This is a genomic window from Pelomicrobium sp. G1, assembly GCF_051905455.1.
Classification (GTDB): Bacteria; Pseudomonadota; Gammaproteobacteria; order Burkholderiales; family UBA6910; genus Pelomicrobium.
This window is the reverse complement of record NZ_JBQACR010000007.1, coordinates 57,004-114,314: the sequence shown is the minus strand read 5'-3', so window position 1 is coordinate 114,314 and position 57,311 is coordinate 57,004. Positions and strand designations below refer to the sequence as shown.

48 protein-coding genes, 3 tRNA genes and 1 pseudogene (2 of these 52 only partly in view) are annotated in these 57,311 nt (G+C 66.4%); 39 read left to right on the top strand and 13 right to left on the bottom strand.

All coding sequences use genetic code 11. The features are described from left to right. The 9 genes from ACTFO6_RS08710 to ACTFO6_RS08670 all read left to right on the top strand — a co-directional run. On the top strand, positions 1-1,109 hold the 3' portion of the coding sequence (locus tag ACTFO6_RS08710) for an acyl-CoA dehydrogenase (RefSeq protein WP_439934062.1). It extends 1,363 nt beyond the left edge of the window; only the last 1,109 of its 2,472 coding nucleotides appear in the window; its start codon lies beyond the left edge, outside the window; its stop codon occupies positions 1,107-1,109. Beyond that, complete coding sequence (locus ACTFO6_RS08705; protein ID WP_439934061.1) at positions 1,106-1,891, top strand: enoyl-CoA hydratase/isomerase family protein; 786 nt, start codon at positions 1,106-1,108, stop codon at positions 1,889-1,891. The genes ACTFO6_RS08710 and ACTFO6_RS08705 overlap by 4 nt, the downstream gene beginning before the upstream one ends. Positions 1,892-1,982: 91 nt before the next feature. Beyond that, the gene (locus tag ACTFO6_RS08700) at positions 1,983-2,804 is read left to right on the top strand and encodes an SDR family oxidoreductase (protein WP_439934060.1); all 822 of its coding nucleotides are present in this window, start codon (positions 1,983-1,985) and stop codon (positions 2,802-2,804) included. Between the two features lie 10 nt (positions 2,805-2,814). Further along, the gene (locus tag ACTFO6_RS08695; protein ID WP_439934059.1) at positions 2,815-4,632 is read left to right on the top strand and encodes an AMP-dependent synthetase/ligase; all 1,818 of its coding nucleotides are present in this window, start codon (positions 2,815-2,817) and stop codon (positions 4,630-4,632) included. A 2-nt stretch (positions 4,633-4,634) separates the two neighbouring features. After that, positions 4,635-5,048 (top strand): acyl-CoA thioesterase, encoded by a 414-nt coding sequence (locus ACTFO6_RS08690; RefSeq protein ID WP_439934058.1) that lies wholly within the window; start codon positions 4,635-4,637, stop codon positions 5,046-5,048. Positions 5,049-5,159: 111 nt separating this feature from the next. After that, on the top strand, positions 5,160-6,431 hold the full coding sequence (locus tag ACTFO6_RS08685; protein ID WP_439934057.1) for an OmpP1/FadL family transporter: 1,272 nt from the start codon (positions 5,160-5,162) through the stop codon (positions 6,429-6,431). Positions 6,432-6,433: 2 nt separating this feature from the next. Then, positions 6,434-8,926, top strand: coding sequence for a 3-hydroxyacyl-CoA dehydrogenase/enoyl-CoA hydratase family protein (locus ACTFO6_RS08680; RefSeq protein WP_439934056.1), 2,493 nt, complete (start codon positions 6,434-6,436; stop codon positions 8,924-8,926). A 14-nt stretch (positions 8,927-8,940) separates the two neighbouring features. Beyond that, positions 8,941-10,140: an acetyl-CoA C-acyltransferase gene (locus ACTFO6_RS08675; protein WP_439934055.1), complete on the top strand. Its 1,200-nt coding sequence runs from the start codon at positions 8,941-8,943 to the stop codon at positions 10,138-10,140. Between the two features lie 58 nt (positions 10,141-10,198). Beyond that, positions 10,199-10,768, top strand: a complete 570-nt coding sequence (locus tag ACTFO6_RS08670; protein WP_439934054.1) for a chalcone isomerase family protein — start codon at positions 10,199-10,201, stop codon at positions 10,766-10,768. A 62-nt stretch (positions 10,769-10,830) separates the two neighbouring features. On the opposite strand, the gene chrA is transcribed toward ACTFO6_RS08670, so the two are convergent. Beyond that, complete coding sequence (gene chrA, locus ACTFO6_RS08665; RefSeq protein WP_439934053.1) at positions 10,831-12,051, bottom strand: chromate efflux transporter; 1,221 nt, start codon at positions 12,049-12,051, stop codon at positions 10,831-10,833. A 67-nt stretch (positions 12,052-12,118) separates the two neighbouring features. Continuing rightward, positions 12,119-13,951, bottom strand: coding sequence for a translational GTPase TypA (gene typA, locus ACTFO6_RS08660; protein WP_439934052.1), 1,833 nt, complete (start codon positions 13,949-13,951; stop codon positions 12,119-12,121). A gap of 239 nt (positions 13,952-14,190) precedes the next feature. Between typA and ACTFO6_RS08655 the strand changes: the two genes are divergently transcribed. Further along, positions 14,191-14,823 (top strand): response regulator, encoded by a 633-nt coding sequence (locus tag ACTFO6_RS08655; protein ID WP_439934051.1) that lies wholly within the window; start codon positions 14,191-14,193, stop codon positions 14,821-14,823. A gap of 118 nt (positions 14,824-14,941) precedes the next feature. Here the strand turns inward: ACTFO6_RS08655 and ACTFO6_RS08650 are convergent, their stop codons facing one another. Then, positions 14,942-15,532, bottom strand: a complete 591-nt coding sequence (locus ACTFO6_RS08650) for a CBS domain-containing protein (protein ID WP_439934050.1) — start codon at positions 15,530-15,532, stop codon at positions 14,942-14,944. Positions 15,533-15,842: 310 nt separating this feature from the next. On the opposite strand from ACTFO6_RS08650, the gene ACTFO6_RS08645 reads away from it, so the two are divergent. Further along, a complete protein-coding gene (locus ACTFO6_RS08645) occupies positions 15,843-16,031 on the top strand; it encodes a hypothetical protein (RefSeq protein WP_439934049.1) in 189 nt (62 codons plus the stop codon). Between the two features lie 107 nt (positions 16,032-16,138). Beyond that, the gene (locus ACTFO6_RS08640; protein WP_439934048.1) at positions 16,139-17,209 is read left to right on the top strand and encodes a ketopantoate reductase family protein; all 1,071 of its coding nucleotides are present in this window, start codon (positions 16,139-16,141) and stop codon (positions 17,207-17,209) included. 1 nt (position 17,210) lies between these two features. Here the strand turns inward: ACTFO6_RS08640 and ACTFO6_RS08635 are convergent, their stop codons facing one another. Continuing rightward, positions 17,211-18,854 (bottom strand): electron transfer flavoprotein-ubiquinone oxidoreductase, encoded by a 1,644-nt coding sequence (locus ACTFO6_RS08635; RefSeq protein WP_439934047.1) that lies wholly within the window; start codon positions 18,852-18,854, stop codon positions 17,211-17,213. A gap of 80 nt (positions 18,855-18,934) precedes the next feature. On the opposite strand from ACTFO6_RS08635, the gene ACTFO6_RS08630 reads away from it, so the two are divergent. Then, the gene (locus ACTFO6_RS08630) at positions 18,935-19,342 is read left to right on the top strand and encodes an acyl-CoA thioesterase (protein WP_439934046.1); all 408 of its coding nucleotides are present in this window, start codon (positions 18,935-18,937) and stop codon (positions 19,340-19,342) included. A gap of 36 nt (positions 19,343-19,378) precedes the next feature. Here the strand turns inward: ACTFO6_RS08630 and ACTFO6_RS08625 are convergent, their stop codons facing one another. Continuing rightward, positions 19,379-20,140, bottom strand: coding sequence for an SDR family NAD(P)-dependent oxidoreductase (locus ACTFO6_RS08625; protein ID WP_439934045.1), 762 nt, complete (start codon positions 20,138-20,140; stop codon positions 19,379-19,381). 33 nt (positions 20,141-20,173) lie between these two features. After that, positions 20,174-21,007, bottom strand: a complete 834-nt coding sequence (gene hpnD, locus ACTFO6_RS08620; protein WP_439934044.1) for a presqualene diphosphate synthase HpnD — start codon at positions 21,005-21,007, stop codon at positions 20,174-20,176. A 153-nt stretch (positions 21,008-21,160) separates the two neighbouring features. Between hpnD and ACTFO6_RS08615 the strand changes: the two genes are divergently transcribed. The 9 genes from ACTFO6_RS08615 to ACTFO6_RS08575 all read left to right on the top strand — a co-directional run bounded on the left by ACTFO6_RS08615 (position 21,161) and on the right by ACTFO6_RS08575 (position 29,930). Beyond that, positions 21,161-21,245: transfer RNA gene (locus tag ACTFO6_RS08615), tRNA-Leu, on the top strand. A gap of 142 nt (positions 21,246-21,387) precedes the next feature. Then, positions 21,388-22,689 carry a trigger factor gene (gene tig, locus ACTFO6_RS08610; protein WP_439934043.1) on the top strand — a complete coding sequence of 434 codons (1,302 nt, stop codon included), beginning with the start codon at positions 21,388-21,390 and terminating at the stop codon, positions 22,687-22,689. A gap of 4 nt (positions 22,690-22,693) precedes the next feature. After that, the gene (gene clpP / locus ACTFO6_RS08605; protein WP_439934042.1) at positions 22,694-23,335 is read left to right on the top strand and encodes an ATP-dependent Clp endopeptidase proteolytic subunit ClpP; all 642 of its coding nucleotides are present in this window, start codon (positions 22,694-22,696) and stop codon (positions 23,333-23,335) included. Positions 23,336-23,371: 36 nt separating this feature from the next. Continuing rightward, positions 23,372-24,640, top strand: a complete 1,269-nt coding sequence (clpX, locus tag ACTFO6_RS08600) for an ATP-dependent Clp protease ATP-binding subunit ClpX (RefSeq protein ID WP_439934041.1) — start codon at positions 23,372-23,374, stop codon at positions 24,638-24,640. A gap of 151 nt (positions 24,641-24,791) precedes the next feature. After that, positions 24,792-27,200 carry an endopeptidase La gene (lon, locus tag ACTFO6_RS08595; protein ID WP_439934040.1) on the top strand — a complete coding sequence of 803 codons (2,409 nt, stop codon included), beginning with the start codon at positions 24,792-24,794 and terminating at the stop codon, positions 27,198-27,200. Positions 27,201-27,385: 185 nt separating this feature from the next. Next, a complete protein-coding gene (locus ACTFO6_RS08590) occupies positions 27,386-27,658 on the top strand; it encodes an HU family DNA-binding protein (protein ID WP_439934039.1) in 273 nt (90 codons plus the stop codon). Between the two features lie 44 nt (positions 27,659-27,702). Then, positions 27,703-27,778 (top strand) — tRNA-Val (locus ACTFO6_RS08585). A 25-nt stretch (positions 27,779-27,803) separates the two neighbouring features. Beyond that, positions 27,804-27,880: transfer RNA gene (locus tag ACTFO6_RS08580), tRNA-Asp, on the top strand. A 145-nt stretch (positions 27,881-28,025) separates the two neighbouring features. Further along, the gene (locus ACTFO6_RS08575; protein ID WP_439934038.1) at positions 28,026-29,930 is read left to right on the top strand and encodes a SurA N-terminal domain-containing protein; all 1,905 of its coding nucleotides are present in this window, start codon (positions 28,026-28,028) and stop codon (positions 29,928-29,930) included. 13 nt (positions 29,931-29,943) lie between these two features. Here ACTFO6_RS08575 and ACTFO6_RS08570 read toward each other — a convergent pair whose 3' ends face one another. After that, the gene (locus tag ACTFO6_RS08570) at positions 29,944-30,726 is read right to left on the bottom strand and encodes an enoyl-ACP reductase FabI (protein WP_439934037.1); all 783 of its coding nucleotides are present in this window, start codon (positions 30,724-30,726) and stop codon (positions 29,944-29,946) included. A 145-nt stretch (positions 30,727-30,871) separates the two neighbouring features. Between ACTFO6_RS08570 and ACTFO6_RS08565 the strand changes: the two genes are divergently transcribed. Genes ACTFO6_RS08565 through ACTFO6_RS08550 form a run of 4 tightly spaced genes read left to right on the top strand, consistent with a single transcriptional unit; the run spans position 30,872 to position 37,575 of the window. After that, a complete protein-coding gene (locus ACTFO6_RS08565; RefSeq protein WP_439934036.1) occupies positions 30,872-33,082 on the top strand; it encodes an ABC transporter substrate-binding protein in 2,211 nt (736 codons plus the stop codon). Continuing rightward, positions 33,079-34,056, top strand: coding sequence for an ABC transporter permease (locus tag ACTFO6_RS08560; protein WP_439934035.1), 978 nt, complete (start codon positions 33,079-33,081; stop codon positions 34,054-34,056). The genes ACTFO6_RS08565 and ACTFO6_RS08560 overlap by 4 nt, the downstream gene beginning before the upstream one ends. A 10-nt stretch (positions 34,057-34,066) precedes the next feature. Next, on the top strand, positions 34,067-35,515 hold the full coding sequence (locus ACTFO6_RS08555; protein WP_439934034.1) for an ABC transporter permease: 1,449 nt from the start codon (positions 34,067-34,069) through the stop codon (positions 35,513-35,515). After that, on the top strand, positions 35,512-37,575 hold the full coding sequence (locus ACTFO6_RS08550) for an ABC transporter ATP-binding protein (RefSeq protein WP_439934033.1): 2,064 nt from the start codon (positions 35,512-35,514) through the stop codon (positions 37,573-37,575). The genes ACTFO6_RS08555 and ACTFO6_RS08550 overlap by 4 nt, the downstream gene beginning before the upstream one ends. A gap of 39 nt (positions 37,576-37,614) precedes the next feature. Here the strand turns inward: ACTFO6_RS08550 and gloB are convergent, their stop codons facing one another. After that, the gene (gloB, locus tag ACTFO6_RS08545; protein ID WP_439934032.1) at positions 37,615-38,379 is read right to left on the bottom strand and encodes a hydroxyacylglutathione hydrolase; all 765 of its coding nucleotides are present in this window, start codon (positions 38,377-38,379) and stop codon (positions 37,615-37,617) included. 208 nt (positions 38,380-38,587) lie between these two features. Between gloB and ACTFO6_RS08540 the strand changes: the two genes are divergently transcribed. The 3 genes from ACTFO6_RS08540 to dnaQ all read left to right on the top strand — a co-directional run bounded on the left by ACTFO6_RS08540 (position 38,588) and on the right by dnaQ (position 40,601). Next, positions 38,588-39,352, top strand: a complete 765-nt coding sequence (locus ACTFO6_RS08540) for a class I SAM-dependent methyltransferase (protein WP_439934031.1) — start codon at positions 38,588-38,590, stop codon at positions 39,350-39,352. Then, positions 39,349-39,807: a ribonuclease HI gene (rnhA, locus tag ACTFO6_RS08535; protein ID WP_439934030.1), complete on the top strand. Its 459-nt coding sequence runs from the start codon at positions 39,349-39,351 to the stop codon at positions 39,805-39,807. The genes ACTFO6_RS08540 and rnhA overlap by 4 nt, the downstream gene beginning before the upstream one ends. 83 nt (positions 39,808-39,890) lie before the next feature. After that, positions 39,891-40,601, top strand: coding sequence for a DNA polymerase III subunit epsilon (gene dnaQ, locus ACTFO6_RS08530; protein WP_439934029.1), 711 nt, complete (start codon positions 39,891-39,893; stop codon positions 40,599-40,601). Positions 40,602-40,635: 34 nt separating this feature from the next. Here dnaQ and ACTFO6_RS08525 read toward each other — a convergent pair whose 3' ends face one another. After that, a complete protein-coding gene (locus tag ACTFO6_RS08525; RefSeq protein ID WP_439934028.1) occupies positions 40,636-41,607 on the bottom strand; it encodes a dihydrodipicolinate synthase family protein in 972 nt (323 codons plus the stop codon). Between the two features lie 154 nt (positions 41,608-41,761). Here ACTFO6_RS08525 and ACTFO6_RS08520 point away from each other — a divergent pair, with 154 nt between their 5' ends. Together ACTFO6_RS08520 and ACTFO6_RS08515 are read left to right on the top strand one after the other, a co-directional pair. Beyond that, complete coding sequence (locus tag ACTFO6_RS08520) at positions 41,762-42,535, top strand: DUF3047 domain-containing protein (protein WP_439934027.1); 774 nt, start codon at positions 41,762-41,764, stop codon at positions 42,533-42,535. A gap of 187 nt (positions 42,536-42,722) precedes the next feature. Then, positions 42,723-43,619: an ATP adenylyltransferase family protein gene (locus ACTFO6_RS08515; RefSeq protein WP_439934026.1), complete on the top strand. Its 897-nt coding sequence runs from the start codon at positions 42,723-42,725 to the stop codon at positions 43,617-43,619. 101 nt (positions 43,620-43,720) lie between these two features. Here the strand turns inward: ACTFO6_RS08515 and ACTFO6_RS08510 are convergent, their stop codons facing one another. Continuing rightward, a complete protein-coding gene (locus ACTFO6_RS08510; protein WP_439934025.1) occupies positions 43,721-43,855 on the bottom strand; it encodes a nucleoside-triphosphatase in 135 nt (44 codons plus the stop codon). A gap of 381 nt (positions 43,856-44,236) precedes the next feature. Here ACTFO6_RS08510 and ACTFO6_RS08505 point away from each other — a divergent pair, with 381 nt between their 5' ends. Next, a complete protein-coding gene (locus tag ACTFO6_RS08505) occupies positions 44,237-45,502 on the top strand; it encodes an MFS transporter (protein WP_439934024.1) in 1,266 nt (421 codons plus the stop codon). Between the two features lie 84 nt (positions 45,503-45,586). Here the strand turns inward: ACTFO6_RS08505 and ACTFO6_RS08500 are convergent, their stop codons facing one another. The 3 genes and pseudogenes from ACTFO6_RS08500 to ACTFO6_RS08490 form a co-directional block, all read right to left on the bottom strand. Further along, entirely contained in the window at positions 45,587-48,319 is a 2,733-nt protein-coding gene (locus ACTFO6_RS08500; protein WP_439934023.1) for a putative bifunctional diguanylate cyclase/phosphodiesterase, read from the bottom strand. 89 nt (positions 48,320-48,408) lie between these two features. Then, positions 48,409-49,587 carry an ABC transporter substrate-binding protein gene (locus ACTFO6_RS08495; protein WP_439934022.1) on the bottom strand — a complete coding sequence of 393 codons (1,179 nt, stop codon included), beginning with the start codon at positions 49,585-49,587 and terminating at the stop codon, positions 48,409-48,411. A gap of 301 nt (positions 49,588-49,888) precedes the next feature. Beyond that, positions 49,889-50,849 (bottom strand): annotated as a pseudogene (locus ACTFO6_RS08490) (transposase). Between the two features lie 609 nt (positions 50,850-51,458). Here ACTFO6_RS08490 and flhD point away from each other — a divergent pair. From flhD to ACTFO6_RS08455, 7 genes are all read left to right on the top strand, one after another. Beyond that, positions 51,459-51,779 carry a flagellar transcriptional regulator FlhD gene (flhD, locus tag ACTFO6_RS08485; RefSeq protein WP_439934021.1) on the top strand — a complete coding sequence of 107 codons (321 nt, stop codon included), beginning with the start codon at positions 51,459-51,461 and terminating at the stop codon, positions 51,777-51,779. A gap of 17 nt (positions 51,780-51,796) precedes the next feature. Further along, positions 51,797-52,333, top strand: coding sequence for a flagellar transcriptional regulator FlhC (gene flhC / locus ACTFO6_RS08480; protein WP_439934020.1), 537 nt, complete (start codon positions 51,797-51,799; stop codon positions 52,331-52,333). Between the two features lie 191 nt (positions 52,334-52,524). Continuing rightward, positions 52,525-53,385 (top strand): flagellar motor stator protein MotA, encoded by an 861-nt coding sequence (gene motA, locus ACTFO6_RS08475; RefSeq protein ID WP_439934019.1) that lies wholly within the window; start codon positions 52,525-52,527, stop codon positions 53,383-53,385. A gap of 13 nt (positions 53,386-53,398) precedes the next feature. Continuing rightward, positions 53,399-54,379, top strand: coding sequence for a flagellar motor protein MotB (gene motB / locus ACTFO6_RS08470; protein WP_439934018.1), 981 nt, complete (start codon positions 53,399-53,401; stop codon positions 54,377-54,379). Positions 54,380-54,420: 41 nt separating this feature from the next. After that, entirely contained in the window at positions 54,421-56,076 is a 1,656-nt protein-coding gene (locus ACTFO6_RS08465; RefSeq protein ID WP_439934017.1) for a methyl-accepting chemotaxis protein, read from the top strand. Between the two features lie 18 nt (positions 56,077-56,094). Next, positions 56,095-57,060 (top strand): chemotaxis protein, encoded by a 966-nt coding sequence (locus ACTFO6_RS08460; protein WP_439934016.1) that lies wholly within the window; start codon positions 56,095-56,097, stop codon positions 57,058-57,060. A 19-nt stretch (positions 57,061-57,079) separates the two neighbouring features. Continuing rightward, positions 57,080-57,311, top strand: partial view of a chemotaxis protein gene (locus ACTFO6_RS08455; RefSeq protein ID WP_439934122.1) — the start only. Its footprint extends 704 nt past the window's final position; 232 of the gene's 936 nt are visible here — the first part of the coding sequence; it begins with the start codon at positions 57,080-57,082; its stop codon lies off the right edge, out of view.

Here is a 57,311-nt window from a genome sequence, read left to right as displayed (position 1 = left end):
AGTACCACCTGACCGAGCGGGGGCGTCAGGTGATCAACGACGCCATGGATGTGCACGGGGGCAAGGGCATCTGCCTTGGCCCCCGCAACCTCCTGGGCCGGCCCTACCAGCACACCCCCATCGGCATCACAGTGGAGGGGGCCAATATCCTCACCCGCAGCATGATCATCTTCGGCCAGGGCGCCATTCGCTGCCATCCTTACGTACTCAAGGAAATCGCCGCCATCCGGGAAACCGACCCGGAGAAGGCCTGCGCCGCCTTCGACCAAGCCCTGTGGAGCCACATCGGTTTCTTTCTTTCCAACGCCGTGGGCAGCTTTATCTTCGGGCTCACCGACGGCCGCGGCGCCGGTGCGCCGGGAGCCCCGGCGCTGGCCCGGTATTACGAGAAGCTCGCCCGCTACTCGGCCGCCCTGGCCTTCGCCGCCGACCTGGCCATGCTCACCCTGGGCGGGTCCCTGAAGCGCCGGGAGTGCATCTCCGCCCGCCTGGGGGATGTGTTGAGCCAGCTTTACCTGGGCTCGGCGGTGCTCAAGCGCTTTGAGGACGACGGCCGGCCGGCGGAAGACCTGCCCCTCGCCCGCTGGGGGTTGGAGGACATCCTCCATCGCATCGAGGACGCCTTCGCCGGGCTGATCCAGAACTTCCCCAACCGCCCCGCGGCCTGGCTGCTGCGGGCGGTGACTCTGCCCCTCGGCCGGCGGCAGGCGCCCCCCGGCGACCGGCTGGGCCACGAGGTGGCGGAGCGGCTGCTCGCACCTAGTGCCGTCCGGGACCGGCTTACCGCCGGCATGTACCTGCCCAAGGCGGCGGCAGAGCCCCTCGCCCAGCTCGAGCGGGCGCTGGAAGCGGCCATCCGGGCCGAGCCCGTGGAGGCGAAGCTGCGCGCCGCCGCGAAGGAAGGGGCGCTTGCCTCCCGGGGCCGGGAGGACGAGGCGAAGCTCGCTCTGGAGCAGGGCGTCATCACCCCCGAAGAGTTCGACGCGCTGGTAGAGGCCCGGGCGCTGCGGCGAGAGGTGATCATGGTGGACGACTTCCCGCCGGACTTCGGGATCGCCAGGAAGTCCGAGGCGGCGGCCCAGACCGTTGGAGCGAGGAAGACGGCGTGAGGGAAAGCGTGCGTCTCGAGCGGGACGGGGCGGTGGCCGCCATCGTGCTCCATCGCCCGCAGGCGCTGAATGCCCTGGACGGAGAAATGATGGCTCAGTTGCGTTTCGCGGCAGAGCAGGTGGAAGCGGACGCGTCGGTGCGGGCTGTGGTGATCCGGGGAGAGGGGCCGGCGTTCCTGGCGGGGGGCGACGTGAAGCTGTTCCACCGGCGCATCCAGGAGCTTCCGGCCCTGATCCTGGCGGTGGGCCCGGACCTCAACGCCGCCGTGCTGGCCCTGCGGCGCATGGGCAAGCCCGTGCTGGCCAGCGTCCACGGCGCCGTGGCCGGGGCCGGGGTAAGCCTCGTGGCGGCGGCCGATCTCGCCATCGCTGCGGACGACGCCCGCTTCACCCTGGCCTACAGCCGCATCGGCGCGTGCCCCGACGGGGGAGCCACCTACTGCTTGCCCCGGCTCGTGGGGGAGAAAAAGGCCCTGGAGCTCATGTTCCTGTCGGAGGCCTTCGACGCCGCGACGGCCAAGGCGCTGGGCCTGGTGAACTGGGTGGTGCCCGCGGCCACGCTGCAGGCGAAGACCCGGGAGATCGCCGCCCGTCTCGCCGAAGGCCCGACCTTCGCCTACGGGGAGACCAAGGCCCTGGTGTATGGGCTGCAGGACGGCGCCCTGGCCCGGCGGATGGAGGAGGAAAACCGGGCGTTCGCCCGCTGCGCCGCCACCGCCGACATGGCGGAGGGCGTGGCCGCGTTCGTGGAAAAGCGCGCGCCGCGGTTTGTGGGCGAGTGAATCAAAGCATGAACCGCAGAGGCACAAAGGAAGAAATAATTCTTTCTTCTTTTCTCTGTGTGCGGCTGTGTTTCTGCGGTAGAGGGAAAACATGCGTACACTGAAAGGCAAGACGGTCTTCATCACCGGCGCAAGCCGCGGCATCGGCCGGGAGATCGCCCTGCGCTTCGCCCGGGACGGGGCGCAGGTGGTGGTCACCGGCAAGACCGCCGAGCCCCATCCGAAGCTCAAGGGGACCATTTATAGCGTAGCGGAGGAAGTGGAGCGCGAGGGCGGCCGGGCCCTCGCCTTGCAGCTCGACGTGCGCGACGACGCGGCGCTGCGGCAGGCCGTGGAACGGGCGGCCGAGCGCTTCGGCGGCATCGACGTGCTGGTGAACAACGCCAGCGCCATCTCCCTCACCGGGATGCTGGAGACGCCCATGAAGCGCTTCGATCTCATGATGGCGGTCAACCTGCGCGCTACCTTCGCCGCGTCGCAAACTTGCGTGCCTTATCTCAAACGCTCGGTGAACCCCCACATCCTCACCCTGTCGCCGCCCCTCAACCTGGACCCCCGCTGGTTCAAGGACCACCTGGCTTACACCATCTCCAAGTACGGGATGAGCCTGTGTACCCTGGGCATGGCGGCGGAGCTCGCCCCCGACGGGATCGCCGTGAATTCCCTGTGGCCGAAGACCATCATCGCCACGGCGGCGATCGAGTTCAATTTCCCGCCACAGCTCCTCGCCCGCAGCCGCACGCCGGCCATCGTGGCCGACGCCGCCTACGCCATCGTCACCCAGGACAGCCGGCGGGTGACAGGCAACTTCTTCCTCGACGAGGACGTGCTGCGGGCCGAGGGTGTCGAGGACTTCCAGGGCTACGCCGTGAACCCCGGACAATCCTTGTTTCCGGATCTGTTCGTCGACTGAGGAGGGATCCATGGACAGGCCCGCATTCGCCAACGTGGACATCATTCCCCTGGAGGAGGCGACGACCCTCTCCGCGCTGTTCCGCGCCCGCGTGGCCCGCTCGGGGCAAGCCGTCGCCTACCGGGAATACGATCCCGCCGCGGGCGCCTGGCAGGGTTACACCTGGAACCAGATGGAGGCGGAGGTCGCCCGCTGGCAGGCGGCCATGGGGCGGGACGGGCTCAAGCCCGGCGACCGGGTCGCCATCATGCTGCCCAACGGCACCGCCTGGGTGAAGTTCGACCAGGCGGCGTTGGGGCTCGGGCTGGTGGTGGTGCCCCTCTACACCTCCGACCGCCCGGACAACGTGGCCTACGTGGTGCGGGACTCGGGGGCCAAGCTCCTGCTCTTCGAGGGCATGGAGCAATGGCAGGCGCTGGCGGAGGTGAAGGACCAGCTCGAGGGCTTGGTGCGGTTGCTGAGCTTGAAGCCCCTGGGGGGCGCCGGGGACGATTCGCGGCTCATGGCCGTGGACGACTGGCTGCCCGATCGGGCCGGGGCGGCCCGCAGCCTGCCGGTGGATCCCGATGCCCTCGCCACCATCGTCTACACCTCCGGCACCACCGGGCGGCCCAAAGGGGTAATGCTTTCCCACCGCAACATTCTCAGCAACGCCGCGGCCTGCCTCAAGACCATGGAGGTGACCACCCAGGACCTGATGCTCTCCTTCCTGCCCCTGTCCCACACCTTCGAGCGCACCGTGGGCTATTACCTCGCCATCATGTCCGGAACGCCGGTAGCCTACGCCCGCTCGGTGCAGTCGCTTGGGGAGGATCTCCAGCAGGTGCGGCCCACCCTGCTCATCACGGTGCCGCGCATCTTCGAGCGGGTCTATTCGGCCCTCCGCCAGAAGCTCGCCGAGTCGCCCGCCCCCCGGCGCAAGCTGTTCGAGCTGGCGGTGGAGGTGGGCTACGCCCGGTTCGAGCACGCCCAGGGACGGGGGGCTCTGCATCCCATGAACTTCCTTTGGCCGGTGCTCAAGCGCCTGGTGGCGGACAAGGTGCTGGAGCGGCTGGGAGGACGGGTGCGGGCGGCCATCTGCGGCGGCGCCGCCCTCTCGCCCGAGATCTCCCGGGTCTTCATCGGCCTCGGGCTGCCGGTGCTCCAGGGCTACGGGCTCACCGAAGCGAGCCCCGTGGTCACCGCCAACCGGCTGGACGACAACGTGCCTGAGAGCGTGGGCCTACCGCTGCCGGGAGTCGAGGTCAGGTTGGGGGACAAGGAAGCCCTCCTGGTGCGCGGGCCCAATGTCATGCTGGGCTACTGGAACAACAAGGAGGCCACCCGGGCGGTGCTGAGCGAGGACGGCTGGCTCAACACGGGCGACACCGCCCGCCTGGACGAGGCGACCCGTGTGTACATCACGGGCCGGCTCAAGGACATCATCGTGCTCTCCACGGGGGAGAAGGTGCCGCCGGTGGACATGGAGACGGCCATCCTGCGCGATCCCCTGTTCGAACAGGTGATGGTGCTGGGCGAGGGCCGGCCGTACCTTTCCGTGCTGGCGGTGCTGAACCCCGACCGCTGGCAAGCGCTGGCGAGGGAGCTTGGGCTCAATCCCCATTCCCAGGCGGATCTGCGCAGCGAGAAGCTCGAGGCGGTGATCCTCCAGCGCATCGCCCGGCAGGTGAAAGACTTTCCGGGCTACGCCCAGGTCCGGCGAGCCGCCGTGCTCCTCGAGCCGTGGACCGTGGAGAACGGCATGCTGACCCCCACCATGAAGGTGCGGCGCGCCAAAGTGCTGGAGCGTCACGGGGACGTCGTCGCTGCTCTATACAAAGGCCACTGACCATGACGGCGGAGCAGAAGGAAACCCAGCGGCTACCCCAGGGGCGGGAGCCGGTGCTGCGAGTGGTGCCCATGCCTTCGGACGCCAACTACCTGGGCGACATCTTCGGCGGCTGGATCATGTCCCAGGTGGACATCGCGGGCAGCATCCCGGCCATGCGCCGCGCCCGGGGCCGGGTGGCCACGGTGGCGGTGAACTCCTTCGTGTTCAAGCAGCCCGTGTTCGTCGGAGACCTGGTGAGCCTGTACGCGGAAGTGGTCCGGGTGGGGAGGACCTCCATCACCGTGGACGTGCAGGTCTACGCCCAGCGCAACCCGGCGGAGGAAGAGTGCGTCAAGGTCACGGAAGCCACCCTCACCTACGTGGCGGTGGACGAGAAGCGCCGCCCCCGGGTGGTGCCGCCAGAGGCGGCGTGAGGGAGGGTCCGAGCGGGCCTTCGGTATGGGTGTTTCAGGGATCGCGGGCCTGTCCCGGTGCAGCAGGCCGCAATCGAACATCGACTTGCACCCAGAGAGGAGAATGAAGCAATGGAGAAAAACACGACACCGCTATGGGCAGGGCTGGGAGTGGCGGGGCTCCTGACGGGATTCGCGGGGGGCGCCACGGCCGCCGGGTTCCAGCTCCTGGAGCAGAACGCCAGTGGCCTGGGCAACGCCTACGCCGGCACGGCGGCGGCGGCCGAGGACGCCAGCACCGTCTACTTCAACCCCGCGGGAATGAGCGCCCTCAAGGGCCGCGACCTGGCCGTGTCGGTCAACGCGATCCGGCCTTCCGCCAAGTTCAACAACCAGGGCTCGTCCACCACCTTTCCCGTGCCCACCATCCTGGGCACCAACAACGGGGGCGACGCCGGGGACTGGGCGCTCCTGCCGGCCCTGTACTACGCCCATGGGCTCAATCCGGACTGGACCGTCGGCCTCGGCATCAACGCTCCCTTCGGCTTGAAGACGGAATACGACCCGGACTGGATCGGGCGCTTTCAGGGCATCAAGTCCGAGCTGACAACCATCGCCATCACCCCCACCGTGTCCTACCGGATCAATACCACCACCTCGGTGGGCCTGGGCCTGCGGGCCCAGCGGGCCGACGCGGAACTGACGACGGCGGTCAATCCCCTGGATCCCACCGGCGCCCAGCAGGCCAAGGTGGAGGGGGACGACTGGGGCTTCGGCTTTTCTCTGGGAATCCTGCACCAGTTGACGCCGTCGACCCGACTGGGGCTCGCGTATCAGTCCCAGATCGAGCACAAGGTGAAGGGCAACCTTACGTCCCCCGCGGGAACCACGCCGGCTAAGGCGGAAGTCACCCTGCCCGACATCGTCACCTTGAGCTTCGTGCACCAGCTCAATCCCCGGTGGGAGCTGCTGGGGGACGTCGCCTGGACCAACTGGAGCAAGTTCGATCGGCTCGACATCGTGAACCGCGACACGGGCGCCCTTTTAAGCTCCACCCCCGAGAACTGGGACGACTCCTGGCGCTTCGCCCTGGGGGTGAACTACCGGCACAGCCAGGCGTGGAAACTCCGCGCCGGCGTGGCCTACGACGAGACGCCGGTGCCCGACGCGTTCCGCACGGTGCGCATTCCGGACGAAAGCCGCTACTGGGTGGCCATCGGCGCCCAGTACCGGTTCGCCCCGGGCACGGCCATCGACGTGGGTTACGCGCACTTGTTCGTGCGCGATTCCTCCATCAATAAAACGGAGCCGATCCCGGGCGCGCCGGCTTTCACCACCACGGTGCGCGGCGAATATGACAACAAGGTGGACATCATCGGGGTGCAGCTCTCCCATACCTTCTGATCATGACAACCGCTGAAAACCTCCGGATCCGCCGGGTGGCGGTGCTGGGCGCTGGCGTGATGGGCGCCCAGATCGCCGCCCATCTGGCCAACGCCCGGGTCGAGCCCATCCTGTTCGAGCTCGCCGCCAAGGAAGGCGATCCCAACGCCCACGTCCTCAAGGCGATCGAAGGGCTGAAAAAGCTGGACCCGAGCCCCCTGGCGCTCCCCGGCTACGCCGCTCACATCTTGCCCGCCAACTACGACCAGCACCTAGCGCTTCTGCGAGAGTGCGACCTCGTGATCGAGGCGATCTCCGAGCGCATGGACTGGAAAGCGGACCTCTACCGCAAGGTGGCGCCCCATCTCTCCGAACAGGCGATTCTCGCCACCAACACTTCGGGACTTTCCATCAACAGGCTGGCGGAGGTACTGCCCGAAGACCGGCGGCCCCGCTTCTGCGGCGTGCACTTCTTCAACCCGCCGCGCTACATGCACCTGGTGGAGCTGATCCCCGCCCAGGCGACGGCCGCGGCGATCCTGGACGCCCTCGAGGGCTTCCTGGTCACCACCCTGGGCAAGGGGGTGATCCGGGCCAAGGACACGCCCAACTTTATCGCCAACCGGGTGGGGGTGTTTTCGCTCCTCGCCACCCTCCACCACGCCGAGCGGCTGGGCCTGCGCTTCGACCTGGTGGACAAGCTCACCGGACCCCTCATCGGGCGGCCCAAGAGCGCCACCTTCCGCACGGCGGACGTGGTCGGGCTGGATACCTTCGCCCACGTGGTGCAGACCATGCGGGAGGCACTCCCCACCGATCCATGGCACCGGTACTACCAGATCCCCGGGTGGCTCCAAGGGCTGATCGACCAGGGCGCGCTCGGGCAGAAGACCAGGCGGGGAATTTACCGGAAGGTGGGCAGCGACATCCAGGTCCTGGACCTGAAGAAGAATGACTACGTGCCGGCCGATGCCGAGGCCGACCAGGAGGTGGTGGCGATCCTGAAGGGCAAGGACATGGCGGAGAAATTTGCCCGGCTGCGCGCGAGCAGCCACCCCCAGGCCCAGTTCATCTGGTCCATCTACCGGGACGCCTGGCACTACTGCGCGGTGCACCTGGCGGAGATCGCCGATAGCGCCCGGGACGTGGACCTGGCGATCCGCTGGGGCTTCGGCTGGGACCGGGGTCCCTTCGAGATCTGGCAGGCGGCCGGCTGGGCCCAGGTGGCGAAGTGGATCGGCGAGGACATCGCTGCCGGCAAGACCATGGCCGGCGTGCCCCTTCCCGGCTGGGCGACCGACCCGAACCGCACCGGCGTGCACGCGGCCCAGGGCTCCTATTCGCCCGGCGCCAACGCCTACCGGGGGCGCTCGACGCTTCCCGTGTACAAGCGCCAGCCGTTCCCGGACCGGGTGATCGGCGAGGAGGTGCGCTACGGGGAGACCATCTTCGAGACCGACGCGGTGCGCTGCTGGCACACGGGGGATGACATCGCCATCCTCTCGTTCAAGACCAAGATGCACGCCATCGGCGACGACGTGCTGGAGGGGACCCTGCGGGCCATCGACGAGGCTGAGCGCCGCTTCATGGGCCTCATACTCTGGCAGACCGAGCCGCCTTTCTCGGTGGGCGCGAACCTGGCCAAGGTGTCGGACAGCATGAAGAACAAAGGCGAGCCGCCGTCCGCGCTGGACAAGATGGTGAAGCGCTTCAAGCGGGAAGCGGCGAGTCTTCTCATGAAGGCAGCGCGCAAGCTCAATGTGGCCGACAAGCTCCAGGCCCCTGTGCTGGCGCGAATCGAGAAGGTGGTGAAGCAATTCCAGGAGACCACCCAGGCGCTCAAGTACTCCTTGGTGCCCACGGTGGCGGCGGTGGACGGCCTGGCCCTGGGCGGGGGCTGCGAGTTCGTCATGCACTGCGACCGGGCGGTCGCTTCCCTGGAGAGCTACATCGGCCTGGTGGAAGTGGGCGTGGGGCTCTTGCCCGCAGGCGGAGGGTGCAAGGAGTTCGCCCTGCGGGCGGCCCGGGAAGCCAAGGGGGGCGACCTGTTCCCGTTCCTCAAGCGGGCCTTCGAGACCATCGCCACCGGCCAGGTGGGCAAGAGCGCCGAGCACGCCCGGGATCTGGGTTACCTGAGCCCCTGCGACCCGGTGGTGATGAACCGCTTCGAGCTCCTGCACGCGGCCAAGCATGAGTTGCGGGCCCTGGCCGAGGCGGGCTATCGGCCGCCGCTGCGGCCCAAGGAAATCCCCGTGGCCGGGGAGTCCGCCATCGCCACCTTTAAGGCCCACATGGTGAACCTCTTGGAGGGGGGGTTCATTTCCGAGCACGATTTCCTGGTGGGGAGCAAAGTGGCCCACGTGCTGTGCGGCGGAGAGTTAAGCCCAGGCAGCACGGTGGACGAACAGTGGTTCCTGGACCTGGAGCGGGAAGCGTTCATGGAACTGCTGGCCACGGAGAAGACCCAGGCCCGCATCGAGCACATGCTCAAGACCGGCAAACCCCTGAGGAATTGATTCGGAGGTTCATCATGACCAGGCAAGTCGAAGACGCGTACATCGTGGCGGTGGCCCGCACGCCGGTCGGGCGCGCGCCGCGGGGGATGATGAAGACCGTGCGCCCGGATGCCATGCTGGCCCACGTGCTCAAGGCGGTGCTCCAGCGGGCCCCGGGCCTGGACCCGGCGACAGTGGAGGACGTGATCGTGGGCTGCGCCATGCCGGAGGGGGAGCAGGGATTGAACGTGGCCCGCATCGCCCTTCTGCTGGCGGGGCTGCCCGACTCGGTGCCGGGCATGACCATCAACCGCTTCTGCGCTTCCGGGCTGCAAGCGGTGGCCCTGGCGGCGGACCGCATCCGCCTGGGCGAAGCCCAGGTGATGATCGCCGGCGGCACCGAGAGCATGAGCATGGTGCCCATGGGGGGCAACAAGCCGTCCTATAACCCGGACATCTTCGCCGGGAACGAGCACGTGGCCATCGCCTACGGCATGGGGATCACAGCGGAGAAAGTGGCGAGCCGCTGGCAGGTGAGCCGGGAAGACCAGGACACCTTCGCCCTGGGCAGTCACCAGAAAGCCGTCGCCGCCATCGACGGGGGCGAGTTCCGGGACGAGATCGCCCCCTATACGGTGGTGGAAAAGCGCCCGGGGCTCGAAGACCGGGAGGTCCACCGGGACACCCGGGAAGTCTCCCTGGACGAGGGGCCCCGGCGGGAGACGTCCCTGGAAGCCCTCTCCAGGTTGAAGCCCGTCTTCGCCGCCCGGGGCACCATCACCGCAGGCAACAGCTCCCAGACCTCGGACGGGGCGGCGGCGGTGTTGCTCGCGAGCGGCGCGGCCTGCAAGCGGTTCAATTTGACGCCCATGGGCCGCTTCCTGGGCTACGCGGTGGCCGGCGTGCCCCCCGAGATCATGGGTATCGGCCCGGTGAAGGCGATCCCCAAGGTGCTCGCGCGCCTGGGCCTCCGGCAGGAGGACCTGGACTGGATCGAGCTGAACGAGGCCTTCGCCGCCCAGGCGCTGGCCGTGATCCGCGACCTGGGCCTCGATCCGGACAAGGTGAATCCCCTGGGCGGCGCCATCGCCCTGGGGCACCCCCTGGGAGCGACGGGGGCGATCCGCACCGCGACCCTGATGTGTGGCCTCAAGCGCCGCAAAAAGAAGTACGGCATGGTGACCATGTGCATCGGCACCGGCATGGGGGCCGCCGGCGTGTTCGAGGCCCTGTAACCGCTCCTTCAATCCGGGGGCGGCAGAGGCACGGCGGAAACCAATGAGGTGGAATCCGATGACCCGATGGCTCGGCGGCACGCTCGCCGCGCTTCTCGTGATGGCCACCTGGGCCCAGGGCGCCGAAGTGGCCGGCGTGAAGGTGGAGGAGACGGCGAGGGTGGGGGAAGTGGAGCTGGTGCTCAACGGCGCCGGCGTGCGCACCCGGCTGTTTTTCAAGGTGTACGTGGCCGCGCTCTATCTCCCGGCCAGGACGGCGGACGCCCGGGCGGCGATCTCCGGGCCGGGGCCGAAGCGGGTGTGGATGCACATGCTGCGGGACCTGGATTCGGCGGCGCTCGCCTCCGCCCTCAAGGAAGGCCTGCAGAACAACCACAGCGCGGCGGAGCTCGAGGCGCTCGAGCCCCGGATCCAGGCGCTGGTCGAGCTCCTCACGGCGGAGAAGGAAATCAAGACCGGGACGGTGATCCTGCTGGACGACCTGCCCGGGCAGGGCACCCGGGTGAGCGCCGACGGCCAGGTGCGGGGCACGGTGGCCGGCGACGACCTCTACCCGGCGCTGCTCCAGGTATGGCTGGGGGACAGGCCCGCCGATTCGGAGTTGAAGCGGGCGATGCTGGGCGGTTAGCCGCCATCCTTGTTGTCTCGGCCTGGGGCCGCCCCTCCGGGCGGCGCGGGTGTCGATGGGCCTCAGCCGCCCATAGCCGCGATCGCGCCGCCGCCGATGGCGGTGAGCAGCACCACCAGCCAGGGCGGCAGCTTCCAGAACATGAGCAGGCCGAAAGCCACGAGCCCCAGGCCGAAGTCGCCGGGGGAGCGGATCGCGCTGGTCCAGACCGGGTGATAAAGGGCGGCGAGGAGCAACCCCACCACCGCCGCGTTGACGCCCATCAAGGCCGACTGGATCCCTTGCATGCGGCGCAGCCGGTCCCAGAAGGGCATGACGCCGAAGACCAACAGAAACGAAGGCAGAAAGATGGCGAGCAAGCACAGAATCCCCCCGGGCCACCCGCCGCCCAGGGGGTCCATCAAGGCGCCCAAGTAAGCGGCGAAAGTGAAGAGGGGACCGGGGATCGCTTGCGCGGCCCCGTAGCCCGCCAGGAACTCGTCCGTGGTGACCCAGCCCGGCGGCACCACCTCCGACTGCAGCAGGGGCAGCATCACGTGCCCGCCGCCGAAAACCAGGGACCCGGTGCGGTAGAAGCCGTCGAAGATGGCGAGCGCCGGCGTCCCGGTGGCCGCCGCCAGCAGCGGCAGCCCTCCGAGCAGCAGGAAGAAGGCGACCAGGTTCACTGCCGCGAAGCCCCGGCTCACCGGCACGGGCATTTCCACGTGCCCCCGGGTCTCCGGGGGCTTGAGCAGCAGCCAACCAGCGAGCCCTCCGCCCAGGATGGCGCCGATCTGCCCCAGGGCCGTGGGGACCGCCAGCACCACCAAGGTGGCGGCAGCGGCCAGGGTGAAGCGTTCCCGGTCGGGACAGAGGGCCCGGGCCATGCCCCAGACCGCCTGGGCCACCACGGCCACCGCCACCACCTTTAGGCCGTGGAGCCAGCCGCTTCCCAAAGCCTCCCGGTAGCTCTCCACGCCGTAGGCGAAGGCCAGCATGACGAGGGCCGAGGGCAGGGTGAAACCCGTCCAGGCTGCCAGCGCGCCGGCGACCCCGGCTTTGGTGAGGCCGATGCCGAGCCCCACCTGGCTGCTGGCAGGCCCGGGGAGGAACTGGCACAGGGCCACCAGGTCGGCGTAGCCGCGCTCGTCGATCCAGCGCCGCCGCACCACGAACTCGTCGCGGAAATAGCCCAGATGGGCGATGGGACCGCCGAAGGAGGTGAGGCCCAGCTTGAGAAAAGCCCGGAACACCTCGGCGCTGGAGGCGGCGCGGATGGTCGCCTGGGGACTCGGGGCATCCATTGTTGTTCTCGACGGGGTGTTGCCCCGATTATGCCCGGACCTCGCCCCGGGGCGAAGCGGGCAGCGGCTACGCCGCTGGAACCTGCTCCGCCCTCCGCGTGCGCCGGCGCTCGTGTTCCTTGAGGAAGCGCTTGCGGATGCGGATCGACTTGGGCGTGATCTCCACCAGCTCGTCGTCCTCGATGAATTCCACCGCGTACTCCAAAGTGAGCTGCACGGGCGGGGTGAGGATGACGTTTTCGTCCTTGCCGGCGGCGCGGATATTGGTGAGCTTCTTTTCCTTGATGGGGTTCACCACCAGGTCGTTGTCCCGGCTGTGGATGCCGATCACCATGCCCTCGTACACCGGGTCGCCGGGCTTCACGAACAGCCGTCCCCGCTCTTGCAGGTTGAAGAGGGCGTAGGCCACCGCCGCGCCGTTTTCCTGGGACACCAGCACGCCGTTGCGGCGACCCGGGAGGTCGGCCTTCATGGGGCCGTAGCCGTCGAACACGTGGCTCATGAGGCCGCCGCCCCGGGTCAAGTTGAGGAACTCGTTCTGGAAGCCGATCAGGCCGCGGGCGGGAACCCGGTACTCGAGGCGCACGCGGTCGGCCCCATCGGGGATCATGTCCAGGAGCTCCCCGCGGCGCAGCCCCAGGGCCTCCATGACCGGGCCCTGGTGGGCTTCCTCCAGGTCCAGGGTGAGGGCTTCGTAAGGCTCAAACACCCCGCCGTCGATCACTTTGGTGATGACCCGGGGGCGGCCCACCGCTAGCTCGTAGCCTTCCCGGCGCATGTTCTCGAGAAGGATCGTCAGGTGCAGCTCCCCGCGGCCCGAGACCAGAAAAACGTTCGCATCCTCGGTGTCCTCCACCCGCAGCGCCACGTTGGTGCGGAGCTCCCGGACGAGCCGCTCGCGCAGTTGACGCGAGGTGACGAACCTGCCCTCCCGGCCGGCGAGGGGCGAGGTGTTCACGTGGAAGCTCATGGTGAGGGTGGGTTCGTCCACCGCCAGGGCCGGCAGCGCCTCGGGGCGTTCGGGATCGGCCAGGGTGGCGCCGATGGCCACCGTCTCGATGCCCGTCACCTGTACGATGTCGCCAGCCGCCGCCTCTTGCAGGGGAACGCGTTCCAGCCCCCGGAAGCCGAAGACCTGGCCAACCCGGGCCTTGAGGGGTGCTTCCTCCGGGCGCAGCACCGCCACCTCCTGTCCCGGCCGAAGCCGCCCGCGGGCGATGCGGCCCACGCCGATGCGGCCCACATAGGAGGAGTGGTCGAGGGCGCAGATGCGCAACTGGAGGGCTCCATCCGGGTCTCCCGCGGGCGGTGGCACGTGGCGCAGGATGGCCTCGAACAGGTCGCGCAGATCCGGACGGGGCTCGACGCAACGGGCGTTGGCCCAGCCCTGGAGGGCGGAGGCGTACACCACGGGAAAGTCGAGCTGGTCCTCGCTGGCCCCCAGCTTGTCGAACAGCTCGAAGGTCCGGTTGACCACCCAGTCGGGCCGGGCCCCGTCCCGGTCCACCTTGTTCACCACCACGATGGGCTTGAGGCCTAGGGCCAGGGCCTTGCGGGTGACGAAACGGGTCTGGGGCATGGGACCCTCCACCGCGTCCACCAGGAGCAGCACCCCGTCCACCATGGAGAGCACCCGTTCCACTTCGCCGCCGAAGTCCCGGTGGCCGGGCGTATCCACGATGTTGATGTGCACGCCCTGGTAATCCACTGCGGTGTTCTTGGCGAGGATGGTGATGCCCCGCTCCCGCTCCAGCTCGTTCATGTCCATCACCCGCTCCTGCACCTGCTGGTGGGCGGCGAAGACGCCCGCCTGGTGGAGCAGCTTGTCTACCAGGGTGGTCTTGCCGTGGTCCACGTGGGCGATGATGGCGATGTTGCGAACGGGGCGCGGGGAGCTCATAGCGTGTCCTGAAAAGGCGCGAATTTTACCATAGTGGAATTACGGACCCGAGGACACGCTCCGCCGGGGAAGGGCCGCACCGGGCACAGGCCAGAACGACGGCGGCATGGGGATGTCTAAATAAATGTAAAACTCTTCGGCACATTTCGCCGTGGGGCGCGAAGAAGCGCGTGAAGGGCGAGGAAGGCATGGGACGGCCCGCCGGAGATCGCGCCGGCTTAGCCGATGGAAAGGGGAAGGTGCGCCTCCTGCTGGTGGAAAGCCAGGCGCTGATGCGGGAAGGGCTCAAGCGCATCCTGTCGGATGCGCCCGACGTGGAAGTGACCGGAGAGGCGGGCAACGCCGGGCTGGCGCTGCGGCTGGCCCGGGACCGGGAATGGGACGTGGCGCTCCTGGGCTTGCCGCTGGAAGATCAAAGCGGGCTTGAGGTACTAAAGGCGATCAGGGCCGAGAAACCGAAGTTGCCGGTGCTGGTCTTGAGCGCTTACCCCGAAGACTCGTTTGCACTTAGCATCATCAAAGCGGGAGCGGCCGGCTACCTGACCAAGGCGTGCGAGTCTACCCGCCTGCTGGACGCGATCCGCAAGGTCGCCCGCGGCCGCAAGTACCTCAGCGAGGTCGTGGCCGAAAAGCTGGCCCTGGCCAGCGGAGTGAACGGAGCCCGGTTACCCCATGAGAAGCTTTCCGACCGGGAGTTGGAAGTGCTCTGCCGCATCGCCGGAGGCAAGTCCCGGGCCCAGATCGCCCAGGAGCTTCATCTGAGCGTCAAGACCGTAGCCACCTACCGGGCGCGGCTTCTGGAAAAGATGGAGCTCAAGAGCAACGCCGAGCTGGTGCGCTACGCGATCCAGCATGGGCTGGTGAGGACTTAGGGAAGCCGAAAGCATATCCCCGCTCGTTCAGCGTTCCCCTTGGTACCGACCGGCGACTCGGCGAAGGGCGCCGGTAGCGCCCTTCGCCGAAAAAGCCAATCCTGGCGTTCTCCGCCAGCTAGGCCAGGGCCGCCTCCACCTCGGCGAAGCTGCGGGCGATTTCGGTGGTATGGATGGGCTCTCCCAGTTGCCGGGCGATTTGGGTGGTGGAGAACAAGCCTCGCAGCACGTCGTTTCCGTGCTCGTCCACTTCCGCTACCGCCGCGTGCTGGCGGCCCACGTGCCGCAAGGTGGCCACGATGTGCCCCACTTTGGCGACCCGCACGTCTTCCATGTTGAGTACTTCCAGTTGATCATGGGGGGTCATGATGTCCCGCACCCGGATTTCGTCCCGGGTGCCGCCATGGGACTGGATGAATTGCATCGGCTTCTCGCCCAGGATGTCGGTGGCGGTGATGATACCCAGCAGGTAGTTGTTCACGTCCACCACCAGGAGTAGCCGCACCCCCCGCCGGATCATGACCCGGTTCGCGTTCTCGATGCTCGCCTCTGGGTCGATGGTGACGGCCACCACCTGTTTCAGGTCGGTCATCACGTCCACCGCCGGGTCGTCCAGGGTCACGCGGGGAGGCAAATACTGGGTGGGCCGAGCGAAAGTGGCTTTCGCCTTCAAGTGGCGCGAAGGCAGGGGCAGGTATTCCCGGGCCATCTATTTTCTCCTTTCCTGTCGGTGGCTGCTTGTTGGTTAGTCGGGGCGGGGCCGGCGCGGTTTCATGGACGACCACTCCGCCTTTACTCATATTTGGACGAGGCTGGTCCAGCGTCAAGGGTCGGCCGCTGATGGCCGAATAAGCCTCTTTAATCCGTCTTTGATGGAGCCCGCTCAATGAATAAGAAAAAATGATAAAAACGGTAAGGCAAGCTTATACTTCTTGCGCTATCATATGTTGCGTCGCTCTTTCATATCGTGAAAAGAGCGGCGGAAGCCCGCGCCACGAGTGCGGACGAGGAGACCCGAGATGAGCGCAGTGTTGAAGAGCATCGAAGACCGGCTCCCCCGGCCGGTCGAAGAGGAGGCGTCCTTCGGCGACGCCTCCGGGGAGTACCGGGCGTGCGGCTGCTGGCGGGAAGAGCGCCATCCGCGCACCTTTCCGAGCCGGCTGCAGGGCGATCCGCGCACCATCGAAAATCCTTTCGGCGATCTTTGAACGGCACCGGGCGGCCGGAGATCCTCCCGCCGTTTGAGCCCTGCAGAGGTTCCTCGGCGCAGGAAACGAGAGTGATTGCTATTTCCAATCAGGGGGATATGACACCCATGGGCGCAACCCGCAGAATCCTCATCCTGGGTGCATCCTATGGATCGCTCCTCGGCGCCAAGCTCGCCCTGGCGGGGCACGACGTGGACCTGGTGTGCCGGCCTGAGGAGGCGGAGCTGATCAACCGGGCGGGCGCCGTCGTGCGCCTGCCGGTCAGGGGACGCGAGGGGCGGGTGGAGATCAACTCGAAAAAACTGCCGGGCCGGGTCTACGCCGGCGGCCCCGGGGCATTCCAACCGGCCGGCTACGACTTGATCGTCCTGGCCATGCAGGAGCCCCAGTACCGGGCCCCCGGCGTGCGGGAGCTCATGGAAGCGATCGCCCGGTCCCGGGTGCCGTGCCTGTCCCTCATGAACATGCCGCCCCTGCCGTACCTCGCCCGCCTCCCGGGTATCGATGTGAACGCGTGCAGGAGCTGCTACACCGATGCCACGGTCTGGGACGGTTTCGATCCCCCTCTGATGACCCTGTGCAGCCCGGATCCCCAGGCGTTTCGACCCCCGGGGGAGCCGGTCAACGTGCTGCAAGTGACGCTGCCGACGAATTTTAAGGCGGCGCGTTTCGAGTCCGGGGCCCACACCGCCCTGCTGCGGGGGCTCGAGGCGGACGTCGAGGCGGCCCGGTTCGACGGGGACGGGGAGAGCATCGAGCTGCCGGTCAAGCTCAGGGTCCACGACTCCCTGTTCGTGCCCCTCGCCAAGTGGGCCATGCTGATCGCCGGCAACTACCGCTGCGTGACGGAGGAGGGAGTGCGTTCCATCCGGGACGCCGTGCACGGCGACCCGGCGGCCTCGCGGACGGTGTACGAATGGGTGGTGGAGCTTTGCCTGTCCCTCGGCGCGGACGAGAAAGACCTGGTGCCGTTCGAGAAATACGCCAGCGCGGCGTTGTCCCTCGAGAGCCCCTCGGCCGCGGCACGGGCCGTGGCCGCCGGGGCGACAGACATCGAACGGGTGGACCGGCTGGTTCAGGCGATCGCGCGCCAAAAGGGCATGCGCTGGGAGGCCCTCGACCGCCTCGTCGCCCTGATCGACGAGCGGCTCGAGGCGAATCGCAGGAAGGCCGCTTGACTCACATATTGGGGTAGTTGGGCCCACCGCCCCCTTCGGGCGTCACCCAGACGATGTTCTGGGTGGGATCCTTGATGTCGCAGGTCTTGCAGTGCACGCAGTTTTGGGCGTTGATCTGCAGGCGCCAGTTGCCTGCGGCCTGGACGAACTCGTAGACCCCGGCCGGGCAGTAGCGGCTCTCGGGCCCGTCGTAGAGGGCGAGATTTACCTTGAGCGGTACTTCCGGATCCCGCAGCTTCAGGTGGCAGGGCTGGTTTTCCTCGTGGTTGGTGTTGGAGAGGTACACCGACGAGAGCCGGTCGAAGGTGAGCACCCCGTCGGGCTTCGGATAGGCGATGGGCGCGGCCTCGGTCTTCTTTTTCAGGGTTTCGTGGTCGGCGCGGCGATGGTGGAGGGTCCACGGCGCCTTCCCCCGGAAGAGAAGCTGGTCGATCCCGAACATGAGGGAGCCGAGGTAGAGGCCTTTGGACATCCAGGGCTTGAAGTTGCGGGCGCGGTACAGCTCCTCGTACAGCCAGCTCGAGCGGAAGGCCTCGGTGTAGGCGGTGAGCTCCACCCCGGCCCGGTCGGCCTTCAAGGCCTCGAAGGCCGCTTCCGCTGCCAGCATCCCCGACTTGATGGCCGCGTGGCTGCCCTTGATGCGGGAGGCGACGAGAAAGCCCGCGTCGTCGCCGATCAGGGCGCCGCCCGGAAAGGTGAGCTTGGGCAGGGACTGGAGTCCGCCGGCGGCGAGGGCTCGGGCGCCGTAGGCGACGCGCTTGCCCCCCTCCAGGAAACCGCGGATTGCCGGATGGGTCTTCCAGCGCTGCATTTCCTCGAAGGGGGAGAGGTAGGGGTTGGCGTAGGACAGGCCCACTACCAGCCCCAGGGACACGAGCCGATCGGCGTCGTGGTACATCCAGGAGCCGCCGTAGGTGTCCGGATCCAAGGGCCAGCCGGCGGTGTGCAGCACGAGACCCGGCTGGTGTCGCTCGGGCTGCACCTCCCATAGCTCCTTGACGCCGAGGCCGTAAACCTGGGGGGCCCGTCCGGCCCGCAACCCGAAACGCTCCTCGAGCTGCCTGCCCAGGTGGCCGCGGCAGCCTTCGGCGAAGAAGGTGTACTTGGCGTGGAGCTCGATGCCCGGCTGGTAGCGGGGCGTGGGACGGCCTTCCCTGTCCACGCCCATGTCGCCGGTGGCCACGCCCTTGACCCAGCCCTCGTCGTTGTAGAGCACTTCGGCCGCGGGGAAACCGGTGAAGATCTCGACCCCCAGGGATTCCGCCTCCCTGGCGAGCCAGCGGCACACGTTGCCCAGGCTCACGACGTAGTTGCCCTGGTTCTTGAAGCAAGCGGGCAAAAGGGAATCAGGAACCCGCAGAGACCCTTTTTCCGTGAGAAAAAGGAACCGATCCTCGCTGACCGGCACGGTGAGGGGCGCCCCCTTGTCCTTCCAGTCGGGGATCAGCTCGGTCAGGGCCCGGGGGTCCATCACCGCGCCGGAGAGAATGTGCGCCCCCACCTCCGAGCCCTTTTCCAGCACGCACACCGAGACCTCGTGGCCGTGGGCCTGGGCCAGTTGCCTGAGGCGTATGGCCGCGGCGAGCCCCGCTGGACCAGCACCGACGATCACCACGTCATAGGATAGGGACTCGCGCTCGGGCATGGGGAGAAATTTTCGAGTCCGGCCTCGACGGCCCCATTATAATTCACCCCTCCCGGGTTTCCTCTGACCGGCGGCACGTCATGGAAAAGAAACGCAGGCTGATCTACATCGAGCGCATCCCGATCCGCTGGGGCGACATGGATGCGTACGGGCACGTGAACAATACCGTGTATTTCCGCTTCATGGAGCAGGCGAGGGTGGGATGGATGCAGGAGCTCGGCCTGGACCTGGTGGCGCCGGAGCAGGGGCCCGTTATCGTCACCGCGAGCTGCGCCTTCCTCAAGCAGCTCGACTTCCCGGGCACGGTGGAGGTGCGCATGTACGCGGGCGAGCTGGGCCGCTCCAGCCTGATGTCCTATTACGAGCTGCGCCGGGAGGGGGAAGAGGAACTGTGCGCCACCGGGGAGGCGAAGATCGTCTGGGCGGACCAGCGGGTGAGGAAATCCATGCCCATCCCGCCCCATATTCGCCGCCTGCTGGAGGCTTGAGGCGCGGGGGGATCGGCGATCGTTCGTTCTTGCCGCTCAACCCTCGCCGTCCGTCCCGGGCCGGCTGCAGTCGAAGACCCTTCCCGTGATCCCCCGGCTGTCGGGGCCCATGAGGTAGAGGTACCAGGGCATCAGGTCCGCAGGGCCGGGAAGCCGCCGGCGGTCTTCCCCCGGATGGGTGGCCAGCCGCTGGGGCGAGCGCACCGGACCGGGGATCACCGCGTTGATCCTGAGCTGGGGATGGAGCTCCCATTCCTGCGCCTGGATTTTCACCAGGGCTTCCACCCCGGCCTTGGACACGGCGAAGGCCCCCCAGTAGGCCTTCGGGCGGTGGCCGTGGGTCTCGGAGGTCATGACCACCGAAGCGTCCGGGGCGGCTTTGAGCAGGGGGGCGCAGACCCGGGTGATGGCGGCGGCCGCCGCCAGGTTGACCCGCAGGTGCCCGAGCCAGTGGTCCAGGGACTGCAGCTCCAGGGGCGCGGGCCGGTAGCGTTCCGCGGCGTTGTGCAGGATCCCGTCCAGGCGGCCGAGCTGGTCGCCGATGGCCTGGGCCATGGCCCGGAACTCGGTCTCCCCCGCGCTCATGAGGTCCAGGGAGAAAAGGGCGGGTTTCGGGTAGCCGGCCCCCTCGATCTCGTCGTAGACCGCATTCAAGGGCGCTTCCCTGCGGCCGTGGAGGATGACCGTGGCGCCGTGGGCAGCGAAGGCCAGGGCGGCCGCCCGCCCGAGGCCGTGGGCGGCGCCGGTGACCAGGATCACCCGGTTCTCGAGCAGGTCGGAGGCGGGCTGATAGTTCATGGCAGAGGCCAAGGAAAAAAGGTCCAGGGAGAGTCAGCCGAAGTTCCAGGTCCTCCAGGCGATCCAGAGTTTCTTCAGCGGTGTGAGATCGACCCGGGCCGAGAGCACTTGGGCGGGATCCCCGCGGATCTCGTCCAACAGAGCGCGGGCGATGGCCGCCAGGGCCAGGGCCGGCCGCTGGGAGCAGCGGTCGGCCGGGGGAAGCTCTTCCAGGGCCTGGGCATAGAGCCGATCGCAGCGCTCGATCTGGCGGCCCAGGAATTCGCCCACGCGGGTCCCGGCGGGACGGGAGACGAGCTCCCGGGGGCCGATGCCGTGGGCCGCCAGCTCGTCCTCGGGGAGGGTGAGGCGGCCCCGGCGCGCCTCCGCCCCCACGTCCAGCACAAGGGTGGTGAGCTGCAGGGCCAGGCCCAGGTCGTGGGCGAACTTGAGGGTGCGCCGGTCCTGGTAACCGTAAACTTCCGCCGCCAGGACGGCGGGGGTGCTGCCTAGGCGGTGGCAGTGGAGCTGGAGCGCCTTGAAGTCGGGGAAGCCTCTGGCGGCCAGCTCCGTCTCCACGCCGTCGATGATCTCCTGGAACTGCTCCTGGGGCAGGGCGTAATCGGCCACCACCCGCGCTAAGGCCTGGGCCACGGGGTGCTGGGGCTTGCCTTCAAACGCTTGGGCGGTCTCCGTGCGCCACCAGGCGAGGCGTGCCCGGGCGACGCCAGGGTCCGAGCAATCCCGCGCCGCGTCCTGGGTTTCCCGTACGAAGGCGTAGATGGCGGTCGCCGCCCGGCGCTTTTCCTGGGCCAGGAAACGCAGGCTGTAGTAGAGTGCCGAACCCCGCCGAGCGGTTTTCTGGGCGCAGTACTCGTCCGGTGTCATCGGGCGGGACGTTTCTTCGTTGGATGGAGGGCAAGTTCTGGGAATAGGGCGGGCGCGGCTCGCCCGGGTCGATTGCTCAGCGCTCCGGGCGACTGCACCCGGAGGCCGGGCTGACTGACAGTAAACTCGTAATTATATTACAATTGCTTGGTTGCGAAAGTGGCGGAACCGGTAGACGCACCAGATTTAGGATCTGGCGCCGCAAGGCGTGAGAGTTCGAGTCTCTCCTTTCGCACCAGGAGGAATGATCATACGCGATCTCCCGGCTGTTCTGGTGGCCAGACTTTTTTTGCTCTTCCGACCCGGTTTGGATGGGACGCGGCGGGCAGGCTTTTGTCCCACCGCCTCACTGTGAACCCCGATAAGAGGTGGATGTAAGCATGCAGATTCATCTGGAGAACCTGGGGGCGCTGAAGCGCCGTCTGGACGTGACGCTTCCCCAGTCGCAGATCGAAGCCGAGGTGGAAAGCCGGCTCAAGCGCATCGCCCGCACAGCCAGGATGCACGGCTTTCGCCCGGGAAAGGTCCCGCTCAAGGTGATCGCCCAGACCTATGGGCCCCAGGTCCGCCAGGAAGTGCTGGGGGACGCCGTGCAGAAGAGCTTTGCCGAGGCGGTGCGCAGCCGTAACCTCAGGGTGGCGGGCTTCCCCCACTTCGAACCCAAGCCCTCCCCTGGAAGCGGCGCCGATTTCCAGTACAGCGCTATATTCGAAGTCTATCCGGAAGTGCAGCTCGGGGACCTGAGCGGCGTCACCCTCGAGCGGCCGGTCCACGAAGTCACCGAGGCCGACGTGGACCAGACCCTTCAAGTCCTGCGCAAGCAGCGGACGACTTTTACCCCGGTGGAACGGGGAGCGGCCCGGGGCGACCGGCTCACCCTCGACTTCCAGGGAACCCTGGACGGGCAGCCCTTCGAGGGCGGTCAAGGCCAGGGCGTCACGGTGATCCTGGGCGAGGGGCGGCTCCTGCCGGCGTTCGAGGACAATCTCCTCTCCGTGAAGGCGGGGGAGACCAAGCGCTTCGAGGTGGGTTTTCCGGAGGACTATCACGGGAAGGAAGTCGCCGGAAAAACAGTCACTTTCGAAGTGACCGTGCACGCCGTGGAGGAACCCCGGCTGCCCCCGGTGGATGCCGACTTCGCCAAGGCCTTGGGTATCGCGGACGGGGATCTGGAAAAGATGCGCTCGGAAATCCGGGCCAACGTGGAGCGGGAAGTAAAGCGGCGCCTCCAGACGCGACTCAAGGAGCGGGTGATGGAGGCGCTTCTCGCCGTCGCCAGCCTGGAGCTTCCCGAAGCCCTGGTGGAGGCCGAGCAGCGCCGGCTGGCCGACGCCGCCCGCCGGGACCTGGAGGGCCGGGGCGTGCGGGTGCAGGGCGCGCCCCTGCCTCCGGAAATGTTCGCCGAGCAGGCTGAGCGCCGGGTGAAACTGGGCTTGATTCTTGCTGAGCTGGTCAAGGCCCACAGCCTCCACGCCCGGCCGGAACAGGTGCGGGCCATCGTGGAGGATTTCGCCCAGAGCTACGAGCGTCCGGAGGAGGTGGTGAAGTGGTACTATTCCAAACCGGAGCGATTGAACGATGCCGAGGCTTTGGCGCTCGAAGAAAATGTGGTCCGCTGGGTGCTGGGCCAGGCGAAGGTGGTGGACAAACCGGTCGGCTTCGACGAACTGACGGGGAAGTGACTGTATGTCGGACGTACGCGTAATGGAACCGCAAGCCCTCGGGCTCATCCCGATGGTCATCGAGACCAGCGGGCGGGGGGAGCGCGCCTATGACATCTATTCCCGGCTACTCAAGGAACGGGTGGTGTTTCTGGTGGGCCCTGTGAACGACGCGACCGCCAACCTGGTGGTGGCGCAACTGTTGTTCCTCGAGTCGGAGAACCCGGACAAGGACATTCATTTCTACATCAACTCCCCGGGCGGCTCGGTGTCTGCGGGGCTAGCGATCTACGACACCATGCAGTTCATCAAGCCCGACGTCTCCACCCTATGCGTGGGCATGGCGGCCAGCATGGGGGCCCTGCTGCTGGCGGCGGGCGCCAAGGGCAAACGCTACTGCCTACCCAATTCCCGGATCATGATCCATCAGCCGATGGGCGGGTTCCAGGGACAGGCCTCCGACGTGGAGATCCATGCGCGGGAGATCCTGTACCTCAAGCAGCGGCTGAACGAGATCCTGGCCAGACATACCGGCCAACCCGTAGACAAGGTCGCCCGGGACACCGACCGGGACAATTTCCTGGGTGCCGAAGACGCGGTAAAGTATGGTTTGGTGGACAGGGTCCTGGAGAGCCGGGAGGCGATCCTGAAGGAAAAGGCGGCCTGACGGGCCGACTCCCCGGGACGGCAAGGGAAAGGATGTATGTCGGATAAGATCGGCGGCGAAAAACTCCTCTATTGCTCCTTCTGCGGAAAGAGCCAGCACGAGGTGCGCAAGCTCATCGCCGGACCGTCCGTGTTCATCTGCGACGAATGCATCGAGCTGTGCAACGACATCATCCGCGAGGAGACCCAGGGCGAGCAGAAGGCCAAGGGCGCGCGCGCCGATCTGCCCACGCCCCATGAGATCCGCGACATTCTGGACCAGTACGTGATCGGCCAGGACGTGGCGAAGAAAATTTTGTCGGTCGCCGTCTACAACCATTACAAGCGCCTCAAGAACATCGGCAAGCCCTCCGACGACATCGAGCTCGCCAAGTCCAACATCCTGCTGATCGGGCCCACCGGCTCCGGCAAGACCCTGCTCGCCCAGACGCTGGCGCGACTGCTCAACGTGCCCTTCGTCATGGCCGACGCCACCACCCTCACGGAAGCGGGCTACGTGGGCGAGGACGTGGAAAACATCATCCAGAAGCTGCTGCAGAAGTGCGACTACGACGTGGAGAAGGCCCAGCGCGGCATCGTCTACATCGACGAGATCGACAAGATCTCGCGCAAGAGCGAGAACCCGTCCATCACCCGCGACGTGTCCGGCGAGGGGGTGCAGCAGGCGCTGTTGAAGCTCATCGAGGGCACCATCGCCTCGGTGCCGCCCCAGGGCGGGCGCAAGCATCCGAACCAGGAGTTCGTCCAGGTGGACACCACCAACATCCTGTTCATCTGCGGCGGCGCCTTCGACGGGCTGGATAAGATCATTCGCAACCGCTCGGAGAAGAGCGGCATCGGTTTCGGCGCCGAGGTGCGCAGCCGGGACAACCGCAAGGACATCACCGAGATCCTGCGCACGGTGGAGCCGGAGGACCTGATCAAGTACGGCCTAATTCCCGAGTTCGTCGGGCGCCTGCCGGTGGTGGCGACCCTGGAGGAGCTGGACGAGACGGCGCTCATCGAGATCCTCACCAAGCCCAAGAACGCGCTGGTGAAGCAGTACCAGAAGATGTTCGCCATGGAGGGCGTGGAGCTGGAGGTGCGGGAGCCCGCCCTGCGCTCGATCGCCCGTAAGGCGCTGGCGCGCAAGACGGGGGCCCGGGGGCTGCGCTCCATCCTGGAGCAGGCCCTCCTCGACACCATGTACGACCTGCCTTCCATGGAAAACGTCGCCAAGGTGGTGATCGACGAGAACGCCGCCACCGGCGACGCTCAGCCGATCCTGATCTACTCGGACCAGCCCAAGGTGGCCAAATCGGTATAGCCCGGGCCCGCAACTCTCGACCCCTGGCGAGGTCTGTAATAGAGAAGGGGGTCGGAAAGCGCCGGGCGGCCGTCCGAGCGGCCCGATGTGCTTGAGTTTGCTCCCAAGCGTCCCCACAATCAGGGGATTGGTTAGCTTCTAGGTGACCGACATGCTGAACGCTCCAGAACGCGCTGGCGAAGAAATCCTCCTGCCGCTCCTCCCGTTGCGGGACGTGGTGGTCTTCCCCCATATGGTGATTCCGCTCTTCGTCGGGCGCCCGAAGTCGATCAAGGCCCTCGATACGGCGATGGAGGCCGGCAAGAGCATCCTGCTGGTGGCGCAGAAATCGGCGGCCAAAGACGAGCCCGGTCCGGACGATCTGTACCACATCGGCTCGGTGGCCAATATCCTGCAGATGCTCAAGCTTCCAGACGGCACGGTGAAGGTGCTGGTGGAGGGGGCGGCCCGGGCGCGGCTGCTGGAGGTCCTGGATTACAAGACCCACTTTAGCGCCAGGGCCGAGGTGGTAGCGCCGGAATCCCGGCCGGACACCGAGACCGAGGCCATGCGGCGCACCATCATGAGCCAGTTCGACCAGTACGTGAAGCTCAACAAGAAGATCCCGCCCGAGATCCTCACCTCCCTCGCCGGGATCGACGAGCCTGGGCGCCTAGCCGACACCATCGTGGCCCATTTGCCCCTGAAGCTGGAGCAGAAGCAGAAGGTGCTGGAGATCTTCGATCTCAACAAGCGCCTGGAGCACCTGCTCGCGCTGCTGGAAACCGAGCTGGACATCCTGCAGGTGGAAAAGCGCATCCGCGGCCGCGTGAAGCGGCAGATGGAGAAGAGCCAGCGCGAGTACTACCTGAACGAGCAGGTCAAGGCGATCCAGAAGGAGCTGGGAGAGGACGAAGGCGACCTGGACGAGATAGCCAAGCGCATCAAGGCCGCCCACATGCCCAAGGAGGCGCGCCAGAAGGCGGAGGCCGAGCTCAAGAAGCTCAAGCTCATGTCGCCCATGTCGGCGGAAGCGACGGTGGTGCGCAACTACATCGACACCCTGGTGTCGCTTCCCTGGAAGAAGAAGAGCAAGGTGTCCAACGACCTGCGGCTCGCTCAGGAAATCCTGGACAAGGACCACTACGGCCTGGAGAAGGTGAAGGAGCGCATCGTCGAGTACCTGGCGGTGCAGCAGCGGGTGGACAAGCTCAAGGCCCCCATCCTGTGCCTGGTGGGGCCGCCCGGCGTGGGCAAGACCTCCCTGGGCCAATCCATCGCTCGCGCGACCGGCCGCAAGTTCGTGCGCATGTCCCTGGGCGGCGTGCGGGACGAAGCGGAAATCCGCGGCCACCGGCGGACCTACATCGGCTCCATGCCCGGCAAGATTCTGCAGAACATGGCTAAGGTGGGGGTGAAAAACCCCCTGTTCCTGCTGGACGAAGTGGACAAGATGGGGATGGATTTCCGCGGGGATCCAGCCTCCGCCCTGCTGGAAGTGCTGGATCCTGAGCAGAACCACACCTTCGTGGACCACTACGTCGAGGTGGAGTACGACCTTTCCGACGTGATGTTCGTGTGCACGGCGAACACCTTCAACATCCCGCCGGCCCTGCTCGACCGGATGGAGGTGATCCGTCTCTCTGGTTACACCGAGGACGAGAAGGTGAACATCGCCATGCGCTACCTGTTGCCCAAGCAGATGAAGAGCCACGGCCTGAAGGAGAACGAGTTGCGCGTTTCCGAGAGCGCCATCCGTGACATCATCCGCTACTACACCCGGGAAGCGGGGGTGCGCAGCCTGGAGCGGGAGATCTCCAAGATCTGCCGCAAGGTGGTGAAGGCGCTGCTGCTCAACAAGAAGAGCGAGGCGGTGACCGTCACCTCCCGCAACCTGGACAAGTTCCTCGGTGTCCGGCGCTACACCTTCGGCATCGCCGAGAAGACCAACCAGGTGGGCCAGGTCAACGGCCTGGCGTGGACCGAGGTGGGCGGAGAGCTGCTCACCATCGAGGCGGTGATGCTGCCCGGCAAGGGCAAGACCATCACCACCGGCAAGCTGGGCGAGGTCATGCAGGAATCGATCCAGGCGGCCCTGTCCGTCGTGCGCAACCGGGCCCGCCGGCTCGGCATCCACGACGACTTCCACCAGAAATACGACCTGCACGTGCACCTCCCGGAAGGGGCGACGCCCAAGGACGGCCCGAGCGCCGGTATCGGCATCTGCACCGCCATGGTGTCTGCGCTGACCGCGATCCCGGTGCGGGCGGACGTGGCGATGACCGGCGAGATCACCCTACGGGGCGAGGTGCTGCCCATCGGCGGGCTCAAGGAGAAGCTGCTGGCGGCCCACCGCGCCGGCGTCAAAATCGTGCTCATTCCCCAGGAGAACGTGAAGGACCTGGCCGAGATTCCGGACAACATCAAGAACCGGTTGGAGATTCATCCGGTGCGCTGGATCGAGCAGGTCCTGGACATGGCCCTGGAGCGCAAGCCCGAGCCGCTGCCGGAGCAGGAAGAAGTCAGGGAGCTTCCGGCGCAGGTGGAAGAAAAGCCGGCCGCCCTCATCACCAAGCACTGATCGGGTTGCACAAGGCGACGGCGCGGCGCATGACGCCGCGCCGTTTTTTTTTGGCCGATCTCTCCCGGCATTGCGCCCGCGGGCGCCTGCGTCCCGGTTGACCGGGGTGGAAGCGCTTGCTATAAAGCCGGGGCGACCCGGCGTTCGTTTTCCCTCACGCGAAGCGACGGAAAGGAGGGGCAGACATGAACAAGGCGGAACTCATCGATGCCATCGCGGCACGCGCCGACGTGTCCAAGGCGACCGCCGGGCGGGCGCTGGACGCGGTGATCGATGCCGTGACCGGAGCCCTGAAGAAGGGCGGCACGGTGACCCTGGTCGGCTTCGGCACGTTCTACGTGAGCAAGCGGCCGGCCCGCACGGGCCGCAATCCGCGCACCGGCGCGGAGATCAAGATCCGCGCCACCCGCTCGCCCAAGTTCCGGGCTGGCAAGGCTTTGAAGGATGCGGTAAACTAAAAAATTTGGAAGAGCGCCAGCGGGCATCCTGCGACAGGCGCACCGGGTGCTTAGCTCAGTCGGTAGAGCGTCGCCCTTACAAGGCGAAAGTCGGGAGTTCGAACCTCTCAGCACCCACCAGCCAGGATGGGAGTTTCGATTTTCAGGAGTGGTAGTTCAGTCGGTTAGAATACCGGCCTGTCACGCCGGGGGTCGCGGGTTCGAGTCCCGTCCACTCCGCCAACCTATGCTCAGGGGCGAACGCAAGTTTGCCCCTTTTTGTTCCGCGACGGGGGAAGAACGCCCGGTCGCGGGCCGCCAGGCCGCCGACCCTGCCCGACCCGGTGGGGCCTCACCGTGGAGCGTTCACCGTTTGCCGAGTTGACCCATGTTCGATTTCGTCCGCAACCGCAAGCGCATCGTCCAGATCATTCTGGCCCTCATCATCATCCCGTTCGCCCTGTGGGGCGTGGAGTCCTACCGCACGTCGGGGGAGACCGGGGCGGTGGCGGAGGTGGATGGCGATCCCATTACCCGGCGGGAGTTCGAGGAAACGCTCCGGGAGCAGCAGGCGCGGCTGCGGGAGGCCCTGGGAGGGCAGGTGGATGCATCGGTGCTCGCGAGCCCCCAGGTACGGCAGGCGGTGCTGGACCAGCTCGTGGAGCAGCGGCTGCTGCTCGCCCACGCCCGCGGGCTGGGCATCGCCGTTCCCGACGCCCAGCTTGCGGGCGTGATCCAGGAGATCGAAGCCTTCCACCAGGACGGGCGGTTCTCCCGGGAACGCTACGAATTTCTGTTGCGCCAGCGGGGGCTCACGCCGATCGCCTTCGAGGAGCGGGTGCGCCAGGAGCTCATGCTCCGGCAACTGGCCGAGCCCTTCACCGGCGCCGGTTTCGTGACCCGGCCCTTGGTGGAACGACTGGCCCGCCTGGCGGAGCAGAAGCGGGAAGTGAGCCAGTATGCCGTCTCTCCCGAGCAGTATCTCTCCAAGGTGTCGGTGGAGGAGGCGGAGGCGAAGCGCTACTACGAGGCCCATGGGGAAGCGTTTCGCCTGCCCGAGCAGGTGAAGGTGGAATACGTGGTGCTGTCCCCCGACACCCTGGGGGCCGGGGTGCAGGTGAGCGAGGAGGAGATCGGGGCCTACTACGAGGCGCACAAAGCCGAGTTCGGCACCCCCGAGGAACGGGCTGCCAGCCACATCCTGGTGAAGCTCGACGCCGATGCGGGCGCCGAGGAGCGGGCGGCCGCGCGGCGCAAGGCGGAGGACCTCCTGGCCCAGGCGCAGAAAGCGCCGGAACGCTTTGCCGAGCTGGCGAAAAAACATTCCGACGACCCGGGCTCCCGGGACCAGGGCGGGGCGCTGGGCTTGTTCCAGCGCGGCACCATGGTGAAATCCTTCGACGAGGCGGTCTTCGGCATGAAGCCCGGGGAGATCCGGGGTCCGGTGGAGACCCAGTTCGGTTATCACGTGATCAAGCTGGACGAAATCAAGGCGGGCACGGTGCGCCCTCTGGCCGAGGTGCGAGGCGCCATCGAACAGGAGCTCAAGCGCCAGAAGGCGGGCCGGCGCCTGGCCGAAGTGGCGGAGCAGTTCAGCAACCTGGTCTACGAACAGGGCGAAAGCTTGAAGCCTGCGGCGCAGGCCCTGGGGCTTGAGGTGCAGGTGAGCGGATGGATCGGGCGCGACGGCACGGGCGCCCCTTTCCCGGCGAACGATCGGCTGCTGGAGGCCATGTTCTCGGCGCAGGCGATCAAGGAGCGCAGGAACACCGAGGCGATCGAGGTCCGCCCCAACACCCTGGTGGCGGTGCGGGTGGTGGAGCACAAGCCCGCGGCGGACCGCCCGTTCGCCGATGTGAAGGACGAGATCATGGAACGGCTCAGGCGCGAGCGCGCCGCGGAAGCGGCGAAGCGGCAGGGCCAGGCGCTGCTCGAGCGGCTCGCCAAAGGGGAGGCGGTGGAGCTGTCCTGGAGCCCGCCCGTCACCGTGAGCCGACAGGAACCGCGCGGGCTGCCGCTGGCGGCCCTGCGGGACGTGTTCCGCGTGGCCCCGGAACGGCTTCCCGCCTACGTGGGCGGTGAAGCGCCCGACGGCGGTTTCGTGCTCTACCGGGTGAGCAAGGTGATCGAAGCGACCGAGATCGACGCCTCCCGGCGCCAGGCGTGGGCGGTGCAGCTCAGCCAGTTGCTCGCCCAGGAGGAGTACAAGGCGTTCCTGGAGAGCGTGCGCAGTCGGGCCGAGATCAAGGTCAACCGGGCCCTGGTCCGGGGCGAGGGGCAGCCGGGAAGCTAGGGATCCCGAGCGGCTAGACTTCGCCGAAAGCGGTAACGTGGAATCCGGCGTCTACGTAGAGGGTCTCGCCGGTGATGCCGCTCGCCAGGTCGCTGCACAGAAAGGCAGCGGCGTTGCCCACTTCTTCGATGGTGACGTTGCGCCTGAGGGGCGCCCATTGCTCGGCGGCGTTGAGGAGCTTGCCGAAGCCAGAAATGCCGGCGGCGGCCAGGGTCTTGATGGGGCCGGAGGAGATGGCGTTGACGCGGATGCCCCTGGGGCCAAGGGAGAGGGCCATGAAGCGGACGTTGGCCTCCAGGCTCGCCTTGGCCGGTCCCATCACGTTGTAGTTGGGCATGGCCCGCACCGCCCCCAGGTAGGACAGGGTGAGGAGGGCGGCGGGGCGGCCCTCCATCAAGGGCAGCCCTGCTTTGGCCAGGGCGGCGAAGGAATAGCTGGAAACGTCGTGGGCGATGCGGAAGGCTTCCCGGGTGAGGGTTTCCAGGTAATCGCCGGAAAGGGCCTCCCGGGGCGCGTAGGCGATGGAATGGACGATTCCGTCCAGTCCGTCCCAGCGGCGGCCCAGGGCCTCGAATAGCCGGTCGATCTCCTCGTCCCTCGCCACGTCGCAGGGGAAGAGGAGGTCGCTGCCCAGCTCCCGGGCGAGTGGCTCCACCCGCTCCCGCACTTTTTCGTTCTGATAAGTGAAGGCGAGCTCCGCCCCCTCCCGCTTCATGGCGGTGGCGATGCCGTAGGCGATGGAGCGCTGGCTGAGCAGGCCGCAGATCAGGATACGTCGTCCAGCTAGAAATCCCATGGAGGGCCTTTACGGGAATCGTGGTCGTTTCCGCGGAACGGGAGCCACGCGGCAGGTTCAAATTATAACTTAAGGAACCGCTAAAGGTTTCCCGCCTGCCCGCGCATAGCGGGGCAGGGGGATTTTCGCTAGACTGCTTCCGTCCATGAGATTTCCCGGCCGGCTGCTCGCGGTAGTGGCGGCGTTCGCGCTCGCCGCCTGCGGCGATTCCCCCTGGAACAACCCATACCCCGCCTCCGAATCGGGGAAGAACATCCTCTACTCGGCCTTTACCGAGCGGCCCAAGCACCTGGATCCGGTCCAGTCGTACTCGGAGAACGAGTACGTGTTTGTCAACCAGATCTACCAGCCCCCCCTCCAGTATCACTACTTCAAGCGGCCCTACGAGCTCATCCCCTTCGCCGCCGAGGCGGTGCCCGTGCCCCAATACCTGGATGCCGAGGGCCGGCGGCTGCCCCAGGACGCGGACGCCGCCCGGGTCGCGGAGACCGTCTACGAGATCCGCATCCGTTCCGGCATCCTGTACCAGCCCCATCCCGCCTTCGCCCGCAACGGGCAGGGGGAGCCCCTTTACTTCCGGCTCACCCCGGCGGACTTGAAGAGCATCGACGCCCTGGGCGACTTCGAGCATACGGGCACCCGGGAGCTGACGGCCGAGGACTACGTGTACCAGATCAAGCGGCTTGCTCATCCCCGGCTCCATTCCCCCATCCTGGGGCTCATGAGCAACTACATCGTGGGCATGGGGGAGTACGCCCAGACGCTCAAGCAGGCCGCCGGGCAGCTCCGGGAGCGGGACGGTTTCCTGGATCTGCGCCGCTATTCCCTTCCCGGCGTCGAGCTGGTGGACCGTTATACCTACCGTATCCGCATCCGGGGCAAGTACCCCCAGTTCGTGTATTGGCTGGCGATGCCCTTTTTCGCCCCGGTGCCCTGGGAGGCGGACTTCTTCTACTCCCAGCCCGGGATGGCGGAGAAGAACATCACCCTGGACTGGTATCCGGTGGGCACGGGCCCGTACATGCTCACGGTGAACGATCCCAACCGGAAGATGGTGCTGGTGCGCAACCCCCATTACAAGGGCGAGGTCTACCCTTCGGAGGGGGAACCGGGCGACCGGGAGGCTGGGCTGCTGGCGGACGCGGGCAAGCCCTTGCCCTTCATCGACAAGGTGGTCTTCAGCCTGGAGAAAGAGAGCATTCCTTACTGGAACAAGTTCCTGCAGGGCTACTACGACGCCTCGGGCATCGCCTCCGACATCTTCGACCAGGCGGTGCAATTCACCAGCGGCGGAGAGATCACCCTGACCGAAGAGATGCGCCGCCGGGGCATCCAGCTCCAGACATCGGTCGCCACCAGCGTGTTCTACATGGGCTTCAACATGCTGGACTCGGTGGTGGGCGGGCTGGACGAGCGCGCCCGCAAGCTCCGGCAGGCCATCTCCATCGCTTTCGACGTGGAGGAATTCATTTCCATCTTCCTTAACGGCCGCGGCATTCCCGCCCAGGGACCCATTCCGCCGGGGATCTTCGGCTACCGGGAAGGGCCGGAGGCGATCAACCCCTACGTCTACGACTGGGGGGACGGCGGGCCGAGGCGCAAGCCCCTGGAGGAGGCGAAGCGGCTGCTCGCCGAGGCGGGTTATCCGAACGGCCGCGACGCCCGCACTGGGCAACCCCTCACCCTGCACTTCGACACCACCGCCCGGGGCCCCGGGGACAAGCCCCGGCTGGACTGGCTGGCCAAGCAGTTCCAGAAGCTGGACATCCAGCTCGTGATCCGCGCCACCGACTACAACCGCTTCCAGGACAAGGTGCGAAACGGCGCCGTGCAGGTCTTCTTCTACGGCTGGAACGCCGACTACCCGGATCCGGAGAACTTTTTCTTCCTGTTGAACGGCGCCGAGGGCGCGGTCAAGACCGGCGGCAACGGCCCCAACTATTCCAACTACGACAATCCGGAATTCAATCGCCTGTTCGACCGGATGAAGAACATGGACAACGGGCCGGAGCGCCAGGTCCTGATCGACCGCATGCTGGCGATCGTGCGCCGGGACGCCCCCTGGATGTGGTTCTTCTATCCCAAGGACTACACCCTGCACCACGGCTGGGTCTACAACCGCAAGCCGAACCAGATGGCCAACAACGGGCTCAAGTACCAGCGGATCGATCCCCTGTTGCGGGAGGTGAAGCGACGGGAATGGAACCAGCCGGTGATCTGGCCCCTCGCCCTGATGGCGGGATTGCTGGCGGCGAGCGTGCTGCCGGCGGTGGCGGTGTACCGGCGGCGCAACCGCAGCACGGCCCGGGGTACCGGGAAACCGGCAGCGGCCGGGGAAAAGGGGGCGAGCGCGTGATCGCCTACATCATCCGGCGGCTCCTGTACGCGATCCCGATCCTGATCGGGGTCAACGTGATCACCTTCACCCTGTTCTTCGTGGTCAACTCGCCGGACGACATGGCGCGCCTCCACCTCGGGGTGAAGCGGGTGACGCCCGAGGCGATCCAGAAGTGGAAGGAAGAGCGGGGCTACGACAAGCCGCTCCTCTACAACGCGCAAGCCCAGGGTCCGGCAAAGCTCACCGACACGATCTTCTTCCAGAAGTCGGTAAAGCTGTTCCGCTTCGAGTTCGGCCGCTCCGACGCCGGGCGCGACATCGGCTACGACATCCGCACCCGTATGGGGCCCAGCCTGGCGATCGCGCTCCCGGTGTTCGCCATCGGGCTAGTCACCTACGTGAGCTTCGCCCTGCTGATGGCGTTCTTCCGCGCCACCTACCTGGACTTCTGGGGGGTGGTGCTGTGCGTGGTGATGATGTCCATCTCCACCCTGTTCTACATCATCGGCGGCCAGTACCTGGTGGGCAAGGTGTGGAAGCTGGTTCCCATTTCCGGGTACGAGGGCGGGCTGTCGGCCATCAAGTTCCTGATCCTTCCCATCGCCATCGGCATCATCGCCGGCGTCGGGGCGAGCAGCCGCTGGTACCGCACCATCTTCCTGGAGGAGATGAGCAAGGAGTACGTGCGCACCGCCCGGGCCAAGGGGCTTTCCGAGACGACCGTGCTGTTCAAGCACGTGCTCAAGAACGCCATGATCCCGATCCTGACGGGCGTGGTGGTGGTGATCCCGGCGCTTTTTCTGGGAAGCCTCATCTTCGAGTCCTTTTTCGGCATCCCGGGCCTCGGCAGCTACACCATCGACGCTATCAATTCCCAGGACTTCGCCGTCGTGCGGGCGATGGTGTTCCTGGGCTCGGTGCTCTACATCGCCGGCTTGATCCTCACCGACGTCTCCTACACCCTGGTGGACCCGCGGGTGAGGTTCGAATGAGGAGGCGGCGTTGACGGGATTCAAGCCCGAGATTCTCTACACCGACGCCCTGGTGTTCGCCCTCCTGGCGGTGGTGCTCGCCTTCGCCTGGTTCGCCCGCCGCCACGAGCACCTGCGCCAGCCCTGGCGCCGGGTGGCGGCGAGCCGCAGCGGCATGGCGGCGGCCACGGTGCTCGCCTTCTACGCCGCCGTGGGGCTGCTGGACACCCTGCACTACCGGCCCCAGCTTCCAGGAGAACCGGGCAAGCCGCCGGTCTATTCGGTGGAGGTGCTGTCGCTTCTGGACTGGATCGCCGAGCCCCTGCGCACCCGCAAGGAAAAGACCTATTCGGCCCCGTTCGCCACCCACTTGTACGCCAAGGAAACCATCGAACTGCCCGACGGGCGGCAGGTGCGGGATTTTCCCCGCTTGAAGTATGGCGGTGCCCATCTGGCCGATCCCGCCCGGGACCGGGCGGCGGACATCGCGACGCGGGCGGCGAAGGGTTTGCTCGCCGCCGCCGCCCTGTGGCTGGCGGCGGCGGGGCTGATCACGGTGCGGGTGGCGCGCCGCCGCGGCGCCGGGCTCGCCGGGGGCTGGCGCGCCCTGTGGCGGGGCGAGACGGGGGTGCAATGGAACGCGGTCCTCGTTTCCCTAGCCGTGATCCTGGCGCTGGCGGGCCCCCTCGCTGCCTTGTGCACCCACTACCACGTGCTGGGCACCGACAAGGTGGGGCAGGATGTGTTCTACCTCTCCTTGAAGAGCATCCGCACGGGGCTGGTGATCGGCACCCTCACCACCTTGGTGATGCTGCCCTTCGCCCTGCTGCTCGGGATCATGGCGGGCTACTTCCGCGGCTGGGTGGACGACGTGATCCAGTACGTCTACACCACCCTGTCCTCCATTCCCGGGGTGCTGCTGATCGCGGCGGCGGTGCTGATGGTGCACGTCTACATCGAAACCCGCCCGGAGCTGTTCCCCACCATCACCCAGCGCCAAGACATGCGCCTTCTCTTCCTGTGCCTCATCCTCGGCATCACCAGCTGGACCGGTCTGTGCCGGCTGCTCAGGGGGGAGGCGCTAAAGATGCGGGAGCTGGAATTCATCCAGGCGGCCCACGCCTTCGGCGTGCCCCATCTGCGGGTCATCACCCGGCACATCCTGCCTAACGTGATGCACATCGTGCTGATCGCCATGGTGCTGGATTTCAGCGTGCTGGTGCTGGCGGAGGCCGTGCTGTCCTATATCGGGGTCGGGGTCGATCCCACCATGATCAGCTTCGGCACCATGATCAACGCCGCGCGGCTGGAGATGGCGCGGGAACCCATGGTGTGGTGGTCCCTGGCCTCGGCCTTCGTCTTCATGTTTCTGCTGGTGCTGGCGGCGAACCTCTTTGCCGACGCGGTGCGCGACGCGTTCGATCCCCGGCTGCGGGTGCGGGGCGCAGAAGGCGCCGCCCTGGCGGGGGGAGCGGCGTGAGCGATCCGCTGCTGCGGGTGGAAAACCTACGGACCTGGATCGACACCGACCGGGCCCCGGTGCGGGCGGTGGACGGAGTGGATTTCCAGATCGCCCGGGGCGAGACCTTCGCCCTGCTGGGGGAATCCGGCTGCGGCAAGTCCATGACCGCCGTCAGCATCATGCGGCTTCTGCCGGAGGCGGCCCGCATCGTCAGTGGCTCGGTGCTCCTCAACGGGCTGGATCTGTTCGCCTTGCCCGAGATGGAGATGCGGGGCGTGCGCGGCCGGCGCCTGGCTATGATCTTCCAGGAGCCCGCCCTGAGCTTGAACCCGGTGCTGACCGTGGGGAGCCAGGTGGGCGAAGCGGTGAGGCGCCACACGTCCCTGAGGGGGGAGGCGGCCCGGCGCCGCGCCGTCGAGCTGCTGGCCCAGGTAGGCATGCCGGACCCGGAGCGTAGGCTGGGGGAGTATCCCTTCCAACTCTCCGGCGGCATGAAGCAGCGGGTTATGATCGCCATGGCCCTCGCCGGGGAGCCGGATCTTCTCATCGCCGACGAGCCCACCACGGCGCTGGACGTGACTATCCAGGCCCAGGTGCTGGAGCTGCTCCAGCGGCTGCAGGCGCAAACTGGTATGGCCATCCTGCTGGTGACCCACGACCTGGGCGTGGTCGCCCAGATGGCCCACACAGTGGCCGTCATGTACGCGGGGCAGATCGTGGAAACGGCCCGGGCGAGGGAGTTCTTCCGCCATCCCAGGCACCCGTACTCGAGGAAGCTTTTCGCCTCGATCCCGAGCGAGCGCAGCCGCCGCCAGCCCCTGGCGGTTATTCGCGGGACGGTGCCCGCCCTCGACCGGGAATTCGTCGGCTGTCGCTTCGCCGACCGCTGCGACGACGCGTGGGACCGGTGCCGGCGCGAGACACCCGCCTGGATCAAGACGGGGGACGGGTCAGGGGTGAGCTGCCATCTATATCAGGGATCAGGGATCAGGGATCAGGGATCAGGGGTCAGGGATCAAGGATCGGAGACGGGCGAAAGGGTACCACCCAGTAGCGTGTCCGCCGGAGCATGGGAGGGATCCGGGGTGAATCCCGGACCCCAGGCCGCGAATCCGCTCCTGCAGGTCTCCGATCTCAAGGTACATTTCCCCATCCACAAAGGGGTGCTAAAACGGGTGGTGGGCCACGTCAAGGCGGTGGACGGGGTGTCCTTCGAGCTGGAGCAGGGCAGGACCCTGGCGGTGGTGGGGGAATCGGGCTCCGGGAAAACCACCATCGGCAAGGCAATCTTGCAGTTGATCCGGCCCAGCGCCGGCCGGGTGTTGTTCCGGGGCGCCGACCTTACGGGGCTTTCCCGGCGTCGGCTGCGGCCCTTGCGGCGCGCTCTCCAGATCGTTTTCCAGGACCCCTACGGCTCCCTCAACCCGCGCATGCGGGTCGCCGACATCCTGCTGGAAGGCATGCGGGCCTTGAAAGTGGGCGCAACCGACGCGGAGCGGGCGCAGCGGGTCGTGGAGCTCCTGGCCCAGGTGGGCCTGCCGGCAGAAGCGCGGCTGCGCTATCCCCACGAGTTCTCCGGCGGCCAACGGCAGCGCATCGCCATCGCCCGGGCCCTCGCCGTGGAACCCCAGCTCATCGTGTGCGACGAGCCCACCAGCGCCCTGGACCTGTCGGTGCAGGCCCAGATCCTCAACCTGTTGCGGGAGCTGCAAGAGCGGCTAGGCCTCGCCTATCTCTTCATCACCCACAACATGGGCGTGGTGGCCCACCTGGCCCATCGGGTGGCGGTGGTTTACCTGGGCCGGATCGTAGAGCAGGGCAGCGTGGACGAGGTGCTCAAGGCGCCGCAGCACCCGTACACCCAGGCGCTGCTCTCCGCGGTGCCCGTCATCGACCCCACCTCCCGGCGGGAAGTCGTCCGGCTTCGGGGGGATCTACCTTCCCCCGTCCATCCTCCCGCGGGCTGCCATTTCCATCCCCGCTGCCCCAAGGCCATGGACGTCTGCCGCCAGGCCTACCCCGCCGAGACGCGCCTTTCCGCCACCCGTTCGGTGCACTGTCACCTGTACGGCGGATAGCCGGGCTTTTCCCCGGCAGCCGCCAGACGGGCGCAGGCCTCAGAACCGATCCTTCCAGGCCCGCAGCACGGCGAAGACTTCCACCGGGTCATGGAGGGGACGGCCTTGCCGGCGGGCCGCGGCCGCCTGGATCGCCGGCTCAGCGCAGCGGAGGAAAGGATTGGTGGCCCGCTCCAGGGCGATGGTGGAGGGCAGGGTGGGGGCGTCCCGCTCCCGCAGGGCTTTTTCCCTCCGTTCCCGCTCGACGAGGGCCGCATTGTCCGGTTCCGCCGCCTTGGCGAAGCGGATGTTGGAGAGGGTGTACTCGTGGGCGCAGTAGACCCGCGTGTCCCCCGGGAGGCCGGCCAGCTTCTCCAGGGAGCTGTACATCTGGGCCGGCGTGCCTTCGAAGAGGCGCCCGCAGCCGCAGGCGAACAGGGTGTCGCCGCAGAAGAGCCACCCGTGGCCGTAGTAGGCGATGTGTCCCGCCGTGTGCCCCGGCACTTCCAGGACCTGGAACGTGAGGCCCAGCTCGGGAAAGGTGACCCGGTCGCCTTCGACGAGGGGCCGGGTGACGGTGGAGATGGACTCGCTGCGAGGGCCGTATACTGGAACCCGCTCCTCCCTCAGCAGCGCCGGGATGCCCCCCACGTGATCGCCGTGGTGATGGGTGACCAGGACAGCCGCCAGGTCCAGCTTGTGGCGAGCGAGGAAATCGCGCACCGGCGCCGCGTCGCCGGGGTCGACCACCACCGCATGCTGTCCGTCGTGGAGGACCCAGATATAATTGTCCTTGAACGCGGGAACGGGAACGACTTCGACCATGGTGACTGTGGGTGTGGCTGGAAAAGCGCGCGCCCGAGGACGCCGACAACTCCTTGCCGTGCGGCTGCCCGCTTTCGAGCGTCATAAAAATGAGACGCTCAGCCCCTCTCCCCTTCCCCTCTCCCAGCGGGAGAGGGGAAGGGCACGGCGGTAAATGGGTGACGACCCATTTACCTCAGGGGTGTAATGGTGGTGAAGGACGAGAACCGTGTCAACCGATCATCTAAGAAACTGGCTTCAAACGCCCCTGGGCGCCTACCTCCTGGAACGGGAACAGGCCTATTACGATCAGGTGGTGGCGGACGTGTTCGGTTTCAACGCGGTCCAGCTCGGCCTGACTGGCGTCGACTTCCTGCGTGCGTGCCGCATTCCCCTGCGTTTCACCCTGAGCCCCGGTCCGGACGCCGACGTGCGAGGCGAGCTGTGCCAGATCCCCCTGGAAAGTAACACCATCGATCTGATCGTCATGCCCCACGTCCTGGAATTCAGCGCCAATTCCCATCAGATACTGCGGGAAGTGGAGCGGTGCCTGCGGCCGGAAGGGCACGTCCTGGTCTCCGGCTTCAACCCCCGCAGCCTGTGGGGCTTGCGCCGACTGCTCGCCCGGGAGCCGCGGGCTTTTCCGTGGACCGGCGAGTTCATTTCCCTGCCCCGGCTCAAGGACTGGCTGCAGCTGCTGGGCTTCGAGGTCTCGGCGGGGCGCTTCGTCTGCTATGCGCCTCCCATCACCACCGAGCCATGGCTTGCCCGCTTCGGTTTCCTGGAAAAGGCGGGGGACCGGTGGTGGCCCATCTCGGGCGGCGTGTACCTGCTGGAAGCCATCAAGCGGGTTCCGGGCATGCGGGTCATCCGGCCGGAATGGGCGGCGCGGCCCGCTACCAAGCCGAGCCTCGCTTCCCTTACCCATAAGCTGGAGAGCGGCGGCCGTCGCCTCGCTGCCCGGGAGGCGCTGGAGTGGGAGGAAGCGGCTTGAGCGCGCCACCCGGTGTGGTGGAGATCTACACCGACGGGGCATGCAAAGGCAATCCAGGCGTGGGCGGCTGGGGAGCGCTCCTCGCCTGGGGGACCCACCGGCGGGAGCTCTTCGGCGGGGAGCCCATGACCACCAACAACCGGATGGAGCTCATAGCCGTGATCCGGGCGCTGGAGGCGCTGAAACGTCCCTCCCGGGTGCGGCTGCATACCGACTCCGCTTACGTGCAGCAAGGCATCACCCGCTGGATTCACGACTGGAAACGGCGCGGCTGGAAGACGGCCGACAGGAAGCCGGTCAAGAACGAGGACCTGTGGCGGCGCCTGGTGGAGCTCGCCGAGCGGCACGAGATCGATTGGGTCTGGGTGCGGGGCCACGCCGGCGATCCGGGCAACGAGGCGGCCGACCGCCTGGCCAATCGGGGCGTGCAGTCAGTGCTTGCATCCGTCCGATGACGAACCTATGACCGCAGGGGCGCAGAGAAAAGAACCTTTCTTTCCGTTTCTTCCACGCTCCTGCCGTTGAATCGGGAAACCCAGTGCGCCAGATCGTTCTGGATACGGAAACCACCGGCCTGGAAGTCGCCCTCGGCCACCGGGTGATCGAGCTGGCGGCGGTGGAGATCAGCAACCGCAGGATCACCGGCCACCACTTCCACTGTTATCTCAATCCGGAGCGGGAGATCGACAGCGGTGCCCTGGCGGTCCACGGCATCACCGACGAGTTCCTGCGGGACAAGCCCCGTTTCGCGGACATTGCCCCGGAGTTCCTGGACTTCATCGCGGGCGCCGAGCTCATCATCCACAACGCCCCCTTCGACGTGGGGTTTCTCAACCACGAGCTGGGCTTGATCGGGCGGCCGCCCCTGGAGCGCTTCTGCGCCAAGATCACCGACACCCTGCGCATGGCGAAGGACCTGCACCCGGGCAAGCGCAACAGCCTGGATGCCTTGTGCGAGCGCTACCAGGTGGACAATTCCCAACGCAGCCTCCATGGGGCCCTGCTCGACGCTCGGCTACTGGCGGAAGTCTACTTGGCCATGACCCGCGGCCAGGACAGTCTCATGATCGATCTTCCCGAGGAGAGGGTGGTTCCGGGCCAGGAGGGAGGCGAGGGGTCGGGCGGCGAGCTGGTGGTGCTGCGCCCGAGCGCCGAAGAGCTGGCGGCCCACGAGGCGCAGCTTGCCGCCATCGACCGGGCGAGCGGCGGCCGCTGTGTCTGGCTGCGCCTGGACGAGAAGCCGGGCTGACGGGGCCTGTTGCCGCGCCCGCCGCTGTGCAGGGTCAGAGCACCAGGGGCTGGGTGAGGTCGACTCCCGGAAGGAGCCAGTCGAGCAGTCGCTGCAACTGGCGCTCGGCAGAAGGCGTAAGCCCTACGCCGGGATGGCGCACCCGGTTAGACGCCAGTAGACCCCGACGGCGCAGGATCTCCTTGCGGATCGCCACCCCCGGCTGTTGCTCGAACACGATGAGGGGCAGGAACCGGGCGTAGAGCGAGCGCACCCGTGCCCAGTCGTTCTCCCCCTTGGCGCGGACCATGGCCAGGAGAACCTCGGGGAACGCGAACCCGGTGTTGAACCCGTCCGCTCCTTCTTCCAGATCGAAGAGCCCGTATAGGGCGCCCAGGCCGGTGAGAACGGGCACTCGCCGTCGCGTCATGCCCGCCACCAGGGCGGCGATCCGGGCCGGGGTGGGAAGCCCTTCCTCCTTGATGCAGGCCACGCCGGGAACGTTCTCCACGATGCGGATCAAAAGGGAAACGGGCATGTGTACCTGGGTGGAGGCCGGATGATCCTGCACGACCAGCGGAAGGGAGAGGGCTTTGCCGATGCGCTCGTAGTATTCCAGCAACCGCTCGTCGCTGGGCACCGGCTCGTGGGAGGGCGCCACCATCACGGCGGAGGCGCCCGATTTCGCGGCCATCCCCGCCAGCTCGATGGTGGCCCGGGTTCCGGGATGGCTGGCGCCTACGATGACCGGCATTCCCCCCGCCGCGGCCACCGCCGCCCGGACGACCTGCTCTCGCTCCCGATCGGTCAGGCGGTTCGATTCGCCCAGTACGCCCAGAACCGTGATGCCGTCGACCCCGATTGACTTCATGAAGCGGATCGTGCGCTCGAGCGAATCAAGATCCAGGCGCTCGTCGTCGTGGAAAGGGGTGGCGAGGATCGGATAGACTCCGGTGAGCGGGGACATGGTCTGCCTTCCGGAAATGCCCTGGGGCTCGATCATGGGCTGGGCGGACCGGGTCGTCAACCTGTGCGCCGCCCGCAGGCCGGTCACGGGGGCGCATCGGCCCGGAGCGGCCAGGACCCGTGCGGCGCCGGCGCTTCCGCGCGCGGGGGTGGGGTGTCGGCCGGCGCGACGACCAAGTGCAGGAGATTCCCGTGGGCGAGCAAAGGTGACATTCGTGACGGCCAGGATACTCGCGTTCGTGACGATGCTGGGTGGATGGGCCTGCGCCATGGCGCAGGGCGCGGCCCACGATGTATGGCCGGTCGGCGCGTTCTCCCGGGCCGAGCCGGGGCAGGCCATGCCGGCCGGATGGGAACCCTTGACCTTCGAAAAAATCCCCAGGCATACCCGCTACGCCATCGTGATGGACGGAGAAGTACCGGTGCTGAAAGCCGTCGCGCGGGGCTCGGCCTCTGGACTGATCCGGCGCGTCCGCATTGATCCGCGGGAATATCCCGTCGTCGAGTGGCGCTGGAAGGTGGAAAACCTGATCCACGGGGCGGATCCCCGTACCAAGGAAGGGGACGACTTTCCGGCGCGGTTTTACGTCGCCTTCGCCTACGACCCGAAGAGAGCGGGACCGCTAGAGGCCATCGCCTATGAAGCGGCAAAGCTTGCCTACGGGCAATACCCGCCTTACCGGAGCTTGAATTACGTGTGGGACGCCCGGCTGCCCGCCGGTACCGGTTTCCCCAGCGCCTATACGGAGCGCAATTGGGTGATCGTCGTGGAATCCGGCGCTGCCCGGCTCGGTCAGTGGGTGCGGGTGCGGCGCAACGTGGCGGAGGACTACCGCCGGGCCTTCGGCACCGAGCCACCTCCTATCGAGGGGATCGGAGTGATGACGGACGGGGACAACACCGGCGACGCCGTCACCGCGTACTATGGGGACATCGTCTTCCACAAAGGCGCTCTCCGGGCGGGCGAGACCCCGACGGCGGTGCATTGAGCGCCGGGGCTTCGATGGATCAGGTACCGGAATCCAGGACGCCAACGGCTTCAGGAAGCCAGGCGCCGACCCTCGAGGCCGCAACGACCAAGCATAGATCTTTACCCTGACGCCGGGGAGCTGCTTAAACCCGCGGATGGGCGGCAGCTCGCCGGCAGGATCGGTCCGGGAGTCCAGGATCTCAAGCGTGGGAAACCTCTTTCCAGAAGGCTTGCGCCGGGCGATTGTCCGGCAGACGGAGCACGCCCTTCGCAGCGGCGCGCTTCAGCCGATCGTCACGGAGAAGCGCTTCGTCGAGGACGCGGGGGTGCGCTTCCTGGTGCGCGTGGTTCCCGCGCTTCAGCGCAAGGACGCGGAACGAGAGCAGCGTGCCGCCGGGGCGAAGCCGGCAAACCCGTTCCTTCCCCCCGAGCCGGACCTTCTGGTGGGAGAGGTGAGCCCTACCCACCGGGCGGTGCTAAACAAGTTCAACGTCATCGAGCACCATTTGCTCCTCGTCACCCGGGACTTTCAGCCCCAGGAGCGGCTGCTCGATCAGGCGGACTTCGACGCCCTCGCCCGGTGCATGGGCGAGCTGGACGGTCTCGGGTTCTATAACGGAGGCGAGGCGGCGGGGGCGAGCGAAGCCCACAAGCATCTGCAGATGGTTCCCTTGCCCTTGGCCGAGGAGGGACCGCCCGTCCCCGTGGCGCCCCTGATCGCCGGGGCGCGGGGCGAAGGCCCCATCCTCACCGTGCCGGACTTTCCTTTTCGGCATGCCCTCGCTCGGCTCGAGCCGACCGCGTGGGACGCGGCGGAGGTGGCCGTTCGGCTCCTCGAAGCCTATCGACGCCTGCTGGCGGCGGTGGGCATCCACGAGGTCCCGGGGAAGGAGGGCCCGCGCCAGTCCGGGCCGTACAATCTCCTCCTCACCCGGGACTGGATGCTGACCGTCCCCCGCTCGCGGGAATGCTGGGAAGGAATTTCGGTCAACGCGCTGGGCTTCGCCGGCTCGTTGTTTCTGCGTAGGCCCGAAGCCCTGGAACCCTTGAAGCGTTTAGGGCCCATGAAGCTTCTGGCCCGGGTCGGGCTGCCCCTGGCCTGATCGGGCATGGGGGCGTTCGGCGCGCGCCCACGGAGTCCGGCGGCACCACCTTGCCGCTGCTCGCCATCACCGCGGCCTGAGACGCACGGGCGATTCACCGGTCAACGGCAACCCCGCTTTTCCGCCTCGCGTAGTTCTTCCGCGTAAAAACCGCCGAGCTTCAGTCCCTGGAGGGCTTCGGCCACGCGCCGAATCACCGCGGTCTTGCCTATGCCGGCCGCCCGTCCTCGCTCCATGGCGTGCGCCCTTCGAGCGCCGGGCGGGGTCCGCAAGGCGCCCCGGCCGCTTTGCGGCGCCGTGTCCGGGCGGCTGCGACTCAGTACGCGAAGCACCGGTGAGAAGGAGCGCCCGTGGAGGATTCCATCTTTGATTCATGACCCAGCCGCCGCCCGAGAGCATGGTTCGGATTGAAACACGATCCCGGCCGGGCCGTAGCGCCTCCCGCGCGGAGAAACCCTGCTTCGGGCTATCGGGTAAAGCAGAATTGTCGCCGCCGCGGTGGTGAACACCCTGCGCCGCGAAATCCTGCACCTCGTTCAGGCTCGTTTGAACGGGGAAGCCCTTCGCGTTAGATTCGCGTTTTCGGCGCTGTCCCAGCGCCCTCTTCCCTGTTGCCGATGATCGACTCCCGGTTGACCGACGCCCGCTGGCTCCTGCTCCTGTGCTTGAGCCGCATGAGCTTTTCCTTGATCTTCACCGTCTACTCGGGGATCCTGCCCCTGGTGCGGGAAGCGTGGGGAATGTCGGCGACCCAGGCGGGCCTGATCCAGAGTGCCTGGCACGCCGGGTTCCTGGTGTCCCTGTTCGCCGCCGGGATGATCAGCGACCGCAAGGGGGCTCGCTGGACATTTCTCCACATGAGCTATGGCGCGGTGGCGAGCGCGGCGCTGTTCGCCCTGCTGGCGGACGGTTTCCTCTCGGCGCTAATCCTCTACGGGCTGGCCGGCCTGTGCTCGGGGGGCTCCTACACGCCCGGCCTTACCCTCATCAGCGAGCGCTTCGAGCCCCACCGCCGCGGCCGGGCGATGGGGTTTTATCTCGCCGCCGCGTCGCTGGGCTACGCCCTGTCCCTGTTTCTGGGCAGCTTCATAGCGCCGGCGGCCGGGTGGCGCGCCGCGCTGGCGGCGAGCGCGGCGGGCACCGTGATCGGGCTCACCCTCGGCGCCTGGGTGCTCCGGGATACCCCCAACCGGGTGAGCCGCCACGACCGGGCTCCGGTCCAGGGCAACGGCCTCATGGAGGTGTGGCGCAACCGTCCGGCGCGGCTGATCATCCTCGCCTACTCGTTCCACGCCTGGGAACTGCTGGGGCTTTGGGCCTGGCTGCCCACCTTCCTGGTGACCGCGATGGCCGCCAACGGGGGCGTGAGCCCCGGAAACGTGGGCACCGGCGTGCTGATTGCCGGGGTGTGCCACCTGCTTAGCGTGGCGGGCTCCGTGTCCGGCGGGACCCTGTCCGACCGCTACGGGCGCACCGCGGTGATCTTGCTGTTCGCCGGGACCAGCGCCGCCTGCTCCCTGATCTACGGCTGGCTCATCACCGCGCCCCTGTGGCTGCTGACGGTGGTGGCGATCGTCTACAACCTGGCAGCCATCGCCGACTCGTCGGTGTTCTCCACCGGGCTCACCGAGCTGGTCCCCCACCACTCCATCGGCGCGGCCTATTCCCTGCGCTCGGTGATCGGCTTCAGCATGGGAGCGGCCAGTCCCTGGGTCTTCGGGCTGACCCTGGATCTGGCAGGTGAACAACCGGGGGAGCCCCGCATGCTGGCCTGGGGGCTGGCCTTCTCCAGCCTGGGGGCGGCGGGACTCGCGGCCACTTATTTCACGTGGCGGCTGCGGCGCTCGGCCGAGAGCCGGCGCATGGCCGGCGGGCTGCGATGATCTTGAAGCCCGATCGCCCCGCCCTGCTACGACGCCGGACAGGGTTGCCCGAGCTGTATGAGCCGTTGGAGCTCTTGGGGACGGCTATTCTTTCAGCGCCGGTGTGTATAGCGCCTTTTCCATCCGGCGCGGCGCACGTCGTGAAATGTTCGGCAGGGGCCACCGGTAGTCGGACCGCAGCAGGCTAAGAACCGCCTCAGGCTCGCCTGGTTTCGCGAAGTAATAGCCCTGGGCCTGGTCGCAGCGGTGGGCGATGAGGAAGCGCACCTGGGCTTCCGTCTCGACGCCTTCCGCCGTGACCGCCAGGCCCAAGCTGTGGGCCAGGGAAATGATCGTCCGGGGGACGGTCGTATCTCCGCCTTCGGAGCCGATGCCCTGGAGGAAGAAGCGGTCGATCTTGAGCTCGTCGATGGGAAAACGGTGGAGGTAGCTCAAGCTGGAGTAGCCCGTGCCGAAATCGTCGATGGCCAGCTTCAAGCCAAGATCCTTGAGCGCTCCGAGAACCGAGATGAAATCCTCCGCGCCGCACATGATGAGGCTTTCCGTAATCTCGAGCTTCAAGCGTCGCGGATCGAACCCGGTCTCGTCCAGGATGCGGTGAACCGCCTGTACGAAGTCTTTCTGCCGAAACTGGCGCGCCGAGACGTTGACCGCGAGGTGGACCGGCGGAAGGCCTTCCCGGTCCCACTCGATCGCCTGGGCGCAGGCCGCCCGCAGCACCCATTCTCCGAGGGGCACGATGAAACCGTTCTGCTCCGCTACCGGAATGAAGCGCCCTGGCGAGAGCGGCCCGAGCTCGGGGTGGTTCCAGCGGACGAGGGCCTCGAGACCGGACATCCGGCCGGAACGCAGGTCCACGATGGGCTGGAAGTGCAGGACCAGCTCGTTGCGGTCGAGGGCCCGGTGCAAGGCGTCCTCCAGGGCGGCGCGCTCCAGCGCGGCCGCGCTCATCTCCGGGGTATAGAAAGCGCCCCCATTGCCTCCCGCTTCCTTCGCCTGGTACATGGCCAGGTCCGCCCGGCTGAGGAGGGTGTCGGCATCCTCTCCGTGGATCGGGTAGCAGGCGAAACCGATGCTGCATGTCAGGCGCACTTCTTTGCCTGCGATGGAAAAAGGCGAGGCGAAGGCGTCGAAAATTTTCTGTAAAACCACCTCCGCATCCCGGCGGGTCTTCAAGTCCGGCGCCAGAACCACGAATTCGTCGCCGCCGAGCCGCGCCACGGTGTCGCTCGAGCGCAGGATGAGGCGCAGCCGTGCCGCGACCTCCCGGAGAATCCTGTCGCCGAAGGAGTGGCCGTGGTTGTCGTTGGCGACCTTGAGGCGGTCCAGGTCAAGGAACGCCACCCCCAGCATATTCCCCAAACGCGCGGCGCGGGTCATCGCCTGCTGTAGACGGTCTTGGAGCAGGATCCGGTTGGGAAGCTCGGTCAGCGGGTCATGGGTGGCGAGGTACTGGATATGTTTTTGCTGTTCCTTGCGCTCGGTGATGTCGGTCACCACGCCGATGCACACGCAGGCGCCGGGCTTGGATCCGCTCACCAGGCTGAGCCGCAGCCAGCCGATGTAGGGCGTGCCGTCCTTGCGCAGGGTGAACACCTCGCCTTCCCATCGACCGGCCGGGCCGAGGTCCTCCGCCGCCTGCGGATACCCTTGCCCGTCGTTGATCACGTGCATGATCTGCTGCAGCGGTCGGCCCACGCACTCCGCCGTCCCGTAGCCGGTGATGCGGGCCAGCGCGTCGTTCGCCCGCACTATCCGCAAGCCCTCGTCCAAAAGGAAAATGCCCTCCGAGCCGCTGTCGAACACCTTGGCGGCCAGGCGAAGCTCCGCGAGGTGTTTTTCCATCTTTCTGTAGGCGACCCGCAGCCGGTTCACCATCAGGGCGAGAGCCGTACCCAGCCGGCCCACCTCGTCGTGGCCCGCGACGGGCACGGCGAAGCCGTCGAGGTTTTCCAGGGTGGCCCGTTCGGCGGCGTTGCTGAGGGCAAGGAGAGGCGCGGTGAGGCGGCGCGAGATGCGGATGGAACCCCAGACCACCCACAGCAGGATCAAAGGCCACGCCCCCAGATAGGCTACGCTCAGGGAATCGAGGGGCAGATCCGCCGCCGCCTCTGGCGCGGACACCACCACTTTGAGTTGGAGAGCAGCGTAACGGGGCGGAAACTCGAGCGCCGCGACGGCTTCGGTCCGTGTCTGGCCGGAGGGGACGGAGCCGGCCTGGGCGAGCAGGTGATCGCGGCCGGCCACGAGCCGATGGGAAACGGGGAATAGCTCCAGAACGTCGTGGGCCACGAAAATACCGTCGAGCTCCACCTCGGCCAGCAGGAAACCTTCCGTGGTTCCCGTCGCCGGGTAGATCACCGGATGGATGATGAGCAGCCTTCGCCCGCTGGAGCCATGGGGCTCCAGCTCCACGTGGGGCTTGCCTTTGGCGAGGACGGAAGGAACCCATGGGGCACCTCGATAGGAAAACGCCAGGCCGTCGGGCAGGAAAACCAAGGGTTCTCCCTGGAAGTCCAGCAGGCGGATCCGCACCGAGGTGCCAGGAGGCGCGCGGTAATCCGCAAGAAAAGGCGCCAGGTACTGCTCCCGGCCCACCGAGTCGCTCAACGCGTTGGTGACCAGGGTGGTGGAGGCGAGGCGGGCGAGATCCCGGTCGATGGCATCCAGGACGGAGGCGATCTGGGCAGCACGTATGCGGGCGTGGCTTTCCAACTGCATCTCGAAACGCTGCGCCATGAGATTCGAGATGACCAGGTAGGAGATGGCGCCGGTCAGGGCCATGACGCCCAGCGCTAGCGTCGCGGCTGCCGCCATGATGCGGTTGGCGATGCTGGCGGTAAGCCAGCTTTTTAGCCATCGCCACGGGGAAGCAAGAGGTAACCAGGATCGCGATGTCCAGACGCTCATTTCGCGTCCTGCTCAAGGGGCGCAAGCGCTCCGTCTTCCCGGTACCGGGCGATGAACAGGTCCCTGGGTTCGAGCGCTTCGTGACGGACGGGGGAGAAGGGCTGGGCATAGCGCTTGATGAGGCCGTCGTAGTCGCGCACCGCCTCCAGCGCCGCCCGCACCTTTGGGCGGTCGGTGGATCCGGCAAGATCGATGGCGCGGGCGAGGATGTGGGTAAGGTCGTAGGCATGGGCGAGCCCCACGGGAGACAGAACGCTCTCGGGGCTGCGCAGCCCGTAGCGGCTCTCCAGGGCAGCGAGGACGCGCGTCGCCCGGGGGCTGCGGTTGCCGACCAAGGAAAAGGTCTGAACGACGGAAAAGTCCACCCGATGCAGGGCCTCCCCGGCCAGCGCGGCAAGATCGCCGCCGGTCACGCCCCAGTGGGCCAGAATGGGGCGCTGCTCCGTCTTGGGAAGTTGGGCGACTTCCTTGATCAACTGGGCGCCTTCGCCTTCGTTGGCAACGAGCACGATCGCCTCGGCGCCCGCCTGTGCCAGACTCCGGTACTTGGGCGCGAGGGGCTTTTCGTCCCAGTTGAACCAATGGATGCCGACGCTGTGAATGCGAGCGCTTTCGGAAAGATAGGTCTCGATGGCGCCCTGGTTGCTCCTGCCCCAACTCGTGTTGGGAAGGAGGAAACCTACGCGCCGGAAGCCGCGGTTCTCGGCATGCCCGAGGAGGCTGGCGATCGCCCAGCGGTCCCGAAGGGAGAGGCGGAACACGTAGTTGGGGTCATAGCCGTTGTCGATGATTTTGTCGGCGGCCGCCCAGGGATTTAGCACGATGAGCTTGTGTTCGTGGATCAAGGGTAGCACCTCCAGGACCGTCGGGCTGAACTTGCCGCAGAACACGGCGACCAGGTCCGGCACCTTCAGGAGGTCCAGGAGATTGGCGCGGGCACGGGCCGGGATGGAGCGGTTGTCCCGTACCAGCAGCTTCAATGGCCGGCCGCCGAGGACGCCGCCCGCCGCGTTGATCTCCTCGATGGCGATCTCGATGCCCTGCTGGATGGCCTGGGCGGAGGTGCTGGTCCTGTGGCCGAATTCCGCGTCCAGGCCGATGAATACGGGAGGTTGCCCCGTAGCCAGGGACAGATGAGGGAAAAGGAAAGCGAAGCACAGGCCACTCAAGGTCATCCACCTTCGGACACCACCCATACCGCCTCCTATTGAAGTCTGGGGTCTTGCCCACCGCTGCGATTTAACCTCTGGGCAGACGGGTGAACATGCTTCGAGGAAACCGCTTACGCGGAGAAAGCACAAATCGCGCCACTCGTTCTTTGCTCGATCGGTAAAGCCTAACAGGGTGTTGATAAATGCCCGTAACATCAAGTCGCGTGTCTCTCGACGCGTCCCGGACTGCCGGATCGGTGCCGGCAGGGGCGTTGTTTTGTTCCTTCATGGTAATCCCGTTACCTTTTTGGCTTTTCGGGCGGACTCATCCCGTCGCGGCCGTATGCAATCGCGCCATTCTCAGCAGGTGGTAGGCTGCCCCGACCAGGTAGGCGGCCATCCGGGTCTTGGCCTGCCCGATGAAGCGGGTCTTTCGCCATCCCCCGATGGGCTTTATCCAGCCGAAGATCTCCTCGATGCGTTTGCGCTGACCGATGGCGTAACCGCTGTGCCGGGTAGTGCGAGCATCGAGGCCCGGGGTGGCGCGGCCCACGATGCGGGCGACGTGCGGGGCAATGCCTCGGCCGCGCAGCCGCTTCACGAACGCCTTGGTGTGATAGCCCTTGTCGGCGCCGAGCGTGCGCAGGCGGCTTCGGGCCTGGCGCCGTCGGTCCACCAGCGCTGTTCCCGCTTGGGGTTCGGCGAGGGTTGCCTCGGTAATCGCGATGTTCACAAGCAGCCCGTGGCGGTTTTCCATGAGCGCGTGCGCCCCGTCGGCCAGTTTCGCCGGCTGGCCGCTGCCCTTCCGCATGAGCTTGGCCTCGGGATCGGTCGTGGATTCGTGGGTCGAGTTGCTGCGTCGCTCGCCGCGGAAGTCGACCATGCCACTGCCGTCGTCCCCGTCCCGGGGCGGCGTGCCCTCCTTTCTTTTGAAGTTCTTGCACGAGTCCCAGGCCTCGATCATCTTGCCGTCCACGGTGAAGTGCTCATAAGCGCGCGCGGTTTAAGGAGAAGGCCGAAGGGTCGAAGGCTCGTGTCTCGAGCTCCATGTCGGGAAACCAGCGAAACAGCCCATTGTAGTCGAGCCTCCCGCAGAAGAGCCGCTCGGATCGGACCGAGGAGAGCGCAATCAGCAGGCTTGCCTGCAAGCAGCCGCTCGGGCGCGATCGAGGGCCTCCCCCCTCGGCCTACATCGCGTCAAAGGCCGCGCTCATCGAGGCGAGGGCTGCATCGGCTTGGCGCTTGATCGCCCGCAGCGGATGCTCGGTCGGAATGCGCTCTTCGATCGAGACAACCTGCTAATGCCGACACGGGGCGACCTAACCGATGGGTGAAGGAGACTGCGTTCGGGCTTGGAACGACAGACGAGAGCATGCAGGGGCACGGTGGCTGACGAAAACGGAGACAGGAAATGTCGAGATCCGGACGGTGCGAAAAGCGACGCTTCTTGGGCTCGCCCCTGACCGTGGGGGCAGCTTTCGTGGGTCTGCGTTCCCGGCCTTGACGAGCTTGATGCCAGGAAGAGGGGCTACGGCCGGTTGGCAGCGGTCTCGAGTTGAGGCATGGGTCAAGATCGCTGCGGCCCGCCAGGCCTGTACCCGCGAAGCCTGGGTCTTGCGCTAAAGATTATCGATCTTTCGCCGTAAACCCGGTGGACGCGGCCGCCGAAAATCGTCGGATCCGACGCGTGATCATGGCCTTGCTTGCGCCGCCAGCGCGAAGCGTGGGACGCGCGCGTCCTGCGTTTGTCAGAAAAATTCCTATCCGTTGTGCCGGCACGATTCGTACGCGAGATACCGTCGCCTTCCGATTGGCCCATTGCGGGTTTTTTCGCAAAGTGTGGCCGTCGGTCCGCCCGTGCGGGCTGAAAATGACCACATGAAGGGAGGCAAACCATGGACCAGAATCGATGGATAGAGGAGATTCGCGAGCTCAACCTTGCTTATTTGCTGCTTGCCCAGCAGATGGTCCGGCAAGATCGGGCAGCGGCTTTGTTGCGTCTGGGCATCGGCGAGGAGATGGCCGATATCCTCGCCGCGCTAACGCCTGGACAAATCAGCAAGATGGCAGGCTCTAACCTGTTGCTGTGCCGTTTCCGCTTCGACGACAGCCTGATTCTCGATATGCTTTCCAGCTACACCAGGGACCGCATGCTGGGGGCTTCCCATGCCGCAATCCTGCTTTCCGGCCAACCGGCGCCGACGGTGACTGCCTGAGCTTGGAGTGAAAAGCGATGAAAGGCAAGAGCATCGTATCCGACGCGGCCGAGGTGCAACTGGCGGTGGAGCTGATCCGTCTCGGCGCGCGCATGCAGCTTCTGGAGGCGGAAACCTGCTTAAGCCGCGAGCGGCTGCTCAAGCTTTACAAGGAAGTGACGGGCACTTCCCCGCCAAAGGGTATGCTGCCCTATTCTACCGATTGGTTCATGGCCTGGCTACCCAACGTCCACGCTTCCCTGTTCGCCAATATCTACCGTTATCTGGTGCACAACGCCCACCTCGAGGGCATTCGGGCCATCATGACGGCCTACCGTCTGTATCTGGAGCACGTACAAGCCTACGGGCTTACCCGGGAGCTATCTCTCACCCGGGCCTGGACCCTGGTGCGCTTCATGCTTGCGGATTTGCTCACCACCACCCCGTGCAAGCGCTGCGGCGGCCATTTCGTGGTCCATACCCACGAGCTCTATGACCGCTATGTGTGCGGGCTGTGTTTTGTTCCGTCCAGAGCCGGCAAGACCCGTCGCGCAGCCGAGGCTGCGGCGGCCTGAATCCCTTAAACCACCTTTGACCCTGCTCGTTCCTGGCTGATTGTCCCGGCGGGGAGCAAAGTTTGGCGGAAAAAAAAGACCGGTAACCGGTCGCTATTTTCCTGATCGCCATCAGCCTTCTCTTGCTACGCTGCGATTGCGCTAAAACCAAACCCCTGCGCGCGGCCGATCGGCCGCCATTGGAAAAACCCATGCTGGTGATCCTCGGCTACATCGTAGTAATGGCATCGGTCTTCGGAGGCTACGCCCTGGCAGGCGGCCACCTGGGCGCCATGTTTCAGCCGATCGAGCTGCTCATCATCGGTGGGGCGGCGCTGGGTGCCTTTGTCGTGGGCAACTCGGGCAAGGTGATCAAAGCAACGCTCAAGGCGCTGCCCGAGGCGCTCAAGGGGGCGAAGTACGACAAGGCGGTGTACATGGAGCTCATGGGCTTGTTGTACGAAGTGCTGGCCAAAGTGCGCAAAGAAGGGTTGATGTCCATCGAGAACGACGTCGACAACCCGAGGCAGAGTGCGCTATTCGCCAAGTATCCCAAGATCCTCGCCGATCAGCATGTGCTGGAGTTTCTCTCTGACTACCTGCGGCTGATGGTGGGCGGCAATCTGAATGCCGTGGAGCTGGAAAGCCTTATGGACAGCGAGATCGAGACCCACCACCACGAGGGCGAGATCCCACCGCGCGCCGTGCAGAGGGTCGCAGACGGCTTGCCGGCATTCGGCATCGTCGCGGCGGTGATGGGCGTGGTGCACACCATGGGTTCAGTGGGGCTACCGCCTTCGGAGCTCGGGGTGCTGATCGCCAAGGCGCTGGTCGGCACCTTCCTCGGCGTCTTGCTCGCTTATGGCTTCGTCGGGCCTCTGGCCGGCGTGTTGGAGCAGCGGGCCCAGGAATCCAGCAAGCTCCTGCAGTGCGTCAAGGTGACGTTGCTCGCCAGCCTGAACGGGTACGCGCCGGCGCTGGCGGTGGAGTTCGGGCGCAAGGTCCTCTACTCGACGGAGCGGCCGTCGTTCTACGAGCTGGAAGAGCACGTCAAACAGGTCAAAACGCGCTGAGAAAGGCGGTCCCATGGCGGGAGAAGCGGAGCGGACCTTCATCATCAAACGCCCGAAGAGGGTGGTGCATGGCCATCACGGCGGTCAGTGGAAGATCGCATATGCGGATTTCGTCACCGCCATGATGGCGTTTTTTTTGCTAATGTGGCTGCTCGGCTCCACGACCAAAGGCGATCTTGAGGGCATCGCTGAGTACTTCCGAACGCCGCTAAAAGTGGCGCTCATGGGAGGATCCGGCAGCGGCGACAGCTCCAGCGTGATCAAGGGAGGAGGCCAGGATCTCACCCGTTCTGTGGGACAGGTCAAGCGAGGAGATCTCCCCAGCGAGAAGCGAATCATCAACCTCCAGGCCGCCGAGGCCGAGCTGGCGCGCGCCGAGCTGGAGCGGTTAAAGGCCCTTAAGGCAAAAATCGAGCGGGCTATCGAGGCGAGCTCGCTGCTCAAACAATTCCGAAGCCAGATCCGTCTCGATCTCACGGACGAAGGCCTGCGTATACATATCGTGGACGAGCACAACCGCCCCATGTTCGACCTCGGCAGCGCACGGCTGAAACCATACACCCGTGAGATCCTGCACGAAATCGGTCGAGTCTTAAACGAAGTAGACAATCGGGTGAGTATCTCCGGGCATACCGACAACAAGCCTTACGCGCTAGGCGAGCGCGGCTACAGCAACTGGGAACTTTCCGCCGACCGGGCCAACGCCTCGCGCCGCGAGCTCATCGCCGGTGGCATGCGCGATGACAAGGTATTCCGAGTGGTGGGCGTGGCCGATTCGATCCCCCTGGATAAGTCTGACCCGTCGAATCCGGCCAATCGGCGCATCAGCATCGTTGTCCTGAACAAAAAGACCGAAATCTCGCTGCTCGAGGAGCGGGCTGCGATCGGAGTGGGCCAGGGAGAGGCCGCAGCCCAGCTATTGCCGGAAAAGGGCGGAGGGGCGGAAGCTGGGCCTAAAGAAACGACTCCGGCGGCCGATAAACAGATCATGTAATTGGAAGGCCAAGCACGGTCAAGACAGAAGGGGGGAAGCTGATGAAATGGATCAACGATGCACCGCTGCGTATGAAATTGTTCGTACCACTAGCGCTGATCATTGTTATGCTGGCGGCCTTGAGCGCCGTGGGCGTCACACGGCTTGCGCTGCTCAACGGCAAGGTCAAGGATCTGTCCGAGGTGTATATCGTCGCCCTGGATAAGCTAGTGCAGGCGGACCGGGATCTGCAGCAAGCGTTGGTGGCAGAGCGCAGCTTGCTGTCGGTGGAAACCGACAGCGAATTTTTCGCTAAGTTCGAAAAAGATTACCGCGACAACATAGCCCAAGCCCGGGACCGGGTGCAGCAATACACCAAACTGATCGGTGACGAAAAGGCCAACCAGGCACAGCAAAAGTTCGAAGCGTTGCTGGAGGCGTGGAACAAGACGTCCATGGCCACCCTGGAGATGGTACGCAAGGCTGATTATGCTAACCGCTTCGCGGCGATGACTACTTCGGTGTACAAGGGAACCGCAGAATTCGATGAGATGCGCAAAGTGCTGGACGACGAGGAAGGCCGGCTTGAAGCTACAGTGGCAAACCACCGCCAGCAAGCTCGGGAGGCTTACCATTCCGCGCGCCATGCGCTCATCGCAACAGCGATCGCAGGCCTGGTGGTCTGCGTGCTGGTGACGGTTTTCTTGCCCATGGGTATCGTGCGGCCGGTGCGCGCCATCAGCCAGGTGATGGCCGAGCTCGCCGATGGCCACGGGGACCTTACCAGGCGTATGCCTGCGGGGCGCAAGGACGAGATCGGGCGGCTCGCTCAGGATTTCAACCGCTTCATGGATAACCTGCACGAAATCGTGCAACAGGTGCACGCAAGCTCCGAGCAGGTTTCCAGCGCCGCGACCCAGCTCTCAGTCTCCTCGTCCCAGGTAGCGAGCGGCTCGCAGAACCAGAGTGAGGCCGCTTCCGCCACCGCCGCGGCGGTCGAGCAGATCACCGTGAGCATCTCGGCAGTGGCGCAAAGCGCCGAGGAAGTGCACCAGATGTCCCGTGACGGTCTGGAGCGAACCCGCAAGAGCAACGAAGGGCTGAGCCAGCTCCTGGGCGAAGTTAGTCGCGTGGAAGCGGCGGTCAAAGCCATTGCCGCGGCTGTCGAACAGTTCGTGCGCAGCACCCAGGCCATCACCGGCATGACAAAGCAGGTGAAAGATATCGCGGAACAGACTAATCTTCTGGCGCTCAACGCTGCCATCGAGGCGGCCAGGGCAGGCGAGCAAGGAAGGGGTTTTGCCGTGGTGGCCGACGAAGTGAGAAAGCTGGCGGAAAAATCCGGACAGGCGGCAAACGAGATCGATGGCGTCACCCAGATTTTGGGCGAGCAGTCAGCGCACGTGGAGAAGAGTATTGCCCAGGGTTTGGCCTCTCTCGCCTCCAGCCAGGAACACGTGGAGCGGGTGGTGGCGTTGCTCGCTGAGGCCAACCAGGCGGTGGAGCGAGCGAGCCAGGGGGTGAACGACATCACTACCTCGGTCAAGGAACAGACCGCGGCAAGCAACGACATCGCGCGCAACGTGGAGAGCATCGCTCAGATGGCGGAGCAGAACAGCGCCGCGGTACGCGAAACCTCCGAGGCTGCCCAGCACCTGGAGAATCTGGCAGCGACGCTGAAGTCCTTGGTTTCCCGTTTCCGCATCGCTGCGGCCTGAGGCGTTGGGGAGGGAGCCGTGTCGGAGCTGCTGCGAAGCGTTGATGCCCGCACTCGCCTGGCGGGTACCAATCAGCTGGAGATTCTGCTGTTCACGCTGGGGCAGGACGTCGCCACCGGCCGGCGGGAAACCTTTGGCATCAACGTGTTCAAAGTGCGGGAGGTGATGCGGGCACCGCAGATCACCCGCGCCCCCGAGATGCCCGAGGGGATTGAGGGCATGGTGAGCCAGCGGGGACAGCTCGTTCCGGTGATCGATCTCGCCCATTTCGCCGGCATCGTCCACGAGATGCCTCCTCGGATCCTGGTGGTGACGGAGTATAACGCCCACGTGCAGGGATTCTTGGTGGAGGGGGTGGATCGCATTCTGCGTCTGGACTGGGGCGCCGTGAAGGCGCCGCCGGAAATGCTTATTTCCCGTCACGGAGGGCTGGTGACCGCGGTGATCGAGCTCGGCGGCGGACGGCTGGTAATGATGCTGGACGTGGAGCGCATTCTGTCCGAAACCACCCGCTACGACGAGGGACACTTGTATCAGGGTATCGAGCCGGTGGATTTGTCCGGTTGCACCGTGCTTTTCGCCGACGATTCCTCGGTTGCGCGCAGGCAGATCGAACGCACGCTGGATACCATGGGCGTGCGAGGACTTGGCGCGGTGAACGGGCGCAAGGCATGGGAAGAGCTGAACCGGCTCGCCGAAGCCGCCGAGGCGACGGGGCAGAGGCTTGCCGACACACTGCACGCGGTGGTCACCGATATCGAGATGCCGGAGATGGACGGATTCATCCTCACCCGAAAGATCAAAAGCGATCCACGTTTCGCCGGCATCCCGGTGATCATGCATTCATCTCTATCGGGTAGCTCTAATCGGCAATTGGGTAGCTCGATGGGCGCTGACGACTACGTGTTCAAGTTTGAGCCGCGCCTGCTGGCGCAGGCACTGGTGCGGCTGCTGAAGCGGCGGTCGCTCCAGGCACACGCTTGAGGGGGTGGCGATGAACTCGATGCAGCACTCTCAGGATTCCGCGTCCGCTGGCGCGGTTATAAACCGTGCGCGATCGGCCGGCTACAACCGGATGGAGATATTGCTCTTCACCCTGGGCAGCGGCGAGATCTTCGGCATCAACGTGTTCAAGGTGAGGGAAGTCAGCAAAGCACCGAAGATCACCCCCACTCCTTACGCCCCGCGGGGCGTAGAGGGAGTCATCTCCCTGCGAGGCCACGTCATCCCGGTGA

Excerpts from the sequence above, each read along its gene's own strand:
- ACTFO6_RS08700 (WP_439934060.1), top strand. The coding sequence starts at position 1,983 with ATGCGTACACTGAAAGGCAAGACGGTCTTCATCACCGGCGCAAGCCGC.
- ACTFO6_RS08695 (WP_439934059.1), top strand. The coding sequence starts at position 2,815 with ATGGACAGGCCCGCATTCGCCAACGTGGACATCATTCCCCTGGAGGAG.
- ACTFO6_RS08690 (WP_439934058.1), top strand. The coding sequence starts at position 4,635 with ATGACGGCGGAGCAGAAGGAAACCCAGCGGCTACCCCAGGGGCGGGAG.
- ACTFO6_RS08685 (WP_439934057.1), top strand. The coding sequence starts at position 5,160 with ATGGAGAAAAACACGACACCGCTATGGGCAGGGCTGGGAGTGGCGGGG.
- ACTFO6_RS08680 (WP_439934056.1), top strand. The coding sequence starts at position 6,434 with ATGACAACCGCTGAAAACCTCCGGATCCGCCGGGTGGCGGTGCTGGGC.
- ACTFO6_RS08675 (WP_439934055.1), top strand. The coding sequence starts at position 8,941 with ATGACCAGGCAAGTCGAAGACGCGTACATCGTGGCGGTGGCCCGCACG.
- ACTFO6_RS08670 (WP_439934054.1), top strand. The coding sequence starts at position 10,199 with ATGACCCGATGGCTCGGCGGCACGCTCGCCGCGCTTCTCGTGATGGCC.
- chrA (WP_439934053.1), bottom strand. The coding sequence starts at position 12,051 with ATGGATGCCCCGAGTCCCCAGGCGACCATCCGCGCCGCCTCCAGCGCC.
- typA (WP_439934052.1), bottom strand. The coding sequence starts at position 13,951 with ATGAGCTCCCCGCGCCCCGTTCGCAACATCGCCATCATCGCCCACGTG.
- ACTFO6_RS08650 (WP_439934050.1), bottom strand. The coding sequence starts at position 15,532 with ATGGCCCGGGAATACCTGCCCCTGCCTTCGCGCCACTTGAAGGCGAAA.
- ACTFO6_RS08645 (WP_439934049.1), top strand. The coding sequence starts at position 15,843 with ATGAGCGCAGTGTTGAAGAGCATCGAAGACCGGCTCCCCCGGCCGGTC.
- ACTFO6_RS08640 (WP_439934048.1), top strand. The coding sequence starts at position 16,139 with ATGGGCGCAACCCGCAGAATCCTCATCCTGGGTGCATCCTATGGATCG.
- ACTFO6_RS08635 (WP_439934047.1), bottom strand. The coding sequence starts at position 18,854 with ATGCCCGAGCGCGAGTCCCTATCCTATGACGTGGTGATCGTCGGTGCT.
- ACTFO6_RS08630 (WP_439934046.1), top strand. The coding sequence starts at position 18,935 with ATGGAAAAGAAACGCAGGCTGATCTACATCGAGCGCATCCCGATCCGC.
- ACTFO6_RS08625 (WP_439934045.1), bottom strand. The coding sequence starts at position 20,140 with ATGAACTATCAGCCCGCCTCCGACCTGCTCGAGAACCGGGTGATCCTG.
- hpnD (WP_439934044.1), bottom strand. The coding sequence starts at position 21,007 with ATGACACCGGACGAGTACTGCGCCCAGAAAACCGCTCGGCGGGGTTCG.
- tig (WP_439934043.1), top strand. The coding sequence starts at position 21,388 with ATGCAGATTCATCTGGAGAACCTGGGGGCGCTGAAGCGCCGTCTGGAC.
- clpP (WP_439934042.1), top strand. The coding sequence starts at position 22,694 with ATGTCGGACGTACGCGTAATGGAACCGCAAGCCCTCGGGCTCATCCCG.
- clpX (WP_439934041.1), top strand. The coding sequence starts at position 23,372 with ATGTCGGATAAGATCGGCGGCGAAAAACTCCTCTATTGCTCCTTCTGC.
- lon (WP_439934040.1), top strand. The coding sequence starts at position 24,792 with ATGCTGAACGCTCCAGAACGCGCTGGCGAAGAAATCCTCCTGCCGCTC.
- ACTFO6_RS08590 (WP_439934039.1), top strand. The coding sequence starts at position 27,386 with ATGAACAAGGCGGAACTCATCGATGCCATCGCGGCACGCGCCGACGTG.
- ACTFO6_RS08575 (WP_439934038.1), top strand. The coding sequence starts at position 28,026 with ATGTTCGATTTCGTCCGCAACCGCAAGCGCATCGTCCAGATCATTCTG.
- ACTFO6_RS08570 (WP_439934037.1), bottom strand. The coding sequence starts at position 30,726 with ATGGGATTTCTAGCTGGACGACGTATCCTGATCTGCGGCCTGCTCAGC.
- ACTFO6_RS08565 (WP_439934036.1), top strand. The coding sequence starts at position 30,872 with ATGAGATTTCCCGGCCGGCTGCTCGCGGTAGTGGCGGCGTTCGCGCTC.
- gloB (WP_439934032.1), bottom strand. The coding sequence starts at position 38,379 with ATGGTCGAAGTCGTTCCCGTTCCCGCGTTCAAGGACAATTATATCTGG.
- ACTFO6_RS08510 (WP_439934025.1), bottom strand. The coding sequence starts at position 43,855 with ATGGAGCGAGGACGGGCGGCCGGCATAGGCAAGACCGCGGTGATTCGG.
- ACTFO6_RS08505 (WP_439934024.1), top strand. The coding sequence starts at position 44,237 with ATGATCGACTCCCGGTTGACCGACGCCCGCTGGCTCCTGCTCCTGTGC.
- ACTFO6_RS08500 (WP_439934023.1), bottom strand. The coding sequence starts at position 48,319 with ATGGCGGCAGCCGCGACGCTAGCGCTGGGCGTCATGGCCCTGACCGGC.
- ACTFO6_RS08495 (WP_439934022.1), bottom strand. The coding sequence starts at position 49,587 with ATGACCTTGAGTGGCCTGTGCTTCGCTTTCCTTTTCCCTCATCTGTCC.
- flhD (WP_439934021.1), top strand. The coding sequence starts at position 51,459 with ATGGACCAGAATCGATGGATAGAGGAGATTCGCGAGCTCAACCTTGCT.
- flhC (WP_439934020.1), top strand. The coding sequence starts at position 51,797 with ATGAAAGGCAAGAGCATCGTATCCGACGCGGCCGAGGTGCAACTGGCG.
- motA (WP_439934019.1), top strand. The coding sequence starts at position 52,525 with ATGCTGGTGATCCTCGGCTACATCGTAGTAATGGCATCGGTCTTCGGA.
- motB (WP_439934018.1), top strand. The coding sequence starts at position 53,399 with ATGGCGGGAGAAGCGGAGCGGACCTTCATCATCAAACGCCCGAAGAGG.
- ACTFO6_RS08465 (WP_439934017.1), top strand. The coding sequence starts at position 54,421 with ATGAAATGGATCAACGATGCACCGCTGCGTATGAAATTGTTCGTACCA.